This window comes from Occallatibacter savannae (genome assembly GCF_003131205.1).
GTDB classification, from domain to species: Bacteria; Acidobacteriota; Terriglobia; order Terriglobales; family Acidobacteriaceae; genus Telmatobacter; species Telmatobacter savannae.
The window spans coordinates 1,667,321-1,724,991 of sequence record NZ_QFFY01000001.1; the positions used below are offsets into that span (position 1 = coordinate 1,667,321).

At 59.6% G+C, this 57,671-nt stretch carries 41 protein-coding genes and 1 tRNA gene (2 of these 42 running past the window's edge); 20 read left to right on the top strand and 22 right to left on the bottom strand.

Annotation, left to right across the window (positions count from 1 at the left end; all coding sequences use genetic code 11):
- The 5 genes from DHV10_RS07345 to DHV10_RS07365 all read right to left on the bottom strand — a co-directional run.
- A protein-coding gene (locus DHV10_RS07345; protein ID WP_109485584.1) for a glycosyltransferase family 2 protein crosses the window boundary here: on the bottom strand, positions 1–124 show its 5' portion. Its footprint begins 902 nt before the window's first position; the window shows 124 of its 1,026 coding nt (coding positions 1–124); its start codon is at positions 122–124; its stop codon lies off the left edge, out of view.
- Between the two features lie 108 nt (positions 125–232).
- Positions 233–733 (bottom strand): hypothetical protein, encoded by a 501-nt coding sequence (locus DHV10_RS07350; protein WP_239461320.1) that lies wholly within the window; start codon positions 731–733, stop codon positions 233–235.
- Positions 730–1,596: a hypothetical protein gene (locus DHV10_RS07355; protein ID WP_239461321.1), complete on the bottom strand. Its 867-nt coding sequence runs from the start codon at positions 1,594–1,596 to the stop codon at positions 730–732. Before DHV10_RS07355 ends, DHV10_RS07350 begins: the two co-directional genes overlap by 4 nt.
- The gene (locus DHV10_RS07360; RefSeq protein ID WP_239461322.1) at positions 1,593–2,723 is read right to left on the bottom strand and encodes a hypothetical protein; all 1,131 of its coding nucleotides are present in this window, start codon (positions 2,721–2,723) and stop codon (positions 1,593–1,595) included. Before DHV10_RS07360 ends, DHV10_RS07355 begins: the two co-directional genes overlap by 4 nt.
- Entirely contained in the window at positions 2,720–4,456 is a 1,737-nt protein-coding gene (locus DHV10_RS07365) for a hypothetical protein (protein ID WP_239461323.1), read from the bottom strand. The genes DHV10_RS07360 and DHV10_RS07365 overlap by 4 nt, the downstream gene beginning before the upstream one ends.
- A 317-nt stretch (positions 4,457–4,773) precedes the next feature.
- Here DHV10_RS07365 and DHV10_RS07370 point away from each other — a divergent pair, with 317 nt between their 5' ends.
- The 3 genes from DHV10_RS07370 to DHV10_RS07380 all read left to right on the top strand — a co-directional run bounded on the left by DHV10_RS07370 (position 4,774) and on the right by DHV10_RS07380 (position 12,810).
- On the top strand, positions 4,774–9,006 hold the full coding sequence (locus DHV10_RS07370) for a tetratricopeptide repeat protein (protein WP_239461324.1): 4,233 nt from the start codon (positions 4,774–4,776) through the stop codon (positions 9,004–9,006).
- A gap of 14 nt (positions 9,007–9,020) precedes the next feature.
- On the top strand, positions 9,021–10,442 hold the full coding sequence (locus tag DHV10_RS07375; protein ID WP_109485585.1) for a glycosyltransferase: 1,422 nt from the start codon (positions 9,021–9,023) through the stop codon (positions 10,440–10,442).
- Between the two features lie 193 nt (positions 10,443–10,635).
- On the top strand, positions 10,636–12,810 hold the full coding sequence (locus DHV10_RS07380) for an alkaline phosphatase family protein (protein WP_204101362.1): 2,175 nt from the start codon (positions 10,636–10,638) through the stop codon (positions 12,808–12,810).
- Between the two features lie 106 nt (positions 12,811–12,916).
- Here DHV10_RS07380 and DHV10_RS07385 read toward each other — a convergent pair whose 3' ends face one another.
- Positions 12,917–13,786: a hypothetical protein gene (locus tag DHV10_RS07385; RefSeq protein ID WP_109485587.1), complete on the bottom strand. Its 870-nt coding sequence runs from the start codon at positions 13,784–13,786 to the stop codon at positions 12,917–12,919.
- A gap of 193 nt (positions 13,787–13,979) precedes the next feature.
- Between DHV10_RS07385 and DHV10_RS07390 the strand changes: the two genes are divergently transcribed.
- The 3 genes from DHV10_RS07390 to DHV10_RS07400 all read left to right on the top strand — a co-directional run bounded on the left by DHV10_RS07390 (position 13,980) and on the right by DHV10_RS07400 (position 17,392).
- Positions 13,980–15,140 carry a tetratricopeptide repeat protein gene (locus tag DHV10_RS07390; protein ID WP_162601288.1) on the top strand — a complete coding sequence of 387 codons (1,161 nt, stop codon included), beginning with the start codon at positions 13,980–13,982 and terminating at the stop codon, positions 15,138–15,140.
- 26 nt (positions 15,141–15,166) lie between these two features.
- Positions 15,167–16,267: a hypothetical protein gene (locus tag DHV10_RS07395; RefSeq protein WP_109485589.1), complete on the top strand. Its 1,101-nt coding sequence runs from the start codon at positions 15,167–15,169 to the stop codon at positions 16,265–16,267.
- 111 nt (positions 16,268–16,378) lie between these two features.
- Positions 16,379–17,392, top strand: coding sequence for an energy transducer TonB (locus tag DHV10_RS07400; protein ID WP_109485590.1), 1,014 nt, complete (start codon positions 16,379–16,381; stop codon positions 17,390–17,392).
- 77 nt (positions 17,393–17,469) lie between these two features.
- Here the strand turns inward: DHV10_RS07400 and DHV10_RS07405 are convergent, their stop codons facing one another.
- The 4 genes from DHV10_RS07405 to DHV10_RS07420 all read right to left on the bottom strand — a co-directional run bounded on the left by DHV10_RS07405 (position 17,470) and on the right by DHV10_RS07420 (position 24,234).
- Positions 17,470–20,817, bottom strand: a complete 3,348-nt coding sequence (locus DHV10_RS07405) for an ATP-binding protein (RefSeq protein WP_109485591.1) — start codon at positions 20,815–20,817, stop codon at positions 17,470–17,472.
- Between the two features lie 191 nt (positions 20,818–21,008).
- On the bottom strand, positions 21,009–22,205 hold the full coding sequence (locus DHV10_RS07410) for a VWA domain-containing protein (RefSeq protein WP_109485592.1): 1,197 nt from the start codon (positions 22,203–22,205) through the stop codon (positions 21,009–21,011).
- A 131-nt stretch (positions 22,206–22,336) separates the two neighbouring features.
- Positions 22,337–22,810 (bottom strand): low affinity iron permease family protein, encoded by a 474-nt coding sequence (locus DHV10_RS07415; protein WP_109485593.1) that lies wholly within the window; start codon positions 22,808–22,810, stop codon positions 22,337–22,339.
- A gap of 152 nt (positions 22,811–22,962) precedes the next feature.
- Entirely contained in the window at positions 22,963–24,234 is a 1,272-nt protein-coding gene (locus DHV10_RS07420) for an energy transducer TonB (protein WP_109485594.1), read from the bottom strand.
- A 127-nt stretch (positions 24,235–24,361) separates the two neighbouring features.
- Here DHV10_RS07420 and kduI point away from each other — a divergent pair, with 127 nt between their 5' ends.
- Positions 24,362–25,192, top strand: coding sequence for a 5-dehydro-4-deoxy-D-glucuronate isomerase (kduI, locus tag DHV10_RS07425; protein WP_109485760.1), 831 nt, complete (start codon positions 24,362–24,364; stop codon positions 25,190–25,192).
- A gap of 44 nt (positions 25,193–25,236) precedes the next feature.
- The gene (locus tag DHV10_RS07430; RefSeq protein WP_109485595.1) at positions 25,237–27,747 is read left to right on the top strand and encodes a zinc-dependent metalloprotease; all 2,511 of its coding nucleotides are present in this window, start codon (positions 25,237–25,239) and stop codon (positions 27,745–27,747) included.
- 31 nt (positions 27,748–27,778) lie between these two features.
- Here the strand turns inward: DHV10_RS07430 and DHV10_RS07435 are convergent, their stop codons facing one another.
- The 4 genes from DHV10_RS07435 to DHV10_RS07450 form a co-directional block, all read right to left on the bottom strand.
- Entirely contained in the window at positions 27,779–29,398 is a 1,620-nt protein-coding gene (locus DHV10_RS07435; RefSeq protein ID WP_109485596.1) for a DUF5597 domain-containing protein, read from the bottom strand.
- Between the two features lie 100 nt (positions 29,399–29,498).
- Entirely contained in the window at positions 29,499–29,972 is a 474-nt protein-coding gene (locus tag DHV10_RS07440) for a hypothetical protein (RefSeq protein ID WP_109485597.1), read from the bottom strand.
- Positions 29,947–31,404, bottom strand: a complete 1,458-nt coding sequence (locus DHV10_RS07445; RefSeq protein ID WP_109485598.1) for a sensor histidine kinase — start codon at positions 31,402–31,404, stop codon at positions 29,947–29,949. Before DHV10_RS07445 ends, DHV10_RS07440 begins: the two co-directional genes overlap by 26 nt.
- Positions 31,385–32,062, bottom strand: a complete 678-nt coding sequence (locus DHV10_RS07450) for a response regulator transcription factor (RefSeq protein ID WP_109485599.1) — start codon at positions 32,060–32,062, stop codon at positions 31,385–31,387. Before DHV10_RS07450 ends, DHV10_RS07445 begins: the two co-directional genes overlap by 20 nt.
- A 252-nt stretch (positions 32,063–32,314) precedes the next feature.
- Here DHV10_RS07450 and DHV10_RS07455 point away from each other — a divergent pair, with 252 nt between their 5' ends.
- The 7 genes from DHV10_RS07455 to DHV10_RS07485 are packed head-to-tail and all read left to right on the top strand — an operon-like array spanning position 32,315 to position 39,276.
- Positions 32,315–33,310, top strand: a complete 996-nt coding sequence (locus DHV10_RS07455) for a polyprenyl synthetase family protein (protein WP_109485600.1) — start codon at positions 32,315–32,317, stop codon at positions 33,308–33,310.
- The gene (locus DHV10_RS07460; protein WP_109485601.1) at positions 33,307–34,416 is read left to right on the top strand and encodes an ABC transporter permease; all 1,110 of its coding nucleotides are present in this window, start codon (positions 33,307–33,309) and stop codon (positions 34,414–34,416) included. Before DHV10_RS07455 ends, DHV10_RS07460 begins: the two co-directional genes overlap by 4 nt.
- Entirely contained in the window at positions 34,413–35,108 is a 696-nt protein-coding gene (locus tag DHV10_RS07465; protein ID WP_109485602.1) for an ABC transporter ATP-binding protein, read from the top strand. The genes DHV10_RS07460 and DHV10_RS07465 overlap by 4 nt, the downstream gene beginning before the upstream one ends.
- Entirely contained in the window at positions 35,083–36,414 is a 1,332-nt protein-coding gene (locus DHV10_RS07470; protein ID WP_109485603.1) for a heme-copper oxidase family protein, read from the top strand. The genes DHV10_RS07465 and DHV10_RS07470 overlap by 26 nt, the downstream gene beginning before the upstream one ends.
- Positions 36,411–36,818: a hypothetical protein gene (locus DHV10_RS07475; protein WP_109485604.1), complete on the top strand. Its 408-nt coding sequence runs from the start codon at positions 36,411–36,413 to the stop codon at positions 36,816–36,818. The genes DHV10_RS07470 and DHV10_RS07475 overlap by 4 nt, the downstream gene beginning before the upstream one ends.
- A complete protein-coding gene (locus DHV10_RS07480) occupies positions 36,808–38,685 on the top strand; it encodes a cbb3-type cytochrome c oxidase subunit II (protein WP_109485605.1) in 1,878 nt (625 codons plus the stop codon). The genes DHV10_RS07475 and DHV10_RS07480 overlap by 11 nt, the downstream gene beginning before the upstream one ends.
- A 12-nt stretch (positions 38,686–38,697) precedes the next feature.
- Complete coding sequence (locus tag DHV10_RS07485; RefSeq protein WP_239461325.1) at positions 38,698–39,276, top strand: YceI family protein; 579 nt, start codon at positions 38,698–38,700, stop codon at positions 39,274–39,276.
- Positions 39,277–39,358: 82 nt separating this feature from the next.
- On the opposite strand, the gene DHV10_RS07490 is transcribed toward DHV10_RS07485, so the two are convergent.
- The 3 genes from DHV10_RS07490 to DHV10_RS07500 all read right to left on the bottom strand — a co-directional run bounded on the left by DHV10_RS07490 (position 39,359) and on the right by DHV10_RS07500 (position 45,938).
- Positions 39,359–41,056: a carboxylesterase/lipase family protein gene (locus DHV10_RS07490; protein WP_109485606.1), complete on the bottom strand. Its 1,698-nt coding sequence runs from the start codon at positions 41,054–41,056 to the stop codon at positions 39,359–39,361.
- 84 nt (positions 41,057–41,140) lie between these two features.
- Complete coding sequence (locus DHV10_RS07495) at positions 41,141–43,834, bottom strand: glycoside hydrolase family 3 C-terminal domain-containing protein (RefSeq protein ID WP_239461326.1); 2,694 nt, start codon at positions 43,832–43,834, stop codon at positions 41,141–41,143.
- A gap of 55 nt (positions 43,835–43,889) precedes the next feature.
- On the bottom strand, positions 43,890–45,938 hold the full coding sequence (locus tag DHV10_RS07500; protein WP_109485607.1) for a sialate O-acetylesterase: 2,049 nt from the start codon (positions 45,936–45,938) through the stop codon (positions 43,890–43,892).
- A gap of 215 nt (positions 45,939–46,153) precedes the next feature.
- Between DHV10_RS07500 and DHV10_RS07505 the strand changes: the two genes are divergently transcribed.
- The gene (locus DHV10_RS07505) at positions 46,154–47,962 is read left to right on the top strand and encodes an alpha-L-fucosidase (protein ID WP_109485608.1); all 1,809 of its coding nucleotides are present in this window, start codon (positions 46,154–46,156) and stop codon (positions 47,960–47,962) included.
- Positions 47,963–47,974: 12 nt separating this feature from the next.
- Here the strand turns inward: DHV10_RS07505 and DHV10_RS07510 are convergent, their stop codons facing one another.
- Complete coding sequence (locus DHV10_RS07510; protein WP_109485609.1) at positions 47,975–48,721, bottom strand: TlpA disulfide reductase family protein; 747 nt, start codon at positions 48,719–48,721, stop codon at positions 47,975–47,977.
- A 443-nt stretch (positions 48,722–49,164) separates the two neighbouring features.
- Between DHV10_RS07510 and DHV10_RS07515 the strand changes: the two genes are divergently transcribed.
- Both DHV10_RS07515 and DHV10_RS07520 read left to right on the top strand, forming a co-directional pair.
- Positions 49,165–49,941, top strand: a complete 777-nt coding sequence (locus tag DHV10_RS07515; RefSeq protein ID WP_109485610.1) for a hypothetical protein — start codon at positions 49,165–49,167, stop codon at positions 49,939–49,941.
- Between the two features lie 194 nt (positions 49,942–50,135).
- Positions 50,136–50,210, top strand: a tRNA-Phe gene (locus DHV10_RS07520).
- On the opposite strand, the gene DHV10_RS07525 is transcribed toward DHV10_RS07520, so the two are convergent.
- Positions 50,189–50,449 (bottom strand): hypothetical protein, encoded by a 261-nt coding sequence (locus DHV10_RS07525; protein WP_162601290.1) that lies wholly within the window; start codon positions 50,447–50,449, stop codon positions 50,189–50,191. The two genes, DHV10_RS07520 and DHV10_RS07525, sit on opposite strands and share 22 nt — an antisense overlap.
- A gap of 141 nt (positions 50,450–50,590) precedes the next feature.
- Here DHV10_RS07525 and DHV10_RS26980 point away from each other — a divergent pair, with 141 nt between their 5' ends.
- Positions 50,591–50,764, top strand: coding sequence for a hypothetical protein (locus tag DHV10_RS26980; RefSeq protein WP_162601291.1), 174 nt, complete (start codon positions 50,591–50,593; stop codon positions 50,762–50,764).
- A 100-nt stretch (positions 50,765–50,864) separates the two neighbouring features.
- On the opposite strand, the gene DHV10_RS07530 is transcribed toward DHV10_RS26980, so the two are convergent.
- Positions 50,865–52,202, bottom strand: coding sequence for a Gfo/Idh/MocA family protein (locus tag DHV10_RS07530; protein WP_109485612.1), 1,338 nt, complete (start codon positions 52,200–52,202; stop codon positions 50,865–50,867).
- Between the two features lie 341 nt (positions 52,203–52,543).
- Between DHV10_RS07530 and DHV10_RS07535 the strand changes: the two genes are divergently transcribed.
- A complete protein-coding gene (locus DHV10_RS07535; protein WP_109485613.1) occupies positions 52,544–55,363 on the top strand; it encodes a M16 family metallopeptidase in 2,820 nt (939 codons plus the stop codon).
- A gap of 13 nt (positions 55,364–55,376) precedes the next feature.
- Here the strand turns inward: DHV10_RS07535 and DHV10_RS07540 are convergent, their stop codons facing one another.
- Together DHV10_RS07540 and DHV10_RS07545 are read right to left on the bottom strand one after the other, a co-directional pair.
- Positions 55,377–57,236 carry a VWA domain-containing protein gene (locus DHV10_RS07540; protein WP_109485614.1) on the bottom strand — a complete coding sequence of 620 codons (1,860 nt, stop codon included), beginning with the start codon at positions 57,234–57,236 and terminating at the stop codon, positions 55,377–55,379.
- 69 nt (positions 57,237–57,305) lie between these two features.
- Positions 57,306–57,671, bottom strand: partial view of a hypothetical protein gene (locus DHV10_RS07545; protein WP_109485615.1) — the 3' end only. Its footprint extends 873 nt past the window's final position; only the last 366 of its 1,239 coding nucleotides appear in the window; its start codon lies off the right edge, out of view; it ends in the stop codon at positions 57,306–57,308.

Here is a 57,671-nt window from a genome sequence, read left to right on the forward strand (position 1 = left end):
AACCATCGTTGACGTATACGATTTCGTAGTCGTCAACGGCCCCCTTTAAAGCAGATGCCAGGGCCTCGTTCAACTGCTCGATCAGCTCTTCCTCGTTATAAATCGGTATGACTATTGAGATCATCTTCAGCTCCTGTCAGATCGCATTGGGTGGTCTCCTTTCACTTGCAATGACACTAAAAGGGATTTCTTTACACCCGGCCCAATTGTTTAGATGCAGTTAATTCAGAATTCATTGCGCTTCAGACTGGAAAATGCGCACCCGCCAACGAACTTCAGAGGGCGTGAGGACGACGATGTACCTGGTCGTTACCTGCTGCGTTCCCAGTGACTTGCCATCCTTGGTCAGCTGAACGTCATACTGAACGTTGTCGGCCAGCTGAATCGAGAGTCCCTCCGGCGAATAGAACAGAATCTGCACGTCGTGAGAGCGGTCGTGATATGTGGAATGCACTCCAGCGGCGTTCTGTTGCTTGATGGTGGCCGTGAGCTTGTCTTTAGCAGCGCCGACGAAATCGCGGTCGAGGAGATCGGGGCGGTTCTGATCAAGGGCCTTGCTCATGCTCTTCCAGGAGTCGAGATAATCCTGGACGACAGCTTTCGCGGTCTGGTCCTGCAATTCGCGGGGACCCTGGAGGTGAGGCTGCTGTACGTGCACGGTGGGCTCGTCAGCCGCAAAGGCTGAACATGCGGCAGCGAACGCACTTGCGAGGATGAGGCGCCGCATCATCATTGTGCCCACCTTATCTGGTTGCCGAGAACAACGCCGCTGGCCACGGAGATGGTGGCGCCGCGATGTGCCGGTATTTCTACAGATGCGATTCCTTTTTTGAGTGGAACGTCGACCGTAGTTTTCTCAGCACCATAGGTTGCAGTGAAGGTCACGATCGTACCGTCGGAAATAGCGTTACCGCTGCAATCCTTCACGGGCTCGGTGACGAGCTGAATCTTGTTGCCGGCGGGCCTGGCGCTCATCTTGATGTTGCAGGGATCGCCGGGGACCTCACCCACGATGCGGATGCTTGAAACATCGCCAACGCGAGCGACGAACTGCGCTTTGCCTTCGCGAGCGGCGGAGTCCATCTGGGTCCAGGCTGCGCCATTGCGGGTTTCCACGTTGCGCGTCTCAGGCGCGCTGCCCTGGTTGGTGAGCTGAAAGGAGACCTGCATTGGCTTAGTGATCAGGTTTCCGTAGCTGTCGAAAACGTAGGCTGAGCCAGTGATGGCATTATGCAGCGCGACGGGAAGGCGAGATGGCTTGGCGATGAAGGTCAGATCCGAAGGCTTCTGGACAGGCGTGACATCGATGGAGCCACTCTGCGTGGACGAGTCTGAGGTGACCCAGACGGAGTAGTGTCCCGCATTGTAAAGCGCCCCGGCAGCGACTTCGATGGCGCCCCCGAGCTGCACGTCCTGCTTGATGAACTGGGCGGGACCCACGATGTAGAGCGTGCCCTTGCCGCTGCCACCCGCCTGAACGGAGAAGGCAGCCCCGGCCTGAATGCTCCTGGGAAGATTCAGATCGCCGGATTGAGCGGATGCTGAAGTGATTCCCAGAGCGAGGCCAAAAACGAGTGCTGGTATTCCTACCCTCACTGCGCCCCTCCAAAGCTGTAGGTAGCAACCACCGTTCTTTGACTGCTGACCTTGCGCGCGAGGTCTTCGGGGATATGAATGTTGAAGGCGACGGGAACGCCGGGAAGCAAGGCGTGATCGACGTACTGATCGCCGACCCAGACGACCTGGCCCTGCTGGTCGTAGAAGGTGCCGAGGACATGCGCAACGTTGGCAATCTGGCCGCTCTGATTGGTGAGCTGTCCGGTCACCGATGCGTCAGGCGCGGGGTTGAGCTTCTCGTTCTGAATCTCGATGACTGGATCGGCTGAGGCCGAAATCAGCTGAGAGAACGGCTGCATGCGAACGCTGCCAACCTGCGAGAGTGTGACGTTGGGGAAGCGAATGAGGAAGGGCGTAACCTGCTTGGGCAAAAGCTGGTGGGAGATGTTGTCGAAGCTGCCTTCTGTGTCGATCGGTTTCTGATCTTTAGATAAAAGCGTAGCTGTTACCGACACGTAAGCGGGAATGACGTCTTCGTTCAGCAACTCTCCAAGAAGCACAAGCCCTTCCGCGCGCTGGACCGGGTGCATGTCGACGATGCGCACATGAGGGCCTTCAACGTCCTGCGCGCCCCAATCGTCTGCGGAGCTGCGGTTAATCACGTCCCAGCGGAGATAGTTGACTGGAATGACCTGCGGAGGAACCACCGGCTCCTTGGTGATGGGCCACTGCACCTGCCATCTGCCGCCGTTGTTGACGAGATGGAGATCGCGGGAGCTTGGCGAGGGCCCGACGACGGTGGACCACTGCATCTTGAGGCGTACGTCAGCCTCGCTGTCGGATGCGTGAAGCGGCTGGACCTGGAAGTCACTGAGTGTTGCGTAGGTGCGAAGGTCAGGCCAGCCGCTGGTGAGGTCGCGGTGGAACTGCTGCTCGCTGAACTCGCCTTTGTTGGCGAGGCTATCGTAGGCGCGCTGATAGGCGTTGGCGCGAATCTGCTCACCCAGCGAGCGAACCGCTGCTTCGGGAGTACCTGCCGAGGTGGAGAACTGCTCTCCGCTGGAAAAAGCGGCAGCAGCTTTGTTCGGCCAGAGGGTTCCAATTACGACTAGAGCTACAGTTGCGCCGGCGAGTGCAATTGCCAGCAGTCTTCCTCCGTTGCTCACGATGCCAACCTCCCTGGTACGTATTCCTCCTCGGCTGGAGAAGGGAAAGCGATGCGGCTCTCCAAAGGACGGCGCTCCGGAATGAGCAGCACCAGGATTGCCAGAATGCTGCAGCCGAAGGGGAGAAGCCCCCACAGCAGTCCCTGCCAATGGGGCGGAATTTGCGGAGCGTTGAGCGGCGTAGCCGGCGGCACCCCATCCTTGCTCCAGACGATGATGGTGTGGTCGTTGAGATTGTCGACGGGCCGCCAGCCGGCGAAGGCCAGGAGCGGATCGTAGTAGTGATCGCGAACGAAGACCCACTTCAAACCGTAGTGGTCAGCGTGCTCGAGCATGGCGCGCAACGCATCGATGCCGTTTTTGCCGAAGAACTTGGAACTGGTGAGCGTGCCGGCACCGTGGGCGGTGAGCTCGGGAAGCTGACGGGCGGAGTTCCACTCGCCGTCGACGCTGCCTGCATCGGTTTGCATGGCGAGACGCGCGATCTTGTTACCGAAGCCCAGCGTTATGTAGCGATAGTGATCGTGGCCATCGCGGTCGAGCCAGTCTGCGACGGGCTTGGTGTCAAACTCCTGCGCATCGGGCGGATGAATTGTGGACCATGCGACGGCGAGGCCGCAGGTGAGCGCCGCGAGGGTGCAGATGGTGGCGATGGCGGGCGTCTTGAAGCGATCAATCAGCTCGGTGACGAGGACGCCGATGAAGGGCAGCGCAAGAAGCGTAGCCCAGTAGCTGAAGCGCTCCATGGTGATGACTTCGCCAGCGCGACGAAGAACCAGCTGGCTGACGGGCGTGGTTCCGCCGAGACCGACGAGAAACGCAAGCCAGAAGCCTACCAGCAGCGGACGCAGCCTGTGGACTGCGGCTCCGCGCCAGAAGATAAACGGGAAGGCGAGGATGACTGCGCCGTAGGGAACGATGAAGTAGTTGAGTCCCCAGAACGGGCTGAGGATGTAGTTGGCACGGCTGGCGTGGGGGATGGGCTCCTGCGTGACAGGGTAGTGAATCAGCGCGATCCAGAAGGGCAGAAGGACGACGACGATGGCCGCAGTGACGACAACGACGATTGCCACGGTGCGGGCAATGAGAGCCGCCGTCGAGGACCGCTCGGACTCGTCGCCTTCTTCGCGCTCCATGATGGCAAGGGCCACGACGGGAAGGGCGAAGAAGAAGGATCCGAAGATCAGGGTTGCGTGGTGCGCGGCTGCGGCAGCGGCGAAGAGGACCGAAGCCTTGATGAATGCGCGCCACCTTCCGAAGCGAATCCACTCGAAGAGGAACGGCAAGGCGTTGAGGTAGATGGGCGCCGCCGATGTGGTGCCAAGCTGTCCGGCCGAGTAGACGAGGAAGCTCTCAGAACCGAGAAAGACGCTGGCGAGCGCCGCGAAGGATGCCGCACGCGGCGATACCCAGAGGAGCGAAAAACGGTAGACGCCGACGGCGAGCAGAAGGATTGCGACCAGCTGTACCGCCATGTAGCCATACTCGAGTCCCGTAATGTGCGACAGGACTGCGATCCATTGCTGGGGCAGAGGCGGGTAGGTGGTCTGCGAGAATCCTGCATACCACTTCGTGTTCCACGGGTCGAACCAGTGCTGGAGATAGTGGGACGCGAAGAAGATGTGCTGATTGGTGTCGTACGACTTCAACGGCAGCTTCATCACCAAGAGCGGCAGGTGGACCAGCAAAACCGCCATCAGGATGAAAGAAAGTGGAATTGGACGTCTGGACAAGTGCGCTTCAGACTTCTGCACAGGTTCCTCTCATGGAAATCTTTCGGGTGAAAATCTAGCTCGGTGCCATGAAGTAAAAACCGCGCTGCAGCCCCCCGGTAGGTTTGAGCCTTTCTCCTTCGATTCACATTGAGGTGAGTTCGGTTGTATGGGAGGGCCAAAACTGCGGAAACGCTTGAGTTTGCTTCATGACCCAAACGGGTCAAGAGAGAACAATCCAGCCAACGCTTCCGGCCTGTTCTGGAATCTAACGAAGTAACCGTGAGTTCGCGGCTGTGTGAACTCCTGCAGTGAAAGAGCGGACTGGGTGAACTTAATTGAAAGCTAGATTCCTGAATTCTGCCTATTTGGCGGTGTTGCTCGCCGTAGTCTGCAGTTCTTACGCGCAGACGTACCAGATCGGACCTGAAACTCAAAACCAAAATTCAAAGCCGGGACAGAAGCAATCGCAGAAGCAGACACCTGCGCAGGAGCCAAATCTTGGATTCGGCTCGAACATTGAGAACGCGCGGCTGGGGCGCGCGGCGGAACAGGCGTTGCAGCGCGGCGACAAGGTTCGCGCGTTGGAGTTTGCTCAAAGAGCGGCACAGGCGGCGCCGAATGATGCGCAGCTGTGGTTCCTGGTGGGATATGCGGCGCGCCTGAATGCGCGGTATCAGCAGTCGGCAGATGCGTATGCGCATGGGCTGCGGATCAATCCTTCTTCGCTGGAGGGGCTGTCGGGCCTTGCGCAGACCTACGCGGCGATGGGGAAAAACGACCAGGCGGAAAAGCTGCTGAAGCAGGTGCTGGCGGCAAGTCCGAAGCGGGCGAATGATGCGCTGGTGCTGGGCGATATCTACATGCGGTCGGGGGATTACAACTCCGCGCTCGATGCGCTGAACCAGGCGGAGCGGGCACATCCCGATGCGCGGTCAGAATTGCTGATGGCCATCAGCTACGAGCACCTGAACAAGCCGGACATGGCGAACAGGTATCTGGAGGCGGCGAGGAAAAAGGCGCCGGACAATCCAGAGGTGCAGCGGGCGATGGCGGGGTACTACCGCGAAGAGGGCAAGTACGACCAAGCGGTTGCAGCGCTGAAGTCGATCAAGCATCCGCGGCCGGACGTGGTGGCGGAGTTGGCGTACACGTATCAGCTTGATGGGAAGCTCGATGAGTCGGCGCGCACGTATGCGCAGGCGGCGAACGCGGTGCCGAAAGATCTGAATCTGCAGTTGTCGGCGGCACAGGCTGCGGTGGCGGCGGGTACGACAGGGCAGGCTGACGCGTTTCTGCAGCGGGCAGCGACCATTGACGCGAATAACTACAGGCTCCACGCGATCAAGGGAGAGATTGCGCGTATTCACGATCAGGCCCCGGAAGCAATCAACGAGTACAAGACGGCGATTGCGCATCTTCCCGCAGAGCCGGTCGAGGGGCCGCTGTATGGAATTCAACTCCACATGAACCTCTCGGATCTGTACAAGTCGCAGCGTGACGATCAGGATTCGCAGCGCGAGGTGGCGACGGCGAAGGAGCAGATCGACAAGCTGAACGAGCAGGGTGCGAACAGAGCGCCATTCCTTCGGCTTCGGGCACAGGTGAAGCTTGCTTCGGGAGATCCGAATGGAGCGCTGGCCGATGTGAGAGATGCGCTGGCAATCGACAGCCGCAATCCGAGCGGGCTGCAGCTCAACGGCGACGTGCTGATGAAGCTGGGACGCACGGAAGAGGCGATTGCGACGTACAAGAAGATTCTGGCGATCGATGCGAAGAATCGTTTTGCGCTGACGTCTCTCGGCTATGCTTCGCGGGCGGCAGGACGCGACGAGGATGCGGAGAAGTATTTCCAGCGACTGACGCAGGTGGATCCCAACCTTTATGTCGGGTATGCGGCGCTTGGCGATCTGTACACCGCGCGCAAGAAATACAAACAGGCGGAGAGCGCGTATGCAAAGGCGTACGACCTGTCGCCGAAGAACGCGATGGTCGTTGCGGGTGCGATGAACGCGGCGATCGAGGCGCACGATCTGGGACTTGCCGGGAAGTGGATGGCGCGTTCCACGCCGGAGATGGCGAGCGAACCGCAGTTCCTGCGTGAAGAGGAGCGGTACTTGAGCTTCCGCGGGGATTATGAGCAGTCGGCTAAGGTCGCTCAACAGGCGATCAAGGTTCTGCCGCACGATCGCGACGTTGTCGTCTACCTGGGGTACGACCTTCTGCACATGGAGAAGTGGGACGAGTTGCTGGCTCTGACGAAGCAGTACATGACCGTGCTGCCGAAGGAACCGGATATTCCGCTGCTCGAGGGATACGTCTACAAGCACCTGGGCAAGTCGGAAGAAGCGGAGCAGGATTTCACCGAGACGCTAAAGCGGGATCCGGAAGTTGTAACAGCTTATGTGAACCGCGGTTATATGCGGAACGACATGCATAAGGCAGATGCCGCGTCAGAGGACTTTGAAGCTGCGCTGAAGCGGGATCCGAAGAACGGCGAAGCCAATCTTGGACTTGCGTATGCCGATCTGAATCTGCACAAGTCGCAGGCCGCAATCCGCCACGCAAATCTCGCGGAGCAGATCATGGGCGACTCGAAGAACGTGCACGTAATTCGAGCCACTGCGTACGGACGCGAGGGCATGCTGACCAAGGCGGCAGTCGAGTACAAGGCCGCGCTGAAGTTTACGCCTGACGATCCGGCGCTTCATCTTGGGCTGGCGGGAACGCTGTTCGGTGCGCGCCGATACCACGACGCGATTGATGAGCTGAAGGTGGCCGAGAAGTACGGCCCGGAGAATCCGGCGATTCCCGCGATGCTGGCACGTTCTTATGCGTTCCTGGGCCAGCGGGATCAGACCTTCCAGTATGTGCAAGTGGCGGAGAAACTCGCTGCTGCCGCACCGCCGCCGGATAATCCGTACGCGGAGTCGGTGCAGAGCGAGACGTTCATCTCCACCGGGCAGGCGCTGGCGGAACTCGGCGACCAGAAGGCCGCAATGGGACGGTATCGAAAGGCGTTGGAGCTGCCGCAGGCGAACCGCGTCAGTGTGAGACTTGCGATTGCACAGACGATGGCGCAGCAGGACCGGAACGATGACGCGCAGCGCGAAATTGCGCTGGCCATGATGGAAGCCGCATCGGGCGATTCCCTGCCCCCAACCGGCAGCCAGTACATCCAGGCTGCGGATATCTTCCGCTCTCTGCACGATTACGAGCTGTCGGAATCGTACATCGAGCATGCCAAGGCCGCGGGAGCTCCCGACTCGTCTGTGCGTATCGGGCTTGCGAATACGTACCTGGCGCTGGGAGAGACCACGAAGGCGAATGCCGAGCTTTCGGCGATCAAGCGAGATGCGGAGAGCGCTCCGGACTATCAATACCTGCTGGCACAGGCGAATCTTTACCGGCAGCAGCATCGCAACGTGCAGGCGCTCACCTCGTTCGCACAGGCTTCGAATGCTGAAGGCGAAGACGAGTCTGCAACAACGAGCCTGCTGCAGGCAGGAGCGAACGAGGGGTTGCGGATCACCCCGCAGGTCAGCGTTTTGTCGGACTTTCTGATGGAGCCGATCTTCGAAGACTCGTCGGTCTACGTTCTGGATTCGAAGCTGGATGCGACGTTCGCGGTTCCGAGCACGACGCCTTCCCTGCTGCCTCCGCCGCGCTCGCAGCTGCAGACGCAGTCGACGAATGCGTTCCATTTGCACTTGGGCAAGCTTCCGGAGCCGGGAGGATTCTTCCAGATCCGGAACAGTCGCGGTCAGATCTCAGTGCCTGCGACTAACTCGATTGCAAATCGTGACACGACGGATTGGACGCTGAATTTCGCGCTGAATCCGAGCGTGAACCTGGGCCGCAATGTGATGACCTTCAGCGGCGGCGTGCAAACGACGATCCGTCGTGATTCGCGTTCGCCGCACGAACTGAACCAGAATCTGCTGCGCACGTTCCTCTACATGGATACGAGCTCGTTCTTCAATGCGATTTCGGTGAACGGGTATCTGATCCGCGAGAGCGGTCCATTCACGGAGATCAACGAACACTCGCGCGCTCTGGCGGGAGCATTGAACTTCCGGGTGGGCACACCGTGGGGCAAGAACACGCTTGTGACGGGCTGGGGAGCGAACGATCAGGTGTTTCACCCGAACGAGATCGAGGATTACCTTACGTCTTCGTACGTGGGGTGGGAGCATCGCTTCAATGAGCGGCTGATGGTGCGCGGGATGCTTGAAGATCTGCGGGCGTGGCGCGTGGTTCAGGGACGCTCCGCGATCGCACAGGATGTGCGTCCGGCGGCGTCGGTCGACTTCAGGCCGCGGAAGAACTGGGAAGTTCAGGCGAGCACCGCATTCTCGAGCCCGCGCAGTTTCCACGTTTACGACGCAACACAAAACGGATTTTTGGTTTCATACGCAAGACCGTTCAAGCGGAAGTTCCGCGACGACTCGGGCGAGCTGATGCTTCAATACCCCATCCGGTTCTCAGGCGGGGTGCAAACAGAGACTTTCTTCAATTTCCCGGGCGGACACAGCCAGATACGGCCGTTCATCCAGGTAAGTATCTTCTAGGGGTTATAGCTAAGATGAAAATTTGTCTAGTAGGAACGTTTCCCCCGAGCGGTCGACAACTCAACGAGTACTCATTTCACATCGCGCGCGAACTGAAGAATCGTCCGGATGTGGAACTCACGATTCTGGCCGATGAACTCACGCAGTATGACTTCGCAACCGATGAGAATGGCAAACCCATTGAAGTGGGAGCGCAACCGGAACTGCCGGGGTTCAATGTCGTGCGGTGCTGGAAGTTCGCATCGATGTCGAATCCGGTTCGCCTCTTGAATACGATTCGCGCGCTGAAGCCGGATATCGTCTGGTTCAATCTCGTTTTTTCATCGTTTGCGACGCCGGAGAATCCGGTTGCCGCTTTTGCAGGGTTGTCGATCCCGGCGATGGTGCGCGCTGCCGGTTTCTATACGCACATTACGCTGCACCACATCATCGAGCATGTTGATTTTGCGGCGGCGGGAGTGAAGCGAGAGCGGCTGTATCAGCTCGGTTCGGATTTCGCAACACGCGCGCTGCTGCGCGCCAACTCGGTGACGGTGCTGCTGCCCGGGTACCGGCGCACACTGGTGAACAAGTACAACGCGCAGAATGTGCTGCTGGGAACGCATGGGACCTTCTCGTCGGAGCCTGAGCCGCCCGACTTCAGCAAGCGCGGGAATCCGCACCAGCGCATATTGGCGATCGGGCACTGGGGAACTTACAAGCGGCTGGAGACGCTGATGGCGGCGTTCCAAATCGTGGTGAAGGAGGTGCCGGAGGCGAAGCTGGTGGTCGCGGGCGCTAACCACCACACGCGCGCCGGCTACTGGGAGTCGATTCGCGATGCGCAGCCACCGGAGCTTCCGATTGAGTTCAAGGGATACGTTGCGGAAGAGGCGATTCCGGATTTGTTCCAATCAACCTCGATCCTCGTACTGCCGTATGACTCGGCAACCGGATCGAGCGGCCCCGCGCACCAGGCGTGCGAGTTTGGAGTGCCGATTGTTTGCGCGGACATTCCCGACTTCCGCGGGATGGTGACTGATGAAGACATGGCGGTGCGCTTCTACGAGGTCGGCAACCACGAAGACCTTGCGCAGCAGCTCATCAAGATATTGAAGTCGCAGGAACTGCAGCACAGCATGGCGGAACAGAACTTCGCGGCCGGCGTTCAGATGACGATGAAGAACGTGATCGCGAATTATTTGCGGTGGTTCAAGCTGCAGAAGGCGAAGAAGAAGATTCTGAACGGCATTTCTCCAGTTGGTTCGCACATTCCGTGGACACAGGCAATGCGCTCGAATGAACGTTCGCCGCACTGGGGACTGGAAGAGACTTTCCCCGATGAGAACGCTCATGCATCGCCTGTCCTGGTTGACGAGAACGCGAAGGCAGCGCCCCAGAAGGAGGGGGTGGAGGAGTACCAGGCTGCCAAGGCGGGAGCCTCAAAGCGCGCATAACGCAGGCATTTTGTATTTGCCGCGGTCGGTTTTACGACGCCTCTACAGCAGAGCTGAGTTGACGTTCATGAGATGTATGAGCCTGATTGCCTCTGGCCCGCGCACGGGTCGCCAGAGCTTGAAGGCTGAAGGAGAAAGCACATTGGCAATCGCGCGTTTGCACAGCAGATCGTTATCTCGAGCGCTGTTCAGCATGGTTTCTCTCGCCTGCATTGGGGTGCTGTCTGGATGCGCCTTGTTTTCGGGGAGCGGCACCCTGCGAGTGCCGACCGTGACGATTACGGCAAACCCGGGAACGGTTGCGGCCAATCAAACCGCTCTTCTGACCATCGCGGCGAATGACGCGGTGACCCTCACGATTACGGGGAGCGATGGGACGACTTACAGTCTGGGCACGACGGGGGGCGTGGAGGCGGTAAAGCCGGCCGCGACGACGACTTATACCGCAACAGCGACGAACGCCAAAGGATCGACGACGGCGACCGCCACGGTGACAGTATCTGCAACGCAGCCGACAGTGACGATTACGGCGAATCCGGCATCGATCACGAGCGGCGCGTCATCGACTTTGACGGTGACGGCGACAGCTGCCACGCAGGTCACCGTGTCGGGGACAGACGGCAGCAACTACTCGCTTCAGCCGGCAGGCGGAACACAGACGGTGAACCCAACTGCGACCACCACGTACACGGCAACCGCGACTGGAGCCGGCGGGAACGTGACCGCTACTGCGGAGGTGACCGTTCAGCCGGCAGCGACGCTGCAATCGATCAAGCACGTGATCTTCATGCTGCAGGAGAATCACACGTTCGACAACTACTTCGGCATGCTGAATGTGTACCGGCAGAAGAACTCGTACAACAAGGGCGACGACGGCGTTGACTACGAGGTGGACGGAATTGACGACAAGCTCGGCGGCATTGTGAACAAAAACGACGAGGGCACGCCCTTTCAGCTATTCAAGTTCACCAGCACGTGCATTGACGACGAGAGTTCCGACTGGCTGGCAAGCTACGGCGACGTGAATCCGTTTGATTTCTCTGCAGGCCGCAAGATCGCGATGAGCGGATTTGTGCATGACGCGGAGGGATACGCGAAGAGCTGCGCGGCGAATGGAGCGATCTGCTCTGGCACATTTACGGACACCGCCGGCCAGAGGGCGATGGGGTATTACGACGACACCTTCCTGAACTACTACTACTACATGGCTTCGCAGTTCGCGTTGTCGGATCGTTGGTTCTCGCCGATAGCGAGCAAGAGTGTCGATAATCGCATTGCGACATTCAGCGGCGGAACGACTCAGGGTCTGGTGAAGGATCCGGGCGAGGATCATCTTCCCCAGCTTGCCCTGCCGAATATCTTTCAGGAACTGGACGGTGCGAATGTGCCGTGGAAGATCTACTACACCTCGACGCAGGGACTTTGCCTGGTGGGTCAGGATGGGTGCACGGCGGGCGGATCGCAGTATCCTGCAACCGACTTCTCGAATTTCGCCTACTCGGCCAAGTATCTTTACGCGAACAAGGATGGAGCGGCATGCACCGCGCCAACACAGGCGTCGAGTGTAGTGGGCGACTCGTCGAATTCGTTCTGCATCGACCCGACACACATTGCGCCGCTGTCGGCGTACTTTACGGATCTGACAAACAACACGCTGCCCAGCTTCGCGTTTATTGAAGCGGGATACGGCAATAACGACGAGCATCCGGGATCAGGGCAGTCGATCCTGACGGGCCAGGCGCAGGTTGCGAATGTGATCAATTCGCTGATGACCAGTCCTTCGTGGAGCAGCTCAGTGTTCTTCTTCAGCTACGACGAAGGCGGCGGCCCGTACGACCACGTGCCTCCGGTGCCGGGGCACTCTAACGACTTTACCGATACGACGCTGGGTTCGATTGCGGATATCTCTCAGATTGCGGTGAACCCGGATGCGTACAATCCGTGCGTGGCGCCGGGAGGAACTCCGACGACGCACTGCGATCTTGGAGCTTCCGATCCGGGAGCGAATCCTGGGGATGCGGCCGCTGCCCAGGGATTTGCGGCGCAGCTGGGATTCAGACTGCCGAACTTCATCGTGTCGCCTTTCACGCGAAAACACTACGTTTCGCATACGCCGATGGATCACACGGCTGTGATCAAGTTCGTGGAGGACCGGTTCATCGGGAATGGAACGCACTTGACGGCGCGCGATGCAGCACAGCCGAATCTGCTGGAGTTTTTCGACTTCAGCAAGTCGCCGTGGTTGACGCCGCCGAGTCCGCCGAAGCCTGTGACGGCGAGCTCGTTCTCGAGCGATCCGTGCACTCCGGCGAGTTTCGCACCGCCGGCGACGACTACCACACAGCCTGCGATCAGCCCCGCGAATTAAGCGCGCGGGGGGTGGATTGCCTGGCAGCGGTTCGTGTAAACCGCTGCTTTGGCTTTTGAATGGGAGTGCTTGAGGGTTGTCGAGCTAGGAGAGGCGGACGTTCGAGTTACTCGGCGGTAACGGTTTCGGCGAGGTAGCGCTTGCCATCGTATGCGGCGGTGATTCGTACGTGCTGGCCGGGGCGGATGGCCTGGATCGATGCTATGGATCCGGGGTTGAAGCCGATCTGGTAGGTCTGATTGTCTCTGGGGTCGAGGACCATCATGGTTCCGGCGCGCGAGTCGAGCGAGACGAGATTACCGGAGAAGACGAAGGTGGATCCGGGAGTGGCGAGGACGCTGATGTGCGTGGCGATGGCGCGTCCCTTGCCGTCAGGGTCGAATTGCAGAGAGATGAGCGAGCCTGGCTGGAGGTCGCCCGGGCCGGCGGGCGTAGGTGTTGAACTGCCCTGCCCCGTTCTCTCGAACGTCGTGCTGCTGGAGACTTTGAGACGAAGGGGATCGCCACCGCGTTCGCCAACGATTTCGAGGTTGCCGCTGGTCGGGTCGTAGCTCTGAACCTGACCGCTGTAGTCGCCCTTTTGCAGCTGGGAGAGGATGTGCACGCTGATGGCGAAGACTTTTGTGCCGTCGAGGGCGGTTTGCACGGAGGCGTGCTCGGCGGGATGGAGTTGGTTGAGCGAGATGCGCTTGCCGTCGACGAAGAGCTGGGTGCGCTGGTCGTAGAGGATGCGCATTGGCTTTTCGCCGACGATGTTCAGCGTGAAGCGGTCGAGGACTGGATCGATGTCGCGGATGGAGCCACCCAGGATCGTGCTCTTCCCTTTGGGGAGCGGCGGGATGGTCGCGACGGACTTCAGGTGGGTTGTTGGAGTGACTTCTGGTTCAGCTGAGGAGGCCTGCGATTGGGCGTCGGCCCGGCCGCCGAGAGAAAGTACTACCGCTCCCAGCAGCGCAAATTGAGGGATTCGATTCATTCGGTCTTGCACCTATCAAAAAAAAGGAGAGTCAGACGATTGGTTAGATGGCGTTTGGGTGGCAGCCGTTGGTCACGGGCTCACATTCCACTTTAGTGGCAGAGCAACACAGATCAGAAATGGGCATCTAACTAGTTGTGCAGGTTTATCTGTTTTCCCCTCAATTCTGAGCCGCTTCGATAGGAGATAGCCGGTGGGACTAAGAAATCCAGTGCGATTTGCGGGACTTACGCTTCTGGCGAGTTCGATGCTCGCTGTGGGCTGGGCTGCGGATACGCACGTCATCAAGATCCCGCGGCGCAGCGAACTGACTCCGGTACAGCGGCTTAACCGCCGCGGGGTTGAGGCGATCAGAAAGCGCGACTATAAGGGCGCTGAAGGGCTGTTCTACAAGGCTTACCTCTACGATCCGGCAGATCCGTTTACATTGAACAACCTTGGGTACGTATCGGAGCTCGAGGGAGATCTGGATAAGGCGCAGAAGTTCTATGGACTGGCAGCGGAGCAAGGCTCGAATGCCACGATCGACTTCAGCAGCGCCAAGAATCTGCAGGGCAAGCCGATGCGCGATGCCGTGGTGAATCTGCAGGACACCACGATGCGGGTGAATCGGCAGAACATCAATGCGATGCGGCTGCTGTCGCAGAATCGCGGTTTTGAGGCGCTCGATCTTTTGAAGAAGACGCTGGCGCTGGAGCCGAACAACACGTTCACGCTGAACAATCTTGGCGTGGCGAGCGAGTCTGTGGGCGACTTCAACAGCGCGCTGCGCTATTACCTGACTGCAGCGTCGTCTCACTCGACGGAGCCGACCATTGTGGCGGCGGATCGCGCGTGGCGCGGCAAGTCGGTGAGCGACATGGCGGCCGCGAGTGCGAAGCGGCTTGAGAAGCGCATCCAGAATACGGGTTCAGCTGCTTCGCAGGCGATCATGCTTTCGATTCGCGGGGTGTTCGAAGCGAACCACAACGACTGGGATTCAGCGCGGCAGGACTTCATGAAGGCGTACTCGCTCGATCCGAATAGCGCTTTCACGCTCAACAACCGTGGATTCGTTGCGGAGCAGGAAGGCGACCTGGAGACGGCGCAGTACTTCTACAGCAAGGCGCAACGGGCTGAGAATGCCGCGGCGAGCATCGGGCTGGCAACGCAACTGGCCGCGCAGGGACAGAGTCTCGATGCGGTGGCCGGTGCGAGCAACAGCAAGGTGGATGACGCGCTAGAAGTCTACAGCCAGAAGCGCCGGCAGGAACAGGCACCCGTTGAGTTAACGCCTCGTGGCGCGGCCCTGGAGCCGAGCGCTCCGGCTGCAAAGCCGGCAGAGCCACAGCTCGAAACGCGTCCGCAACTTTAATCCTAATTCTGAGAGAAGAGAGAAGAATGCAATCTCTGTTGAGTAACAAGTCTCTGGACCTCCTATCCCGGCTGCTGATCATGCCGGGCGACAATCTTGCTGCGGGCACGATCACTGCTGAACTTGAGCAGAGCGTACTGCAGATTTCGAAGTCCGATTTCGATGCCCTGGTAGCTCTCGCCGATACGAATCACGTTATCGTTCGCGCACTCGACGTTTTCCGGAAGATTACTGCGAAGGCAGGCGACGCTGAACGTACGGCGTGGGCGGATGACGCGCTCACGGCGGAACGTGCGCGTATCGACAATGCGGTTGCGCATCTGTTTCAGATTACGAATGCGTTTACGAACCGCCAGTACTCCGTTGCGGTGATCAAATCTCTCGATCACATGCCGGACCTGGGGAGCGATCTCGACCTTTTCACGAATGCATCGCCGGGCGAAGTGATTCAGCTGATGCGCGAAGAGTTTCACGCCATTCCGGACGACCGGAGCTGGGGCGACCGGCTTGCCGGCAAGTGGAACTTCATTGTTCCGGGTCTGCCGGAGCTGGTGGAGATTCACGTTCAGCGGCTGGGCCAGACGGGAGAGCAGTTCGCGATCGCATCTTCGCTGATCGATCGTACACGCTGCATCACGGTGGGAGAGCTGATCTTCCGCGTGCCTGCGGTATCGGATCGGCTGATGATTTCGACGCTGCAGCGCATGTACCGCCACTTCTACTTCAGGCTGTGTGACGTGATTGACAGTGCGCAGCTGGTGGAAGCCGGGATGGTGGACTACGACGACCTGTACGTCGCCGCAAAGACGGCGGGCATCTGGGAAGGGATGGCTACCTACCTGGCCATCGTCTCCGATTATGTGAAGCGCTTCCGCGGGACCGGGCTCAACATTCCGCAGTGGGTTTTGAAGGCCGCGCGATTCGACGGACGCGAGATCTTTTTTGCGAAGGACTTCCTTCGCGTACCGATTCTTCCCCAGTCCGCAATGCTCTACGGAAAACAGCTTGCCGGCACGTTCCGGCGGCGACAGATTTACAGCGGCGCTCGACTGAGCCTGCTGCCATGGCTTGCCACCGCAGCACTGGTGGGGCAGAAGATCACCGGGAGCGACAAGGGGATCTGGTGATTCAACTTGAAGCCAGAGACGGCAACGTCTCGGGCGAGAACAGAAACGCTTTTTCGGTCGCAAATATTCATCATGGGGGAGGCCGGAAGCAGTACAGAGCCGGGATAATTTATGGGTGAATTCGGGTCCAAATCGCGTAAAGCCAATTCGAAGATAAGACCGTTTTCGAATGCTTTTTATAACACCTCATCGCTTGCAGTAGATCTGCGCGAGGATGAGGCTGAGAAACCACGCACTCTTTATCTTGTTCCCAGCACGCCCGTCGCAGAGCGGGTGAAGCCGACGTCGATACCGACATTCGGCGGGCTCGATTCCGCACTGAAGGAGCGCGATCCGAAGTCGCGCATCATTTCGGCGATTGTGCACGTGGTGGTGATCGGCGGCATTCTGTATCTGGGAATGCGGATGACCCCGGTAATCAAGCCGGCGATGAACATGAGCCACGTGGATTTTAAGCTGTTCGCACCTGCACCTCCGCCGGCGAAGATCCTGCCGGTTCCGAAGGTGGCGCACGGCGGCGGCGGCGGCGGTATCCCTCAGCCCAAGCCGATCGAAGTGCAAAGGGGTACTCCGCCGGTTGTGGTGTCCAAGGTGCAGCTGAATGCTCCGCAGTTGAAGATCGACAACCCGAAGATGGCGATTCAGCCGACTGTGAACGTTACGCTTCCGGATCAGCCGAAGATGGCGAACCTGGGCGAGAGCGACTCGCCGCAGATCAAGCTGGCTTCGCAGGGTAGCGGTCAGGGCGGGTCGTTCGGACACGGGCTGGGCGGCGGCTTCGGCGCGGGCAAAGGCAACGGCGTGGGCGCTGGTCAGGGCGGCGGATACGGCGGCGGCCTGATGAGCGTTGGCGGCGGCGTGAGCGCGCCTTCGGTGCTTCATTCGGTTCAGCCGGAGTTCACGGAAGAGGCTCGGCAGGCGCAGTTCCAGGGCACCTGCTCGATTCAGCTGATCGTGGACGCGCAGGGCAATCCGCAGAACGTGCACGTGACGAAGCACCTCGGCATGGGCCTGGACGAGAAGGCGATCGAGGCTGTTCGTCAGTACAAGTTCAAGCCGGCGATGTACGATGGGCATCCGGTGGCGGTGCAGATCGTGGTCGAGGTGGAGTTCCACTTGCACTGAGGTCACCAGCGAGTCGAGCAAGAGACGAAGGGCGTGAGATTTGATTCTCACGCCCTTTCACTTTCCGTCGGCTTTGGCTAGATTGGCTCGATCGGCAAGAGAACAGAAAAGACCGTTCCGTGGCGGACCGGGTGGGTGGAAGAGCGCACCACAATGCGCCCGGAATGCTTGTCGATGATCTCTTTGCTTACCCACAGGCCGAGACCGGTGCCGGTTGCTGGCTTGGTACTGAAGAAGGGTTCGAACAGATGCTTTTGAACGTCCGGCGTCATGCCGTGTCCGGAATCGGCAACCGTAATGCGCAGGAATCTTCTCCCGCTTTCCGGGTCGGTGCAGATTCTTTCCCGGATTGAAATTCGTCCGTTGCTGCCGATCGCCTCCAGCGCATTACGGAGTAGATTGGAAAACACCTGCCTCAGATCTCCCGGGTATCCCATGATCTTCGATTCGGGCTGAAGATCGCGCTCGAGAACAACGCCCGGTTCAGCGAACCTAGTGCGGTAGAGCGCGATGACTGAATCGAGCAGATCGGCAGTGATCACCTCTACGCGTCCTTTGCTCTGTCTTTGGAAGTGAAGGGTCTGAGTGGCGATGTGGGATACGCGCGAGAGCTCTGCCTGGGCCGATCTCAGAAACTCCCGGCTCCGCGGCTGCATCAACTCGTCCATCTCCATGAGATAGAGGAGGTTCGTGATCGCCTCAAGCGGATTGTTGATTTCGTGCGCGATGGAAGAGGCGAGACGACCCACAGCGGCAAGCTTCTCATTCTGGCGGAGTGCTGCGTCAGATTTCAGCTTCAGAGTGATGTCACGGAAGAAAGCCGCCAAACCCTCTTCTGTTGGGTAGGCGTGAACTTCGAACCACTTGTCCAGAGGAGCTGGGTAATACTCATTGAACTGGACACTCACGCCCTCATCCATCACGCGGTGGTATTGTTTCCAGAACGCTCTGCCTACAGCGTCGGGGAATTCCTCCCACACGTTCTTCCCGATCAGATTGCGCCCGCCTGAAATCATCCGCAGTGCATTCGGGTTCAGATAGGTGAAACACCAATCTCGATCCAGCACGAAGACGGCATCGGTCGTTCGTTCAAGAACTTGTCGCGACCGGTTTTCGCTCGCACGGATCGCAGCTTCACTCGCGGCGCGAATCTCAGCGACTTTCAGGACCGCGCGAACCCGGGTCACCAGTTCGCGGCTTGAGAAAGGCTTGCTCACATAGTCGTCCGCTCCTGCTTCGCGGCCCTGAATCTCCATCTCAGTCCCCGCGCGCGCGGAAACCATGATCACCGGCAAGCTCGCGAGTTCAGGATTCTCCCGGATTTGCTTGAGCAGCTCATAACCATCCATGACGGGCATCATGGCGTCAACCATCACCAGGTCGGGACGGCTGCTTGCGATCCGCTGCAGCGCCTTGCTTCCATCCCGGGCGATTTCGATCTCGAAGAAGGGCTCAAGGAGACGCGCCATATACTCGCGCATGTCTGCGTTATCATCCACCAGCAACACGCGTCTGCGTCGGTCTGCCTTAACCGCAGATTCGTTTGCAAACGCTTCAGGCAAGGAGGAGATCTGAGATATCAGATCGCCGGCGGGCGGGTCATCAATCCACCGGAGTGCTTCCGCAACAAACCCGTCAACTCTTAACGAAGCTGATGATGAAACATTGCTGTGGCTCACCTGCTCGGGATCGAGGTGCGCCGTTCCCTTAGGGAGGCGAATCTCGAACCGCGTTCCCACGCCGGGCTCGCTCGTGACCTGAATTGACCCGCCATGGATCTTGACGAGTTCGTTCACCAGCGCGAGCCCTATTCCTGTACCTTCGTAGCTCCGCCCTCTCGTGCCCTCGATGCGGTGGAAGCGTTCGAATATCCTTGGGATCTCCTCGGACGGGATCCCTACTCCGGTGTCCGCTACATTGACGCAGACGCTGTCTGCGCTCTCATCAATCGAAACCGTCACGCCCCCGCTGAAGGTAAATTTGAAGGCGTTGGAGAGCAGATTCAGCAAGATCTTCTCCCACATCTCCCGGTCTATATAGATCTTTTCAGAGAGCGGTTCCGCATCTGTTGAAAGTGACAGACCCGCTTTCTCGAAAGTGGATCGGAACCCGCTCGCAATTTCCGCTGTCATCGAGACCAGGTCAACTGCCTCAAAGTTTGCATTCGCGCGGCCAGCTTCAATCCGGGAAAAATCGAGCAAGTTGTTCACCAGCCGTTGGAGCCGGATGACATTGCGCTTGGCCAACTGGATGGTTTCGCGATCTGCCCTGCTGAGGGATTCGGAGTTTGCAAGATCATCGAGCGGACTTGCGATCAAAGTGAGGGGCGTCCTGAACTCGTGGCTGATGTTGCTGAAGAAGACGGTCTTGGCACGATCCAACTCGGCAAGCGACTCGAGACGGCGACGCGCGTCCTCATAGGCGCGAACACTGGCGATGCGGCCACCAATGGTCTGGGCGCACCGCACCAGGAACTGCTCCATCGCGGTGTCAAACTGCTTGCGAGGGTTGACGCCCATCACAATGAAGCCGACGGGCTGCAATGATGTTCGAGTGAAGGGAATGAGGACGGCCTCTGCAGGTGGATCCGGCCATCCACCGGTCGGGATCTGAGCGAATCGCTGGGCCAGATCGGGCACATGCTGGAGCGGCGAGCTCTCAAGGGCGCTTGAAACCGGCCACGCACCTTCATCCGAGATGGGGAGAGTGACTGGGCAGATTGGGTCGCCGGCCTCTACTCCGGTGGCCGCAGCCAGCCTGGCAGTCGCCCCAGACTCATCGACAAGATAGAGAGCTGCGAACGGAATGTCGAGATTGTTCCTGCCCAGGACCTCAGCTGCTTCTATGCAGACTTCTTCCGCCGTGTGAACATTCGGATCGCTGGACCCAAGATCGCGGACTGTCTTCAGCCGCCGCTGTTCGAGAACCGAACCGGTTATCTCCGTACACGTGACAAAAACGCCGCCAACCTTGCCCGGATCGTCATCAGGGATAGGGCTGTAGGAGAAGTCATAGTAGCACTCCTCCAGATATCCGTTCCGGTTGAGATACAAAGCCTGACCGAGGAGCGTCGTCTCTTGTCCGTGCTCCAGAACGCGGAGAAACATTGGGCCGATGAACTCCCAGAGTTCGGGGAATGTTTGGGGTGTTCCGTTGCCCAGGGCGGCTGGGTGCTTGAGCTTGCCCAGGATAGGTCGGTAAGCGTGGTTGTAGATCTGAATGAACTGGGGTCCCCATGCGATGTACATGGGGTATCCGCTCCCGAGCAACATTCGGGCAGCGACTCGGAGAGAGCGGGGCCAGCCGTCGGGACTGCCGAGTGGAGTACTCTCCCAGTCCAACTCGCGCATGAGGCAGGCCATCTCTCCGGAACCGGAGAACAGACTGAGGTCAGGTTGTTGGGCGGTACCGAGAACCTCTTCCATGCTTCACGTACATCCCGACAGCTGTCGACGAGTTGACAGGTTCAATCCGAGACGAAGATCCGGTCACGGGACATCGTGTACGGCGAAGCGACTGGACCTAATTCCTAAACCGGGTTAACGGCAATGATGCGACTACCGGATCGTAAGTTGCCCGACCAGAAGCCGAATCTCTCACGATCGAAAATTGCCAGCTAGGGCTTCGGTGCGGTTTGTGCGGTCTGGCCGGCTGGGGCGCCGCCCGGCTTGGCGTAGTAGCCGCGGCGGGTTCTGACGCTTAGCTTCATTCCCTTTTTGCCGATTGCCTCTACGTGAACGACGCGGAAGCCGCTTTTGCCGCTCAGGTTCGTCGAGTGATAGCCGATGGTGTACTGGTTGCGGATATCGCGGGCGACGTCAGAGGCGATGGAGTTGACCTCTTCAAGGGAGCGAGGGAAGTATGCGACGCCGCCAGTGTCGTCGGACATGGTCTGCAAAGCTTCGTGCGCGCGCTGGTATTCGCGCTGGTCGGCATCGTAGAGCAGGCCGATGGAGTAAACGACGGGTCCGCCGAGATCCTGCACGCGCTGAATAGTTTTCTGCTCCGTGAGGTGCGAGGCGTTGTCGGCGCCGTCGGAGACGACGAGGAGAACCTGCTTGGAGTAGGTTGCGTGCTTGGAGAGCTCGTCGGCCGATGCGGCTATGGCATCGTAAAGCGCCGTGGTGCCCCTGGAATCGAAGTGCGAGAGGCCGCGATCGAGGGAGACGAGATCCTTTGTGAAGCCCTGGTCCAGATAGGCGTGGTCGTTGAAGTTGACGACAAAGGCTGTGTCCTGACGATTGGACTCCCGCATGAGTTCGAGCGCTGCGTGGTTGATGGCGGTGCGCTTGTCGTGCATGGATCCTGAGTTGTCGATGAGCAGGCCGATGGAAACGGGCTGGTCCTGATGACGGAAGGAGCTGACTCGCTGAGGAGCGCTGTCTTCCCATACGCGGAAGTCGGCCTGCGTGAGGCCCTCGACTGGATGGCCCTTCTCGTCGATCACCGTGCAGTTGAGGAGGACTTCGTCGACGTTTTCATGCAGCGTGTAGACGCCGTTCTGACCCTTTTGAATTTCGCCGGCCTTGGCGGGAGTATTCGACGTGTTGGAACCGGCCGTCTCGGCGACGGGAATGGGGTCGGGCGAAGGAACAGGGTCGCGATCGGAGGCGAGGTCGGGCTGTATTTCGGGACGGCGCGGGTCGCTCTGGCCGGGGGCGGCTTGGCCGGCAACGGGGCCGGACCTTGGTGCAGCGGGCGCGGTGGCCTGCGCAGTGGCAAGAATTGAAGCACCGCAGAGCAGAACCGCTACCGCAACGAGATTTTTGGCGGAAAAGGACACAAGGCGACCGTACGAAACGCAATAGCGCATCAGTGAGTAAGATGCGGCGAACGCGCCTGCCGTCACTTGCGGGGTAAGTAGATTCAAGGAAAAGTGAAGATGAGGCGAAGATGCGCCCGGGGCGGAGTGGAGCTGCGGCGGCGAAGCGGACTCTGTCGCGACTACTGCTTCTGGCGATCGTCTTTGCCGCGCTTCACGCATTCGGCGCGGATCTTTTCGTAACGGTCGTGGAGGACGCTGAGCTCTTCGTCGCTGAGGGATTCGATGGCCATCATGCGATTGCTGGCTGCGCCGATGGAGAGGATCAGCTCGTTGAGCTTGAGGTTCATCGCCTGAGCATCGCGGTTTTGCGTGTTCTGAATGAGGAAGACCATCAAAAAGGTCACGATGGTGGTGCCTGTGTTGATGACGAGCTGCCACGTGTCGGAGTAGTGGAAGATGGGCCCTGTAGCGCCCCAGACCAACACGACGGCAATGGCTCCGATAAAGGCCCACTTGGAGCCTAGCAAGATGGAAGCGCGATTTGAGAAGCGCGCGAAGGTGCTGTGCGAGGTTTGCTCGGCTGCGGCTTCGGCGATGATGCTGCGGGCCCGGCTGCGACGATGAGCGCGAGCAGGCTGAAGCGTCGAACTCATGCTGCCGCTCCTTTCACCTGGGGTCTGCACGCATTGTCACTCGAGATGCGTGAGTGACACGTACAGGTATGTCACTGATTTGATGGAACGCCGCGAGTGCACGGTTGTACGGAGAAGGGAGTGATGCGGCTTACCCTGTGCCAGAGTCAACATCACTTCAAGGCCCAGATGCTGAGCCGGAATCGGCATGCGACAGGATTGCCGTCGTGGAATGCCGGAATGAAGTGCCAACCAAAAGCGGCCTGAACCAGTTGAGGATCATCTGCCTTGATGACTTTTGCGGAGCGCACCTTGCCGGCAGCATCAACGACGAGTTCGACGGTCTCGTTTTGCGAAGGCAGGCTACCGTCCGGGGACGTGGGACGGCGGAGAAGAATCGACTTCGGCTGTACGACGGGCGGCTCGCTTTGAGAAGAGTCGGGCGCTCCACCGTAGGGGTTGACTGTCGACACGACCGGTGAGGTCGCCACGGCATCGTAGATCTTTGCGCGGCCTCGATGATAGGGCTGACTTCGAGAGTGTTCGATATTGCGGAGTATGCCGCGACTATGGAGATCGGTAATGGCGTCGCGCATGCGTGGAAGGTCCTGTAGAGGCCAGTAATCAGACAAGGCGTTCCACGCTTGACTCTCTCGTCCGCTGTAGAGGTACGCGCAGACGAGCTCGAGTACGCTGATCTTTGTCCGGAAGAGGCGGTGCAGCTCGGCGTCTTTTCCGAGTGACTTGAGGGATAGCTTTCCATCGCTCTGTTTGAAGCCGGTGAGATCGGCCTGACTCATCTGAGAGCGAAGCCTGGCGATCAGTTCGTCGTAGTAGGGCAAGAACTCAGAGCCAACATCAACTGGATGTCCTTTTGCGAAACGAATGACGACCGGAGGGGCAAAATCGAAGTCGACGGCGGGAATTCGTTCGAAGCCGTCGATGGCTTTTGCGTCATCGGTCCAGATTTCTATTCGGCCATCGAGGTCCGTATCCGCGGCGGTGTAGGAGTCGCCGCCGGAGAGCGTCTGGAGAAGGCGGAGCGGCTTAGCGAGAGAGTAGATGCGGTATTCGACGTTCGAGCCGCGTCCCGTTTGATCGACCTGAAAGGCAACGACAGGCTTGCCGAAGCCGAGGTCTGCTCCGAGAACGTCGATCCCGATCTGGCCTGCATCGTCGGCGACGGAGAGTTCCTGACCTTTGCGTGCCAGCCTGGCACTGCAGGCGCGCTCGGCAAAGGAGCCCTTTCGCATGGGGCCAACTTCAACCGTCGTGCCGGAAAATTCGGTTTTGTACTCGCCGCTGCCGGTGTCGCAGGTGATGTCGTGAGCGCTCGCTTGCACCTGGGAATAAGCGGTGCAGAAAGCAAGGCTAAAGAGACAAAGAAGTTCGCCAGCAGACCGGACCGGAGCTTTGTTCAGGTACAGTTGCCGTACCTTTCTCATGTTTCACCAGAGAACGAGCCATTCTACAGCAGAGGGACTGAACGGCTCCGGAAGCAGGATCACGCAGCGCTGCAGATTTATGCTGTAAAGGAAGTTGCGGCGCTCGCGAAGTGCGAGAGGGATGGCGATGAAGACGATTGTGGTTTCAGATCAGGTCCGGTATCCACGGATGACGACGGAGGAATTGCGGGAGTGCTTTTTGGCGGATGGACTCTGCCGGCCGGGAGAGATTCGGTTGAGCTATGTGGATCTGGATCGGGCGGTGGTGGGCTTCGCGGCCCCGGTGAGCGCGCCGCTGAACTTGACGAGCAGCCCGGAGTTGCGAGCGGAGTATTTCACCGAGCGGCGGGAGCTCGGCGTGTTAAATATCGGCGGAGCGGGAACGGTTCGCGTGGGCGATGAGAGCTACGATCTCGAGAACCTCGATCTGGTCTATATCGGGCGCGGGAATCCTGAGATTCAATTCGAGACGAAGGACAGCGGGAATCCGGCGGTGTTCTACATGCTGAGCTATCCGGCGCACGCGGCGTACCCGGTGAGCGTGGTGCGGAGGGCAGAGGCGCAGCCGACGGAGATCGGCGCGGCGGCAACGAGTAACCGCAGGACGATCTATAAGTACATTCACATGGGCGGCGTGAAGAGCTGCCAGCTGGTGATGGGCGTGACTCATCTGCATGAGGGGAGCACGTGGAACACGATGCCGGCGCATACCCATATGCGGCGATCGGAGCTCTACCTGTACTTCGATGTGGCGGAGAATGCGCGCGTGTTTCATCTGATGGGGCCTCCTGAGGAGACGCGGCACATCGTGGTGGCGGATCGAGAGGTGGTCATCTCGCCGGGATGGTCGATCCACGCAGGTGTCGGGACGCAGGCGTACAAGTTCTGCTGGGGCATGGGTGGTGAGAATCAGGACTATGCCGATATGGATCCGGTGGACTTGAAGACCATGCGGTGAGCCGGAATTGCGGTGAAGCGCAAGCTGACGTGATAGAAGGAGGAATGCGCAAGCTTCCTCTTTTTTCTTTGTGCTTTTGTTCCCTTCTGACAGCTGCGGCAATCGCACAGAACGTTTCTGGCAAGGAATCGGCGGCGATTCCGACGATCCGCGAGAAGACGGCGGGGATGAAGCATCTGGACGGGCTGGTTCCGCTCGACTGGGATGCGAAGGCCGGAAAGCTGTACCTCGAAGTGCCGCGGTTCGATGAGAGCGGCAAGAGCGTCGATTTGATCTACGCTACTTCCCTGCCCTTCGGCACGGGGTCGAACGACCTGGGCCTCGATCGCGGGCAAGTCTCGGAGGGGCGGATCGTTCACTTTGAGCGCAGCGGGCCGAAGGTGCTGCTGGTGCAGCCGAACATGGCGTTTCGCACGTCGAGCAACGACAGAGATGAGCAGCTTGCGGTGAAGCAGTCGTTCGCGGAATCGGTTCTGTGGGGCTTTACAGTGGCTGCGGAGTCGGCCGAGGGAGCGGTGCTTATCGATGCGACGGATTTCTTTCTTCACGATGTGCACGGTGTAGCGGACGCACTGGCCCAGGCCAAGCAGGGCTCGTATCGTGTGGATGCGAGTCGCTCGGCGATCGAGATGGAAGATACGAAGGCGTTTCCGAAGAACACGGAGGTTGAAGCGGAACTCACGTTCGTGACGGATGGTACGGAGAAAGCGATTTTTGTGCGGGATGTTACGCCGGATCCTCACGCTATGACGATTCGCGAGCGGACATCGTTTATCGAATTGCCGGGACCGGGATTCACGCCGCGCAGGTTTGTGTCACGGGCGGGCTTCTTCGAGAATCGCTACCGAGACTACACGGCACCGCTGGGCGAGCCCCTGGACCAGCTGTTTCTGGTGCGACACAGACTGACCAAGCAGGATCCGAAGTGCACGGCGGATTGCAAGGCGGTTGCTCCGATTCAGTACTACGTGGACCGCGGCGCTCCTGAACCGGTGCGGACCGCGCTGGTGGAGGGAGCGCGATGGTGGGATGAGGCGTTTCAGGCGGCTGGGTGGGCGAAGGGTACGTTCCGCGTTGATGTGTTGCCGGAGGGCGCGGACGCGATGGACGTCCGGTACAACATCATCCAGTGGGTGCATCGCTACACGCGGGGCTGGAGCTATGGATCGGCGATTGCCGATCCGCGAACGGGCGAGATCATCAAAGGAAATGTGACGCTGGGTTCGCTGCGCGCACGACAGGATTATCTGATTGCTGAAGCGCTGCTCGCGCCCTATGCAGATGGGAAGGCGCCGGCCGACGATCCGATGCTGAAGATGGTGCTGGCCCGGATCCGGCAGCTTTCCGCTCACGAGACGGGGCACACGCTTGGGCTGTCTCATAACTTTGCCGCGTCAACGGTGAAGCAGGGTGACAGCGTAATGGATTATCCGCACCCGCTGATGACGCTGGATAGCAGCGGGCACATCGATGCATCGCATGCATATGCAGCTGGAATCGGCGACTGGGACAAGGTGGCGATCGATTATGGATACCGCGAGTTTGCAAAGGGAACGAGCGCCGATGAGCAGAACGCTGCGCTCGCCAAGATTCTGACGGACGCGGATCGCGCAGGACAGGTGTTCATCACGGATGAGGATGCACGGCCGTTCGGTTCGGCGCACCCGCGCGCGCACTTGTGGGATAACGGGAGCGATCCGGCGGCGGAGCTGGATCGGGTGCTGGAGGTGCGAGCGGCCGCGCTGAAGAACTTCGGCGAGAATGCGGTCAGGCGCGGGACGCCGATGGCAGAGCTGGAGAAGACGCTGGTTCCGCTTTATCTGTTTCACCGGTATCAGACAGAGGCGGCTATCAAAGAGATCGGGGGACTGGATTATCGCTACAACCAGCGCGGCGATGGGTTGCCGGATCCGACGATCGTGGATGCGAAGGTGCAGAAGCAGGCGCTGCAGGCAGTGCTGAAGACGCTCGCGCCGGAAACGCTGACGCTACCTGAGTCGATCTTGAAGTTGCTGCCTCCGGTACCGCCGGGATACCCGCGAACGCGAGAGTCGTTTCCGTCGCACACGGGTTTGACGTTCGATCCAGTGGCAGCGGCGGAGTCGGCAGCCGATCTGACGCTGAAAGTGCTGTTGGATGCCGAGCGGGCGAGCAGGATGATCGAGTACCACATGCGCGCGCCTGGCTCCACTTCGCTGCGCGAGATGATGGAAGCGATTTCGGCGAAGGTGGCGGAGCGGCCCGAAGGCGGGCACACGATGTCGTCTGAGGTGGAGCGAGCCGTGGAGTTTCGCGCGCTCGAAGCGCAGATGGAGTTAGCCGTGGATCCTGGTGCTTCAAGCCAGGCGCGGGCGATTGCACTGTGGCATCTTCGCGACGTGCTGAACCAATGGAAATCGACCCCGATGCCCAAGGATACGGCGGAAGCGATTCATCGTGCGGCGATGGTGGACCGGCTGGAACGATTTGAGCAGGATCCGGCGAAATTTGTTCCTTCGAAAACTGTCGAGGCTCCTCCGGGGATGCCGATCGGGGACGACGAAGACTGGAATTAGATTGTGCGATCGCCGTGCAGCACGATGGCGATCAGAAGCGTTGCATCTTGACGCGCACTACCGTTGGTTTGCCGTAGAACGAGAGGCCGCGATCGGTTTCGTCGCCGTTCCAAAGACGCACTGGTTTCCAGACGCCGTTCTCATAGCTTCCCTGCTCAGCGGTCAGGATCTGGCTGTGGATCCACGCAGGCTTGTTGGGCAGGTGGAACACGACGCTTGCATCGACGCCGGTGACCAGGAATTCATCGGGCCCGAGCTGCGCGACAAGAGCGGCTCCGTGAGCGTCTTTGGTGCCCGGCGCGCGGCGTCCATCGTTCTGCGGGAAGCCGAAGGCCACAGTCGCCTGCCAGGGGCCGAAATCGATCTCCTGCGTTGCGCGACCGGGCTCTTCGACGGCAGTTTTGACCTTGCCTTCGGATTCAAGCTGGGCGATCTCGCGATCCATGGGAGCGATGAGAGCGTAGTTGCGTGCGTGGGCAGTCCACGACTCGTCGCCGAGGATGTTCCAGCCGCTCTGATCTACTCCGAAGGGCGAGAATCCGATTGCGCCATCGCCGAGGGCGTAGAAGAAGAATTTTGCGAAGCTATCGCTGCGGCCGGTTTCGGGAATCCAGAGCGGGTTGTCGGGGCGGTGATATGCGGCCATAGTCTCGCGATAGAACTGGGAGTCATCCGCATAAATGTCGGGGCCGATCATGTCGATGGAAGGGGCGAGTTTGCGCCAGAGACCGACGAGCTTCTGCACAGCTCCGCCGCTGGGGTAGCCGATGCCGGGCTGAGCGAGCTGACGCTGGGGCAACTGCGCTGCAGGATAGTCGATCCAGACGTTGATGTAATACGGGATGTTGAATTCGCGCTTGCCCGCCGCGACGATTTCGTCGATATATTTGGCTTGGTGGTAGGCCTGAAAGATCTCGTCGGCTTCGCTGCCGAAGACCTGGCCCCAAGTGCCACGCGACTTTCCAGCTGCGGCAAGAAGGTCTGCGGGTACTTCGCCCGCAATCTCTTTGTTGGCCTGAGCGGAGTTATCGCGTACGCTGCCGACGTTGCCGGATTCATTTTCGACCTGAATCAGAATGACGGTGTGCTGATCACCATCGATCTGGTTGAGGTGGCGAGTCAGAGCGGTGAATGCGGCTTTGTCGGCTTCGAGGGTGTTGCGGGAGAGCGGCGAGAGGACATCGATGGGTTCCCCGTCGCGGCGAATGACGTGCGGGAATCGCGTGGTGTCTTCTTTGACCCAGGTCGGGACGTAGTGCATGTTGCCGTTTTTCCAAGTGCCGAACCAGAGGATGACGGCGTGCAGATGGTGCTCGCGAGCACCCTGGACGATGGCATCGACGTTGGCGAAGTCGAACTTGCCGGGCTGCGGCTCGAGCTGTTCCCAGTAGACGGGAGCCTCGACTGTGTTTGCATGGAGAGCCTCCATGGATTGCCAGACCTGGGGCAACTCGCTGGGCCAGCCGCTTGAGTTGTGAATCTGGCCGCCCAGGATTAGATAGGGATGTCCATCAACGAGAAACGTGTAGCGGCCGTCCTTCTGGACCAGTTTGGGCGCCTCCGCGGCGAATGCGGTAATGCCCGCGACAAGAAGAGAGAGAGCTGCCATTGTGCGCAGGAACGCTGTACGAGTCAGAGGACGAACGGTCATATGCGGATCACCTGAGGGGAATGTAAGCGTATACATGAAACATTGGCAAGCAGTTTTACAGGGGAGCGAAGGCCGCCAGAGGCGCGGAAGGATAGATGGCTTATGCGAAGCGATAGAGGGCCACAAGCAGCGCAACGGTGATGATGCCTGCGATTTCGGCGACGAGGTTCATGTCGATCTGCCGTTCTCGTCCAGCAAATTCAAAGCGGACTGGCGGGATTCCGCCGGGATCGGACAGAGTGCCGCCGTAGATGCGCCGGGAGGCGAGCGCACCGAAGAAGCCGGCCATGGGCGCAGAGGCCAGGATAGCGACAAGGTAAAAGCGCTCTGAGAGTAACGGTCCCGCGGACCAGAGCAACGAGACCTCGATGATAGCCAGAACTGCGGCGGTCAGAGTTTGCCATACGACATGAAAGCGCGCGTGCCCGAGCCATTGCGGGTGTGCCGCATGCGTGCGGTTGAGGTCGAGGATGATGGTGGCGAGCCCCTGGACGGCGCAAAAAGCTGCGAGGAGAATGCGCGCTGTGAGCTGCAGATTCATGCCGGGGTCAGCCTGCGTGAACAGCGTGGACACGGTCGGCTTGGTTTGCAGCCGACGGCAGCGAGACCAGGATGCGCGCGCCGCCGGAAGCGAGATTGTCTGCGGCGACTGTGCCTGCATGAGCTCGCACCACAGCGTCGACGAAGGCGAGGCCCAGCCCGTGACCGCTGGATTTTCTGCCTTTGACCGCTTTGGTGAAGAGGTGCTCGCGCACTTCCGGGTCGAAGCCGGGGCCGTTGTCACGCACGATGAGCCGCGCCTCGCCTTCCTGCTCCTGCAGGTAGATGTCGACGCTGCACCCTGAGGGGACGTGCTTGAGCTCGTTGTCGAAAAGGTTGGCAACCATGCGGTGGATCAGGCCTTCATCCGCGACGATGTGGACGGGATTCGCGCTGTGCAAGCGAAGGCGGATGCCACGGTCGTTCATGGATGGCTCATAGAGGTCGATGGTGGAGCGCAGGAGTTCATCGAGGTCGATGTCGGTTGGGTGGAGCCGTAGGGCGTCTGCCTTGGCCTCGGCTACGTCGAGAGACTTATTGAGGAAGTCTGTGAGGCGATCGAGTTCTTCGATGGCGGAGACGATGGGCTCGGCATGATCGGCGTCGTGCGATGCGAGCGAGGTTTCGAGTTTGCCCCGGATTGCGGTGAGCGGGCTGCGAAGGTCGTGCGCAAGAGAATCTGTGATGGTGTGAAGCTGATTGACGCCGTTCTCAATGCGATCGAGCATGCGGTTGAGAGTGTAGCCGAGCTGCGAGATCTCATCGTTGCGCGAACTGGTGGGGACGCGAAGTTTGAGATCGGATTCGCCGATGTGCGACGCGGCTTCAGTGATGTTTCTGACATGGCTGAGGGTGCGGCGCGAAGTGAAGAATACGATGGCGAAGCCCAGAAGGACAATGGAGAGCCAGAGGACAAAGAAGCGGATGCGCAGGTTCAGGAGGACACGGCGTTGATCTCTCTCAGAGAGGCCTAGGTAGACGCGGCCACCGTCGCCCATGCTGTCTGACGCGACGCGGAAGGGCACGCTGTATCCGCGAACATGAATGCTGACAGGACGGCTGGCAGCGAGCTGAGATGCGCGGATGGCCTGAAGATGGGATTCGCCGTCACCCGCACCGACCCACAGTTTGAGGGCTCCATCGCGAGCAGTCTGGATGAAGAATACCGAATCGTTTTCAGGCTGTTGCGAAGCAGCTTTTTCGGGAACTTCGCGGGACGCGAGTTCGGCAACTTCGCCGACGACTCGGTTATAGAGTGCATCGTTAGGCGTTCGCTCGGCGACGTCGCCCAGCACCTCAACCTCTCCGCTTAGCCAGGCGTCGCTACGGCGCTGGATGTCGTTGGCAACGAAGCGATCGAGGAAGATGAAGACGATGAGGGTGCCGAAGGTGAATGCGAGCGTGGCCCACATGGAGATGCGCCACGCAGCGCTGCGAACTGGCGGTTTACCGGTCCTGGAGGACATAACCCACCCCGCGGAGGGTTCGGATGAGAGGCGACTGGCCGTTGGTGTCGACTTTGCCGCGAAGGCGGTAGATGTGCACGTCGACCACGTTGGTGTCTGGCTGGATGCGCATGCCCCATACCTTATCAAGAATCATGGAGCGCGTGACAACTCTGCCGGCATTGCGGCAGAGGTATTCGAGAAGGACAAATTCTTGGGGCGTGAGCTGAAGCACCTGACCGGAGCGGCTGGCTTCGCGACGCAACAGATCGAGTTCGAGATCCTGCACGCGGAGCTTTGTGAGTTCGCTGCCCTGGGGTGCGTTACGCTTCAACAGATTGCGGAGACGAGCAAGCAGTTCGGCGAGTGCAAAGGGCTTGGTGAGGTAGTCGTCGCCGCCCTGCTCGAGACCACGAACGCGATCGTCGACGGATCGGCGGGCGGAGAGGATAAGAACTGGAGCGAGCACGCCAAGCTGACGGAGACGTGTGATCAAGGTGATGCCATCCTGATCGGGGAGGCCGAGGTCGACGATCAGGATGTCGTAATTGTTGGTTTTTGCGAAGTTCTCCGCAGCCCTGCCATCGGGGGCTACATCGACTGTGTATCCGGCCTCTGAGAGTGCCTGCTGCAGGAAGGACTGGATATCGTGCTCGTCCTCAACCATCAAGAGCCGCATACACAAAATGTTAGTCGACGAGACGCAGCCCTGGTGCATCTTCCTGAGCCTGTTCGGGCTAGATGAACGAAACTTCATGGTGTCGTGTTCCCGGGAAGATGAAGGGCGTAACGTTTGCTGACCAGAGTGAATCAAACTGAGCGATATGGCTTGGAATGAACAAATTGTCATGCCTGAATGCGTGCGGCATCGCTTCCAATCTAAGAAGAGGAGCGTCTCAGAATCACATTCGCGCAGGATTCGGAGAAGAGCATGGCACCGGGCAGCATCGCCGAAATCAAACAGTGGAGGAATGCGATTCGTCAGGATCTGATCCCGGCCGGCAGGCGAGATGCCACGATGAGGCGATTGCTTGCCGCATTCAAAGAGGGGCTGCCCGTGTCGACGCGGGTGGAGCCTACGCTGGCTGGCGCGATCGAATACCTGCTGAGCCACCCCGGAAGCATGGTACGGCCCCGCATCGTGCACCGGCTGGCAACCGCCTATGGCGTGGAAGAACAGGCGGCGACGAACCTTGCCATTGCGCTCGAATACTTTCATACGGCATCGCTTGTGTTCGATGACCTGCCCTGCATGGATAACGCGACGATGAGGCGCGGCGCATCCTGCGTTCACGTGGAGTATGGGGAAGCGAGTGCGATTCTGAGCGCACTGGCGTTGATCAACCGGGCGTATGCGCTTGCGTGGAGGGCGATCGCGGCGTGCCCGCCGGCACATCAGCAGGAGGCGCAGGCTTATCTCGAGCAGCACCTTGGCACCGAAGGGCTGCTGAACGGACAGAGCCTGGACCTGAATTACTTCAAGCTGCCGCACACGGTGGACAGCACGGAACGCGTAGCGCAAGGAAAAACCGTCTCGCTGATTTCGCTGACGCTTGTGCTGCCGGCCATGGCGGGAGGCGCAAGCCAGCGGGAACTGCAGCTGCTGCACCGGATCAGCACCTGCTGGGGTCTGAGCTATCAGATTGTGGATGACCTGAAGGATGTGCTGGAGAGTTCGGCCTCGTCGGGGAAGACGGCGGCGCGCGATGAGTTCCTGGGCCGGCCAAATATGGTTCTCGCCATCGGGGTCGGGGGAGCGATGAACCGGCTCCTTCGTCTTTTGCATATCGGCGACTGGAACTTGAGAATGCTGATGAAGATTCGCCCGTCGCTGAGCTTTCTCGGGGAGTTTCGCGCGACACTGAAGGATGAACTGGACCGCGTCATCGAAGGTGCAGGAGCCATTCCGATCGACAAGAAACGATGATCTTTCTCCGACTGATCCTGGTCAATCTTTTGCGGCACAAGATCCGCACCCTCATCAGCATCGCCGGCATTGCCTTCAGCGTTGCAGCGATGCTGACGGTGGTGACCGTGCTGGAAGGAGCCGTAGGGATGTTTTCGAACATCCTGTCGAGCGGGTCGGAGCTGATTGTGTTCGAGCGGAATGTTTCAGATCTGTTTTTCAGCGACGTTTCGCCGGCGGCCAGGGACCAGATCGCCGCGTGGCCCATGGTGAGTCATGCGGATCCGGTGTTGTTCGGCGTTGTCTCGAGCGCGGATCATCCGATCATTACATGCTTTGGCGTAACTGCAGAGGATGCGCGCATCCGCAATGCCAGCTGGGTTTCAGGCGATGCAGGGCAGTTTGGAAAGGGCGGCAACTCCGTTGTACTTGGAGAGCGCGCGGCGGAGTTTCTCGAGACGTCGACCGGAAAGGACGTGCCGATCGGGCATGGGACGTTTCACGTGATGGGGGTGATCCGCACACGCAACGGTTTTGAGGATGGGGGAGTTTTCATGCCTCTCGAAGCCGCGCAGAAGTTCTTTCATAAAGAGGGTTCTTCGGTTATCACCATCAAGCTGCGCAACAAGGAAGATGCGGCGGCGTTCAAGGCGGAGGTCCACGCGCGATTTCCGAACCTGATTGCGCTGGAGGATGCGGAGTTCTCGCGGTCGTATTCGCAGTTCAAGATATTGAAAGCGACGGCATGGGCAGTAGGAGGCGCCGGACTTGCGCTGGGCGGGCTCGGGGTTGCGAACACCATGATCATGTCGGTCTTCACCAGGATTCGCGAGATCGCAATCCTGCGCGTGAACGGTTTTGCAAAGGGGCAGATTGCCGCGACCATTTTCGGGGAGTCGGCGATTGTGGCGGTAACAGGAGCCTTGTGCGGGCTGGCGCTTGGCGGGGCGGCGTTGTACGCGCTGAAGGAGGTGCCCGCGCTGCACGGGTACGTGGATGTAACGATTCATCCGGCGCTGATGCTTGTTGTGGTGCTGCTGGCGCTACTGACAGGGCTGGCGGGGGCTCTTTATCCCGCCGCTTACGCGATGCGCATCAAGCCGGTGGAGGCGCTGCGCTTCGAATGACAGTCGAGAGCAAAGCCAGCGATTCTTCCGTCGTGATAAGAGCTTCACAGGTGTGGAAGAGCTACGACGAGGGCACGATTTCTGTGCTGAATGGTGTCGATCTTGAAGCGTATAAGGGGGAGGCGATTGCCTTGTGCGGCCCCTCGGGCTGCGGGAAGAGCACCCTGCTGCACCTGATCGGCGGACTGGATGAGCCTACGCGGGGAACGATCACGGTCAACGGTAAGACGCTGGGACGCAATCGCGATATGGTGCAGTTTATGAGGCATGAGGTTGGCTTCGTGTTTCAGCTTCACAATCTGGTGCCGGATCTGACGATGGAGGAGAACTGCCTGCTGCCGGCTGTGGCGGCGGGCACACCACGCGGCGCCGCATTGGATCGGCTGAAGGAGTTGGCGGTGAGGACGGGCCTCGGGCATCGTTTGAAGCATCGAATTCAGAAGCTGTCTGGCGGGGAGCGCCAGCGCACTGCGATTTGCAGAGCGCTGATGAACAGGCCGGGGATTTTGCTGGCAGATGAGCCGACGGGATCTCTCGATGAGAAGACCAGCGGCGCGGTTTTTGATCTGCTGCTCGATCTGGCGCACACGGAGCACGTGACGCTGCTGATGGCGACGCACGATCGCGCACTGGCAGCCGCATGCGATCGGGTGCTGGAGATGCACGATGGACGAATCCGTACGGACCGCTGAAGCGGGTCGGTCTGCCGGCGTGACCGCGGCCGTGCAGCATGCGCTGGGCTGGCTTGTGTTCGGCAATGCTCTGGGCGTGATGATCGCCATTCCTCTGCTGCTGCCGCGGCTGAACCCGTGGTTAGGCGAATGGACGTACGGCCGGTGGATGATGGTGCACATGAACACGGCATTGTTTGGCTGGTGCAGCCTGCCGATGCTGGCGCTCTTGTTCAAAGCGTACGGTGCGGATCGAGGGAGCCTGGCCCCGTGGTGCCGGCCGGTTGTGTGGTTGTGGTCCGCTGCGCTGGTGGTGGGCTCGTACAGCTGGCTGCAAGGGCACTCGAGCGGCAAGCTGTTTCTGGACTGGTCGGGCTACGCGCGCTTCTTCTTTCCGCTCGCGCTGCTGGCGCTGTGGATTCTGCTGGCGATCGCGTTTGTGAGAAATCGGAAGCGCGGGGCCGGCGAGCGCATCAAGTTTCTCGCAAGACTCACGGGGTTGCTGAGCCTGCTGCCCGTGCCAATTGCGATTTTCGCGGCATCAAGCCCGAACAGCTATCCGGCGATCGATCCTGCAACGGGCGGTCCGACAGGCGCGAGTCAGCTTGAATCGACGCTCGGGGTTGTTCTGATCCTGCTCGCGGTTCCGTTTGGCGTGGCGAGGCCGCTGAAGGGAGTACGCCGGACGGCGAGCATCTGCTGCGCGGTGTTCTTTGCGGAGTGCGCGCTGACAGCGCTGCTGGGCTCGGGAGATGTGAGCCATCGAATTCCGGCTCAGTATCTGAGCCTGGCCAGCGTGCTGGTGTGGGTACCGCTGGTGCGCGCCTACTACGCGCGATTTGAGTGGACGCCGGCAACACGGCGCTGGAGAACGGCCTTCCTCGCGTGGTGGGCGGGACTGGTCATTACCGGGTGGATCATGTTCCTGCCGGGAGTGCTCGATCGGGTGAAGTTCACCGACGCGCTGGTGGGCCACTCACTGCTTGCTGTGGCGGGGTTTCTGAGTGCCTACGTGATTTTCATCCTGGTGCAGGTGCTGGGGGAAGAGGACGCGTGGATTCTGAATCGAACGTGGTCTTTCTATGCGTGGAATCTCGGGGTGCTAGCGTACGTGGTTGTGATCATGGTTGCGGGATGGGTGGAAGGTGCCGACCCTGCGTTCACGATTGTGCCCGGCACGGCGCGTAATGTGCTTTACGTGATCCGCCTGCTCACGGGAATCTCCATGCTTGCCGGTTCGGTTGAGTGGCTGCTTGCATCGTTGGCACTGAAGACGAAACGCTCCGTGTCGCGAGAACTTGAATTGCCCGGGGTGAAGGTGGCATGAGGCGCCCTGTACTGTTTGCCTATCAACTGGTGACGGGGCTGTCAGACACGCTCACGGGTATTGCGCTGTGCGCCGCTCCGGCGTTTACGCTGCGCATGATGGGCGTGCGTGCTCCGGCGGATGCATTGCCCTACATCAGCTACATTGGAGCCTTTGTTTTGTCAGTCGGGCTGGCCTGTCTGTATGGCGCACGCATTCTGCAATTGCCCTCTTCGCTGGAACGCATCGAGACTGTGTGGTTCCTTACCGCATTGACGCGCGCGGCGGTTGCTCTTTACCTGCTTCCGGAAATCTCGATCGGAAATCTGCAGCCGGCGTGGTTGAGCGTTGTTGTCTTCGATGGAACGTGTGCGGTGATTCAGGCGGTTGGACTGCGCAGAGGATGGCTGCGCGATGCGCGATAGGGCCTCAGCATCGGGCTGGCGCGGCGTAGCGCTTATCGCCGTGGTTTATGTCTACTTCCTGATCTTCGCGCAGTTCGCATTCCTGACGCGACTGGCGGAACTCGGCGTGGACGGGAACGCGCTGAAGATGGTGATGGCAGCCATGGCTGCGGGCGGCATTCTCTTCAGCCTTCTGACTCCCCGCTTGCGCGTGGTGCCGGAGCCCGCAAGGCGTTTGCGCGTGGGACTTGCAATCTGCGCGGTGGCGGCACTGCTGACATTGTTGCCGCTGGGAATTGCTGCCGGCGCCTGCGTCGCGTTTCTGATTGGAGCCGGGTTGGGCATCACCACCGTAACGCTGGTCACGCATCTGCGCCAATGGACTGGAGATCGGCGAGGGATTGTTTATGTGGGGCTGGGTACGGGAATTGCGTACTTGATCTGCAACGTGCCGCCCGTGTTTACCGCGGCTCCCGAGGAACAGGCCATCCTCGCGGCGACGCTGTGTCTGATTGCGATGCTTTTGCCGCTCGGGTCTGAGCCGCACGCACCAGAAGAGTACACCGCCGGAACGCGCATGTCGTTCCCGATTGCACTGGTTTCGTTCGCCGCACTGATCTGGCTGGATTCTGCGGCCTTTTTCATCATTCAGCACACTCCGGCTCTGAAGTCCGGAACGTGGCTGGGGAGTGTGCACCTGTGGACGAACGGCGCGCTTCACTTTCTGGCAGCCCTGGCCTCGGCGGCACTTGTGCAGAGCGGCCGCGCACGGGTGGCGCTTGCCCTCGCTTTTGCAGCGCTCGGCTTTGCGTGCGTGCTGCTTCAGCATCCTGCGCTCATTCTGAGTGCTTCGTTGTTCTATCCGGTGGGAGTTTCTTTTTATTCGGTGGCTCTGGTGGCCTATCCATCGTTTCTGACGCGTGCTGACTCGCCAGAGGACCGCGGCAGACAGGCGGGGTGGATCTACGCGATCGCAGGGTGGATGGGATCGGCACTGGGAATAGGGATGGGACAGAACCTGGGGCACGTGCCTCTCGGGTTTGTTGTAGTAGCAGGATGCGTCGTTCTTGCGCCGGTGATCGTGACGATCGTCAGAGGCAGCGCGCGTGAAACCGCGGTGATTGCCGGCGCTGGTGCAGTGGCATTTGTGCTCTATGCGCTGATGCCGCAGCAGGCATCGGAGACTCTGAGTCCGGTTGAACGCGGACGCCAGATCTATATCTCGGAAGGGTGCATCAGTTGCCACTCTCAATATGTGCGGCCCAACAGCCCTGATGTTGCGATGTGGGGACCGACCGAGTCGATGGAGGAACTTCATGCGCAGAAGCCGCCGCTGATCGGCAATCGGCGACAGGGGCCGGACCTGTCGCAGGTGGGGCTGCGCCGATCTGCGCTGTGGCTGAAGGCGCACCTGATGAATCCGGCCGAGGTCAGCTATGGCTCGCCGATGCCGTCGTATGCATTTCTGTTCGCCGATGGGAGAGGCAATGATCTGGTTGCATATTTGTCGAGTCTGCACGGACCCGGCGAGCAGCTACAGCGGGAGCGAGAAGAGGCTTGGTCGCCGACTTCGGCGGCGCTGGCGAGCGCGAATGCAGATGAAGGGCGGCGACTGTATCAGCGGCATTGCGCTACGTGTCACGATGCGCAGGGCGCCACGCGGCTGCGCTGGCTGGGGTACTGGCGCATCGTACCTCAGACATTGCCGGAGCTTCGCGGCTACGCAGCGCAACAGACTTTAGGCAGGATCGCGGTGATATCGAGATTTGGAGTGTTCGGCACGGACATGCCGGGACATGAGTATCTGAACGACCAGCAAATTGCATCCGTTGCTCTTTTTTTGAAGCTTGCGCCGATGCAGGATGTTTCGCAAACCTCAACACACTGACAGGAGACCCGTATGAAGAACATTGCAAGAACACTCATCATGGCCTTCCCTTTTCTTTTTGGCGCAGGCGCATTTGCGCAACAGCAGACGTTCACGGTAAGTCCAGCGAACAGCAGCGTCGGCTTTGCTCTTACCGGTACGGGGCATGAGGTGCACGGAACATTTCACGTAACGAGCGGGACGATTCAGTTCGATCGAAGCGCGCCGAAGATGTCGGGCAACGTTGTTGTGTCCGCGATGAGCGGCGAGAGCGGTGATAATGGGCGCGACAAGACCATGCACCAGAAGGTTCTGGAGGCCGAGCGCTTCGCCGATGTCACGTTCCAACCGCAGAACTATACGGGTTCCATTGCTGCGACGGGCGACTCGACGATTCAGGTTTCGGGGACTTTCACGCTGCACGGAACGCCGCACGATCTCACGGTTCCGATGCAGATTCACATCGACGGACAGAATCTGACTGCCAAGGGCAGCTTCGTCGTACCGTACGTGAAGTGGGGACTCAAGGATCCGAGCGTGTTTATCCTCAAAGTGGCAAAAGAGGTTCACATCGATCTGAACCTTGTGGGCACGGTCTCGCCCGCGTCTTAGGGGCGTGAGGAAAGCCGAGCTGCAAATCGATGGGAACCTCTCTCGTCAGATGACTACATGGTCGTTCTGAAGATGAGGCGCATCAGGTCAGGATGATCTTGCGGGCTTCTCCCTCCGGGTCGTCGACCATCCTGCATTCGTTATCGAAGATCATGGTGCCGTTCTTCTCGGGATCGGTGGGCGCCCACTTCAGGCCCGGGATGCCGGGAGTGCCGGTGGCCGCAAACGCTGCCCAGGACGATGCCATTTTCTTCGCGAGTGCCTGTGCCTCTGGAGTGTTTCCGGTTCCCTGCTCGCAGCGCTTTGTGTTGTCGAAGCAGAACTGCAATTCGGCTGTGTGCCACGCGCCGGCGACGCCATCGAGCATGGGCGATTGCCAGGTGAAGTACCACGCGTACACCGGCGCACCCTTCTGTTCGTACTTCAAGCGCGCCATTTTGGCCACGTTGTTCCTCATGCCGAGCCCGTTCAAGCCCGGCTTGCCGCTGCACATGTACGACAGGGTCTGAATCTTCTTCTGGGGATAGGCCTTCTTTAACGCCGCGACAATTGCGGTCGCTTTCTGCTCGCCGTATGTCTTGGTGAGGTCGGCATGCCACTCTTCTTCCGTGGGGCGCGAAGACATCTGGTTGCCTTCTTCGCTGACGGAGCCCACGAGCATCGGCACGTTTTTGGAGACCTCTGGCGCCGCATCAAAGAACGAGCGCATGGTGATGAGCTTTCCATCTACGGAGGGCGACCAGCCTACGCGCGGAGTGCCGGGCGCGCCGGGGCCCATCATCGGCGGTCCCGCGGGATTGATTTTGGCCGCCGCGGCGTTACCGGCTGCGAAGAGCTTTGCCCATTCCATTTTCTGCAGGGCGCCGATGTCGTTGGGAGCAAGCCCGAGCTCCTTCATGGTCTGCCGCGCGAGTTCTTTCTGCTGATCGCGGCTGGGGATGTTGCCGCCTCCGCCCGACTGCGCAGACGCGCGATGGAAGAGGCTAACTGCGGACGGCATTCCCATGAGTGTGGTCACCTTGGAGCCGCCGCCGGATTGGCCGTAGATCATCACGCGATCCGGGTCGCCGCCGAAGTTCTCGATGTTGTCGTGAACCCACTTCAGCGCGGCGACGAGGTCGGTCATCCCGACGTTGGCCGAGTCTTCGTATGCGGAGCCGCCGATCTCCGAGGCATCGAGGAACCCAAGGATGTTGAGGCGGTGATTGACGGAGACCTGCACGACATCGTGGTGGCGTGCCATCTGCGCGCCTTCGTGCGAAGGGAGCTCGTACGATGAGCCGAAGCTGAAGCCGCCACCGTGCATGTAGAACATCACGGGGCGTTTTCCTGTCAGGCTGGGAGTCCAGATGTTCAGCTTGAGCATGTCTTCGCTCTGCCATCCGTCATCCCAGTCGAAGAGAAACGTCTGTTCGGTGCTGGTCCAGGGATGCAGAGTCTGCGGGCAGTTTCCGCCATAGGTCAATGCCGGGAATTCATCCGTCCATGGGGCCGGGGGCTTCGCAGGAAGCCAGCGATTCTCGCCGGCGGTGGTTGCGCCGTAGGGCACGCCCTTAAACGTAAGCACGCCGCCATCTACAAAGCCGCGCACCTTGCCGTATTGCGTCCTGGCGACGGCTGTGCGCGGGGTCGAGACATTGCCGGGCTCCTGATGAACGCCAGTTTTCACGCTGTCAGAAGCGAATGCCGGCTTGCTGAGCGCCGCACCCAGCCCTGCGGTGGTGGACAGCAGCAGCGCCTCGCGCCGCGTGAGAACAACTGAATCTTTCGATTTCGCCATTGACAGCATCTCCTCTCGTGTTTGTGCGTGGATCGGCTGAGAAACCGCGCCGGCAGGCCAAAGAACTGACCGGCGCTAGTGTTCTTATTCAGGCAATGCGTACTGTCCATCGATGTGGAATTTGCCGGTAGCAACCGGCGCTGCTGTATCGGGCTGGCCGCCGCCGATGCTGATGGTGTACTCACCCTGCGCAATGATGGGACTTCCATCTTCCGTCACCATCCCGAGGTCGCGCGGCTTGAGCTCGAAGTGAACCTTCTGGCTTGCGCCGGCGTCGAGGTGGATTCGCTCGAAGCCGCGCAGGGCGAGGTTCGGAGCGCCTTTCATCTGCGGGAACTTGAGGTAGACCTGCACTACTTCGTCGCCCGCGAGCTTGCCCGTGTTCATGACCGTAACGTCTGCAGTGACCGGCTGCCCGGCAGCAACTGGTTGTGCCGGAACGCTCAGATCGCTGTAGCTGAACTTGGTGTAGCTCAGTCCATAGCCGAAGGGATAGAGTGGCTTGCCGCTGAAGTAGCGATAGGTGCGGTTCGCCATGCCGTAGTCTTCGAAGTTGGGCAGCTGATCGACGCCTTTGTAGAACGTGACGGGCAAGCGGCCTGCGGGATTGTTTTTCCCGCTAAGCGTTTGAGCAACGGCCGCGCCGCCCTCTTCGCCCGGATACCACGCCTCAACGACGGCGTTTGCGTGTTCGTTGATCCAGTTCACTGCCAGGGCGCTGCCGTTCATGAGCACGACCGCGAGCGGTTTGCCGGTTGAAGCTACGGCCTCGACGAGGTCTTCTTCGGGCTGGGGCAGGTCGATGCTGGTGCGGTCTCCGCCGAGGAAGCCGGGCTCGCTGACGGGCATTTCTTCGCCTTCAAGCTGGCTGGTGATTCCCACGACTGCGATGACCGCGTCGGCGTTCTTCGCCGCAGCGATGGCCTCTTGTGACGGGGCGTTGTTCACCTTTGCCCAGATCAGCTCCGCATGCGGGTTGCTGCTATTTCGCGTTCCATAGGAGACTTCGATGGCGACCTTGCGTCCCTTCTCGAGATGAACGCGACCAACGGCGGACGAAAGGCCGCGTGTACCGCCGCCGAAGGCCATGGCCACCTGCTTCTCGTCTACCGCTACACGGCCAAATCCCTCGCAGCGAACGCCGATGAGGAAATCGCCCGATTCGTTCGGCGTAAGGAAGCCGGACCACTGGACGCCGAAAGTCTTCTTGCCAGCGACTTCCTTGGGCAGGTTTTCCTCTGTGAGTTTGATATTGGGTTCCGTGCGGCTCGCCAGCGAAGGCGTGTTTTGTGCCTGACCCGGTCCGCGCCGCATGCCTTCGTTGTAGTCGGCTTTGAGGCCGGGCTTGCCGTCGGGTGTTGTCAATACTGCGTCCGGTACAGGTGTTCCATCGGTGCGGAGGAATTGCGTTCCCGGTACAAACGTGAAGGCGACACCGGGGAACTCCGCCTTGAGCCCGTCGAGGATGGAGACGATTTTGGTGGGCTGTCCCGCGTAGTTTCCGATCAATGGGCGAGTCTGATCGGCAAGAGGCCCGACGACGGCAATCTTCTTGATCGAGGGCTTCAGGGGCAGCGTTCCATCGTTCTTGAGCAGCACCATCGATTCGTTAGCCAGCTTGAGAGCGTGGGCGCGGTGCTCAGCGCTGTCCAGTTCCTTCTCGTCGATCTTCGCGTACGGAACCATGTCCGGCGGATCGAACATGCCCAGCTTCATGCGCGCGGTGAAGAGCCGCACCAGAGCATTGTCGAGCACGCTCTCAGGAAGATAGCCCTGCTGCACGGCGTCGACATACGCCTTCTCGACCGGTTCGCCGAAGCGCTGCGTGAAGGTGACGCACTCGTTGTCCATGCCGCGGATCACCGAGATCGCTGCGCCTTGAGCCTGAGTCGCACGATAGCGATGGTTTGCCGCAACGTCACGGACCGCGTCGCAGTCTGAAACTACGTAGCCCTGGAATCCCCATTTGCCACGGAGCTGATCCTGCAAGAGGTACTGATTCGCGCAGGCCGGCTCGCCGTTGATGGCGTTGTACGCGCACATCACCGAGCCAGCTTTACCTTCAACGACGGCTGCGCGGAAGGCCGGTTCGTAGGTATCCACCTGGTCGTGCTTGCTCACGTCGACATCGGCGAAGTGGCGCGTCGGCTCGGGTCCGCTGTGCACGGCGTAGTGCTTGGGCGTGGCAATACCAAGGTAGTACTTGGGATCGGTGCCCTGAAGTCCGGTGACGTAGGCGACGCCCATACGCCCGGTAAGGAATGGATCTTCACCGTAGGTCTCCTGCCCGCGGCCCCAGCGCGGATCGCGGAAGATGTTCAGATTGGGCGACCAGAAATCGAGCCCACCCATGATGCCGGTGTGGCCCTCGCGGTCGTTCTGGACGTGCTTGATGCGTCCCTCGATGCCGATCTGGCCGGCCATGGTGTGAATGCCGGGCGCGTCAAATGTTGCAGCAAGGCCCACCGGCTCCGGATACTCCGTGACACCTTCGTTGATGACGCCGTGGAGAGCTTCGCTCCACCACTGGTATTTCGGAATCTTAAGCCTCGGCACAGCGGCCGAGTTGTTCTGCATCTGGGTCGCCTTCTCTTCGAGCGTCATGCGGTGGACGAGGTCGATGGCACGCTGCTCCGGGGACAGCTGCGGATTCATAAACGGCATCTTCGCCGTATCCTCAGAGCTCTTCCCCTCTGCTGCGTTCTGCGCCACCGCACCCGCGCTCAGCGCTCCAGCAGCAACCATGCAAATCACAATTCGCGTCAATCCGCTTTTCATTGGTCTTCTCCGGTACCTCGTTAAAGAAATGCTGTTGTGAGTTCCGCTGATAAGTTCAATACGGTCTCACGCCCTCTGTCTTGCCAGGCCAGTTATCTGTACGGAACGGTGCCGCGGGCAATCCCGCACCGTTGAAAAGTGTTGCCACAGGGTTTGATTGCCATGCGTAGCGCACCTCGGTCGGGTGCGGCACTGCAGGCGAGGACACCACCACGGTGTCTCCCTCGATGTGCGCATCGGCCCAAACCCAGTTGCGGTCGTCCCCTGCGATGGAAAATTCGCCCAGCTTATCGCCCTTCGTCACAAGCCCGCCGTCAGTGTGCGCGAAATGCAGACGAATTGCTCCGGGGGCGCGCTCCACGGACTCGAGCGTGGGTCCGGAGTAGACAATCTTTTCGCCGTATTGCTTCGCCAGTGCGCAGCGCGCCAATCGATCACCTACGGGCTCTTTGTCTTTGGAGTGAATGTTGTCGGCCTCGCCGGTATCGATGGTCACCGCGAGGCATGCGTTGGGGACAGCCGCAGCCGCGACCGCCTGCGACTCGCGCAGCTCCGTCCAGTCGTCTCCGTTCACGGGAGTATCGCTGTGTTTGGTGAACGCCGGCAGGCTGACGATGTAGAACGGGAAGTCTCCTTGCGCGAAGAGAGCGCGCCAGTCCGCAATCATGGCGGGAAGGATTTTGCGGTACTGGTAGCCGCGCGGGGAGTTCTGCTCGCCCTGGTACCAGATCGCTCCAGTAATTGAGATTGGCGCAATGGGCGAGAGCATGCCCTCGTACAGGACTGCGGGCATGATGGGCCAGTTCTCGTACGCGATCGGCAGCTCCTGCGGGGGCTTTGCATCGACGCTGAGCTTCGCCTTCCACTCACCGGCAAGCGGAATCTTCGTACCATCCGCAAGGGTCAGGTTGAGTTCTTCGGGCTTGGAGAGAAAGCCGCCGACCGGCTTCGATTTCAGTACGCGGATTGCGATGATATTTCGGCCCGGCTTCAGAATGCCGTCGCGGATGAAATATCTGCGCGGGTTTTCGACCCACGAACTTCCGCCGACTTCAATGCCATTCACATAGGCAGTGTCCATGCGCTCGATCTCACCGAGCGAAAGCATGTTGCCGCTGCGCGGGAACGGTCCGGGAGCAGGCGTTGGCTGAGGAGTGGCCTTCGGCAAGGGATCGGGCAGCACGATCTCTTTGCGGAACCATGCGACAGCAGGGGTATCGGGCACGCCCAGTTCAGCAAAGCCGCCCGGGACGGGCACGGACTTCCAGGCGGAATCATCCAGTTCCGGCGCGGCCCAGTGATTCTTCTGCCCGGTGTCGTAGCGGTCGTACCAGTGCATCACGTAGTTGCCGTACTCGGGAGCATTCTCGCTCTTGAGACGGTCGAGTTCGGCCAGCGGGATGTCGAAGTCGTGCAGCGGCCTGAGGGACGCCTCGCTCGTCCAGGACTCTGCCGGGGTTCCGCCGACTGCGTCGACCACCAGGCCGATTGGAATGTGAACGTCTTTCTGCACGCGGCGGGCGAAGTAGTAGCCGACCGCAGAGATCCAGCTTGCAGTCTCTGGGGAAACGGCCTGCCACTTGCCATCAATCACATCCACGTGGTGGTAAGCCGGATGCCCTGCGACGGTGAAGAAGCGGATCTCCGGATAGTTCGCAGCCTTGATCTCTTCGTCCGCATTCTTTGTGAACCGCAGCGGCAAGCCCATGTTGGACTGGCCGCCGCACAGCCACACATCGCCTACGAGTACGTTGTGCAACTCGAAGGTTTGATGTCCGGAGATCTTCAGGGTGTACGGGCCGCCGGCTGCGGGCGGGTCGATCTTCAGCTGCCAGCGACGGTCGGGGCCGGCAACAGCGGTCGCGGTCTTTTCGCCCATCTCAACGCGAATCGTGTCGCCCGGATCTGACCATCCCCAGATTGCATCGGGCTTACCGCGCTGTAGCACCATGTTGTCGCCGAAGATGGTGCTCACAAACGGCAGCGCCTTGGCATTCGGCGTCTGCGCTGTCTGGCCCGGAGTCGGCTGCGAGACAGCGCGGAACCCCGCGATCGACAACGTGATCACGAGAATGCAAATTGAACGGCCGTATCGTTGACCCATGAAGGCAAGCCTCAGGCGCTCGTTTGTCTTCGTGCTCTCTGTCGGGCGCTTTCAAGAACGCATCGACTATACGGGAAAAGCGAAACCTCGAACAAGGGCAATAAATCGCTTTATACGGGCACGATCATTCAGTTACCATGCCGGAGATTGTTTGCCGCAGAAGAAACAGTTTTGAGAAACTTGTTTCCCGATCCGGCCGTCAAACGGGAGCGCATATGCAGCGAAGAGATTTCTGCAAACTACTCGCAGCCACCGCAGCATCCACAGGCGTTTCCTCTGCCGCGCGTGCCTCCGCTGACACACCGGCCGGAGTTCCCGCGGGGTTCAACCGGTTGACGCGAGACTACGCCGAGTTCTGCGCGCTTCCGCCGGAGAAACGCGTTTTCTACAAAGTGAGCAACGGCGCGATCGTCGAGACGAAGCTCGATGAGGCCGACTGGCAGCAGCCCGCGTGGAACTATAACCCCACGCCTGTTCACTCCCCGGTCGAGATGTGGAATGACGTTCCCATGCAGTCGCCGATACCCGACCTCGCGGGAGAGGGGCCGTTCAAGCCGACATGGGATTCGCTTCTGGACTACGAGGCTCCCGAGTGGTATCGCGACGCGAAGTTTGGAATCTGGGCGCACTGGACGCCGCAGTGCGTGCCGGAAGCAGGCGACTGGTATGCGCGCAACATGTATGTCGAGGGGCAGCGCCAGTACAAATATCATCTCGATCATTACGGGCCGCCGTCGCGGTTCGGCTATAAAGACCTCTGCGCACAATGGACGCTGCTCAACTGGGATCCTGACGAGCTGATCACGCGCTACAAGAAAGCAGGGGCGCGGATCTTTGTCGCACTAGCCAATCACCATGACAACTTCGACGCATGGAATTCAAAGCACCATCCGTGGAACGCGGCATCGTACGGGCCGCACCGTGATGTGGTGGGCGGCTGGGCCGCAGCCGCGCGGAAGCAGGGACTACGCTTCGGCGTAACCGTGCACCAGGCGCGCAACTGGTGGTGGTTCCAGCCGTCGCATGGCGCGGATAAGGCTGGCCCTCTTGCGGGCGTTCCCTACGATGGGCGTCTGACCGAAGCGGACGGCAAGGAACAGTGGTGGCAGGGGCTTAATCCGCAGCGCCTGTACGGAGTGAAGCATCCGGGAAGTGCACTGCCCGACGTTTCCTATGTCAAGAATTTCTACGACCGCACGCGGGATCTGATCGATCAGCACAATCCGGATCTGCTGTACTTCGATGACTCGCTGCTGCCGCTGGGCTGGGCGGGTATGAACATCGGGGCGTATCTCTACAACAACAGCCTGGCGAAAAACGGCGGCAAGCTCGAAGCCGTACTCAACGTGAAGGACGTGCCCGATCGCCTTGCGAAAGCTGTCGTGGCGGATTACGAGCGCGGGCTTACTGCCGAAATCATGAAGTATGCGTGGCAGTCTGAAACTTGCATCGGCGGTTGGCACTACTTGCGCTATCTCTACGAGAAGCCGGGGGAGTTCGGCGGATATCTCAACCCGCGTGATGCCATCCACTGGCTGATCGACACTGTGAGCAAGAACGGCACGTTTATTCTCAACGTCCCGGGCAGGCCGGACGGCACTATCGACAGCAAGGAGGCCTTGATCCTCGATCGCATCACGTCGTGGATGGAGGTGAACGGCGAGGCTATCTACGAGACGCGCCCGTGGAAGATCTCGGGAGAAGGTCCGAACTCGATCAAAGCGGGATCGTTTCAGGGCGAGAGCGTGAACAAGCTCGGGGAGAAAGACATCCGCTTTACGCGGAATAAGGCGAACACGGTTATCTACGCCATCGCGCTGGGGTGGCCGTCGGAGGCAATCCAAGTGCAGTCGCTTGGATCATCTGCGGCCACGAAGCCCGGCAAGGTGGAGCGCGTCCAACTGCTCGGCACGGATGCCAAAGTCGACTGGACGCAAGGGGCCGAGTCACTTCGCGTTTCTTTGCCGAAGAGCTACAAGCCGGAAGTGGACTATGCGGCGGCGCTGAAGATCAATCTGTCGTAGAGCGCGATGTTGTCAGTGGACACCCGAGGCCAGGAGCAGATCCACTGCGTTTCTAATTCCCGTAGACGAGGTGTCTGCAATCGGATGGAGCATGCCGTTTCGATCGATCAAGAAGCTCGCCTTGAACCTGGCGACATCTCGATAGAAGCCGGGTACTCCATCGCTCATCGTCAGCATGGGATAGGTGACAGAGGTCTTCTGCAGGAACTTCTTTTGAATCCCAATCTCCTGATCCGATAAACCGAACACGACAAGTCCCTGATCTTTTCGGTCTCGATAGAGCCCGTCGAGTTCCGGCATCTCCACGAGACACGGGCCGCACCATGTTGCCCAGCGATTCACGAGAACGACCTTGCCCTTCTGCTCGCTGAGACGGAAGAGGTGTCCGTCCACGTCTGCAGTTTCAAATAGAGGAGCGGCCACGTCGTGCATCGCCATGTTGCGCTCCTGCTTTGAGCGCAGGACACCGTCCGTGACAGGCCGAGCCGCGAGACCCAAGGTCAATAGCGCTATGGCGATTCCGAGCTTGGAGAGTGCGGTGAGGGGCGCTCTGCGACGCTGCCTCGCCGCAAGCACAAAGACGAAGACGCTTGGCAACAGCATCGCAACCGTGGCAGCCGAGAGGCGAAACAGCCAATCGCCGTTCAGGTTGTGGCTGGCCGTTGTGAGCACCTGGTACACGATGATGTACGAGACCACCGCAGCCACGGGCGCAAGCAGACCCGCCACAAACATGCGATTGAACCTGATCCTGGCCATGCAGACTTATTTCTCCACCTGAATTTTGCACAAATGACTGGAAAAGCAGAGAAGCTATCGAAGAGGAATTCACTGCGACCTGGCAAGGAAAGCCGCGGAATCCCTCCACTATACGCAAGGGCGTGCAAAGCCTCAATGCGGCCGAGATGGCTTTTCCGCGACTTGCGAAGCTCGTTCTGACTGAAAATCTAAATAGCCCGAACTCCTTGCTCTTTCAACTCTGATTCTGCTTGACACCCGGCTTGCAAAGGAGAGAATCTTCAATCTCTCTTTTCCGGTCACCGATCAACGCTGCGGACTCGATGCTGCCCGGCATATTGGCTCGATCTCAGATGGCTTCCGCTCAGGCCTGGCATTCGTTTCCTCCGTTCGCAGCCGCGACGCGCTTCGGTCTGCGCCGGAACATGCCGGGTTTCTACAGAAACTTAAGGAGGCTATGAATCATGCTCAAACGACTGCTCGTGATGACCTTCGCGCTCTTTGTTGCAGGGCACATGTGGGCCGCGGAGGATCCGTTTGTCGGCAAGTGGAAACTGAATGCTTCGAAGAGTTCGTTCACGGGCATGCAGATGAAGATCGAAGACCTGGGCGGAAATAAATACAGGATCACCTCGGGCGGGACATCCGACACCATTACTGCGGACGGGACCGATCAAGCGGCCAGTGATGGCAGCACCGGATCTATCGCTCCCGATGGCCCGAATGCGTGGAAGATGGTGATCAAGAGAAATGGCAAGGTCGTCAGTTCCATGACGCATACTCTCTCGGCCGATGGCTCTACGCAGACGATCAAAGGGACAGGGTACAAGCCAGACGGCTCAGGTTCGGATTTCACTGTCATCTTGAAACGCGTGGGCGGTGGTTCGGGATGGGCGGGGACCTGGGAAGACGTCAAGATCGAAGACAACTCTTCGCACGAGCTTCATATAGAGCAGTACCAGGAGAGCGGCCTCACCTTCAAGTCGCCTGACTACGCGGCAACGGTCAGCATGAACTTCGACGGTAAAGATTATGGAGAGAGCGGGCCGGACGCGTCGCAGGACGACGCCTTCTCAGGCAAACGAGTGGGAGCGGGGCCTTTTGAACTCACGTTCAAGATAAAAGGGAAGGTCATCGAGAACCGCAAATATAGCGTCTCACCGGATGGCAAAACATTGACCATTACCACGCAGGAGGTTGACCAGCCCCGCGAGCGAGTCGCGGTTTACGACAAGCTGTGATCGAGGAATCGGGCGGGACATTCTGGCGACGCTGGTGCGGTCGGCTGGCCAAGGTGTGTTCCGTCCGCGACTTGGCGCGATGAATGCCGAATTGCTATACTAGGCCAGTCGTTGCAGGACACTGTTCGGGTACCCCTCCTACTTCCGGCGCCGCCGGACTCCGCGCAGGATTCGCAACTGAAAGTCTTCACTGAGGCCAGGTAGCTCAGTGGTAGAGCGCGGCCCTGAAAAGGCCGGCGTCGGCGGTTCAATCCCGTCCCTGGCCACCATCTAAACTTTGCATTCCGTTCCCCGCCGCAGCCTGGCGGGTGTACTCGACCTGCCCTATGCGGTCGACAGGGGGACCATACTCATGACACCAGCGAAGGACAGATTCGCTCCGCTGTAGCGCCTCCCTGGATTCATTTACCACCTTTTGCGTCTTCTGCAGATAGTGCTGCGCCATCCGCCAGCCCGCCGATGCTGACAGCTCCCGCTGCCTCAAGTCGAACTTCATCGCTGGTTTCATCTCCACCGAGGCCTCCGAGCTACTTAGTTGCCGCTTCCCGGTTTACCGGCTGCTTCGACCTGCTGTGACGGCGGTCACCAACCATTCCGGCACAGCGCTTTCGTCGGTGTAACACTACGTCTAAAGCATATCGGTTTCCCCATGAGCAGTCCTAAATCCAGCCATCTTCTCCAAGTACTAAGAGCCACCCTCCTGCACGTAGAAACCAGCCAAGAATGGAGCCAGGAAGACCCTGCTGTAGTTGAACTAAAAGCCATCCTGGAGCGCCGCATTCATCAAGAACTTGCTGAACTTCCCGACGACACGATGAACTGAGCGCAAACGCTCGCGGAGGCCGTCGAGAATGTCAGAGCTTTTCGCAGACGCGGAGTCAGCGCTTCGCGGCGGCCGTTAGCGAATCGTCAGCAATTCTGTTCTAAGCTTCAGGGTGCGTGTAAGGCGCTCGATACTCCTGACGCAAAAGTGCGTTTGCCTCGGGATCTCCGATCACGAGCTGCTTCTGAGGATCCCACGACAGGCTCCGGCCGAGTTTCATCGAGTTGTTTGCCAAAATGCACGATGCGGTGGAGATGTATCCCTGCTCGATGTCGGAGACGGGACGGCTTCGCGCGTCGATGGAGGCGAGGAAGTTCTGCATGTGATGGCGGATGGCGGGGGCGACGTGTTTCTCGAGGTCTTTTTCAGTCTTATCCTCGGGGTATTGTTCCAACTCGTAGGTGACGTCTCGATGCACCGGCTGACCGCTGCCGAGAGGCGTAAAGTCATAGCTCATCACGCTGACCTTTAGCGTTCCTTTGTCGCCGTAAAATGTAGCGCCCCAAGGGTAGTTTGGATCCGGGGGGTCGCCCCAACTGCGGTGCTGCCAGACGACTCGAAGATCCTGGAATTCAAAGGTGGCTGTCTGAGTGTCGGTGATGTTCGCCTTGCTCTTCGTATCGACAAGGATTCCACCGGTGGAATGAATCCTGGTGGGCCAGCCCAAGCCGAGCATCCATCGCGTGGTGTCGAGCATGTGAACGCACATGTCGCCCACAATGCCATTGCCGTACTCCATGAACGCGCGCCAGCCGCGGGGATGAACCAGGCTGTTATAAGGCCGCATTGGAGCAGGACCTGTCCAGGCGTCGTAATCCAGATTTGCCGGCGGCGCGGTGTCCGGAGGATTCTCCGTGGCGCGCATGTGGTAGTAGCAGTAGATCTCAACAAGCGCAATCTTCCCGAGCTTGCCCTCGTCGATGAAGCGCTGCTTCGCCTCGACCAAGTGAGGAGTGCTGCGACGCTGCAGGCCGACCTGGACGACGCGCTTGTGCTGGCGGGCAGCGGCCAGCATAGCTTTGCCTTCCAGTACGTCGCGGCTGATCGGTTTCTGAACATAGATGTCCACGCCGGACTTTGCGGCTTCAATCATGTTCAGGGCATGCCAGTGGTCGGGCGTCGCAATCAACACCAGGTCCAGATCTTTTTCGGCAAGCATCTTTCGATAATCGGAGTAGGTGCGAGGCCTCTTTCTGGAGCGCTGCCGGGCGGCGGACATGTCGGCAGCTTCCGAGAGCATCTGCGAATCGACGTCGCACAAAGAGACGACCTCGACTGGCGATATCTGCATGAGCCGAAACAGGTCGCATTTCCCATACCACCCGCAACCGATCAGACCGACTCGACGACGTTTTTCGCGATCGTACTGTTGCGCGGGGGAGAGGGCGGCCGCAGCCAACCCGAAGGCAGTGGTGTGGAGAAATTCACGTCTGTTCATAGGGGCACCGGGGAAGCTGGATCAGTATATGGCTTCGCAGCAAGCAAGATGGGCAAAAGTGTTTGGCCAAATGGGCTGAGGGCTACGATGCCGACCGAGTCCTGCAGCGGCCCAGTGGTCGATTTCGCTTGAAAAAGTGAGAGGCGCGATCCATGATGTGGTGCCAGCAATCTGCTCTCAGCCTTGAACTCTCCCGCGGGTTTCGGGGCTTTCCGTCCTCATGCATTCTGTGGTTGTTCTGTGTCTAACCTTACGATCTCGTCGAATCGTATCTCTGACTGAGACGGAATCGACGGATCGAAACCCCTGAGTGGTTCGCGTAACTGGAGGAACTTCGACACATGACACGCGCGCTTTTATTTGCCTCTTTTTCGATTGCAACCTTACTCATTGCCGGCGCACAGAATGGGCCGGAGAACAAGAATTCGGCTCAGATCACATATCAGCAGTTCACGCTCGACAACGGGCTTCAGGTGCTACTGCATGAGGACCATAAGCTGCCCCTCGTCGCGGTGGACCTGTGGTATCACGTCGGTCCGCTGGAGGAACGCGCCAGGCGCACCGGGTTTGCGCATTTGTTTGAACACATGATGTTTGAGGGCTCCAAGCACGTTGGCGAGAAGGCGCATTTCAAATACGTAGAAGGAGCCGGCGGCACGGACATCAATGGCACCACTGCGTGGGATCGCACTGACTACTTTGAAACGATGCCTTCGAACCAGCTCGAGCTCGCACTTTGGCTGGAGAGCGACCGCATGGGCTTCCTGCTGGACACACTCGATCGAGCGAAGCTCACCAACCAGCGTGACGTGGTGCGGAATGAGCGCCGCCAGGGACTGGAAGGACAGCCATACGGCCTCGTGAATGAGGAGGTGTATCACCAGCTCTTTCCTAAGGGCCATCCCTATTACGCGGCGGTTATTGGGTCTCACGCCGACATCGAGTCGGCGCGCCTGCAGGACGTGCGCGAGTTCTTCAAAGACTTTTACTGCCCGAATAATGCAACGCTGGCCATCGCGGGAGATTACGATCCGGCAACGATCAAGTCCCAGCTCGAAAAGTATTTCGGACCGATTCCGCGCGGTCCCGAGGTCAAACCGGGCGCCGTAGCGACGCCGCCGATTACGCGCGAAAAGCGCGTCACGGTGACCGATGCTGTGCAGCTTCCGAAGGTGATCCTGGCGTGGCTAACACCGCACGCGTTAGCACCGGGCGATGCAGAGATGAATATCGCCTCGAACGTACTTGGCTCCGGTAAGTCGAGCCGCTTGTATCGCGAACTGGTGTATAAGCAGCAGATTGCGCAATCTGCCACCTGCACCGAGGAGGATGCTGCGCTTTCGTCCAACATGCAATGTGAACTGGTGGCGAAGCCGGGCATAACGCCGGAGAAGCTGGAGGCGGAAGCCGAGAAGGTGATTGACGGCTTCGCGGCCAGCGGTCCAACAGCGGAAGAACTGGAGTGGTCGCGCAACAAGATCGAGACACAGATCATTTCAGGGCTGGAGCGGCTCGGCGGATTCGGTGGAGTGGCCGACCAACTCAACTACTACAACCAATACGCCGGAGATCCCGGCTACCTGCCGAAGGACCTGGCCCGCTATGACGCGGTGACTCCAGAGGCTGTGCTGAAGGTGGCGGCGCAAACTCTTGGCAAGGAACAGCGCGTGGTGATCTATGGCGTTCCCGGCAAGAAGATGCTGAATGATGTGCCGCGCAGCCCTCAAGACAGCGATGCAACTGTAAAGATCAAGCCTGAGTACACGGCGGAGTTTGAAGCGGCACAGGCATGGCGAGCCACCGCGCCCAAGCCCGGGCCTCAGCATGCCCTGGCTCTGCCCAAGCCTGAGGTTTTCACACTCGACAATGGCATGACCGTGTTCCTGGTAGAGCGCCACGAACTACCGATCGTGAGCGCGCAGTTTGTCACGATTGCGGGGACGGGGGCCAACCCGCCGGACCATCCCGGCCTTGCAGGCACGACGGCGGCGATGCTTTCCGAAGGCACGACCAGTCGCTCGGCTGAGGAGATTGCAAAGGCAGCCGCCTTATTGGGGACGGACCTGAATGTGAGCAGCGGCCCTGACACTGCGCAGATAGGCATTTCGCTGCTGTCACGCTATGTGGGGCGCGGGGTGGAATTGATGGCCGATGCGGCGCGTCATCCATCGTTTCCAGCCGACGATCTTGAGCGCGTGCGCAAGGAGCGCCTTACTTCGCTGATCCAGAGACAGGATGTGCCCTTCCAACTTGGCATCCGAACGGGAGTGCTGAACTTGTTTGGAAAGACAAATCCATACGGATACGACGAGCTTGGGACGGAGGATTCGCTCAAATCGATCTCACGCGACAACGTGGCGCAGTTTTACGCGGCACACTATGGCCCGAAGAGCAGCCTGCTCGAACTGACCGGGGACCTCACTCCCGAACAGGCGCGGCAGCTGGCTGAAAAGGCGTTCGGAGACTGGAGCTCCGCAGCCGAGTCGCCGAGTCTGCCGCATGCCCCTGAAGCTCCGCAACGCAAGGTGCTCGTGGTCGATAAACCTGGCGCTCCTCAGACCGCGCTGCTCACGTTCGGGGTCGGTGTGGCGCGCAACGCACCCGATTACCCTGCGCTTACAGTGATGAACACGATGCTGGGTGGGCTGTTTTCTTCGCGAATCAATATGAACTTGCGCGAGCAGCATGGATACACTTATGGAGCGTTTTCGTTTTACTGGTATTACCGTGGAACCGGGCCGTTCATCGCCGGGGCCGAGGTTCGTGCCGACGTAACTGCGCCCGCCGCGGAGCAACTGTTCCATGAACTTCAAGCTATCCATACGCAGCCTCTGACTGAAGCGGAGCTTCGCATGTCAAAGGACTCGATCATTCGCTCGCTGCCGGGGAGTTTCGAGAGCGCAGGTGCCGTGAACCAGCAGCTCAACGATCTGTGGCTCTTCCGGCTGCCGCCGGACTACTTTGCTCAGCTACCGGGGCAGATTGAAGCGGTGACCTCGAAGGATGTCCAGCAGGCAGCGGACCGCTATGTGCATCCGGACAATGTGCTGCTCGTTGCCGTAGGCGATCGCGCCAAGATCGAGCCCGGACTCAAAAGCTTGAATCTGGGACCGGTAGAGGCTTGGAAGGGAGATGAAAAGGCGGCGAGCGCACAAAGATGAGGCCGGGGTGGCGCTATCTCGTTGCTAGTTCGTCTCTGACCAGGCGTAGAGGAACTTCCATAGTGCCGACTTTGCGCGTTCTCTCATCGTAGATTCCGGTGCGGAGCCAGTAGTCTCCCTTTGGGACCTTCACGGCTCCGTGCAGTTGGACTCCATTCTTCTGGAACACGGGGTAGACATCGGGCTTCACATTCAGCTGAACCAGATGGTCTTCCCGGCTGACGACCTGACCGTACCGGTCATAAACGATCCAGGAGATGTTGAGAGTGTCATGGCGATTTCCATCCGGCTCCAGCTTCAACCCGACGTCGGCCAGGTCCACTGCGAAATCAATCGCGTAGCGGCGGTTGTTCTGATCGTGATCTGAATCATCGCCGGGCTTTGCATCGGCATGGTGGACGTGCGCTTTGTAGAGGATCTGCTCGGTTTGCGGCATGCCGAATTCCATGAAGGGCGCGAGCGGATCGCGCTTGGTGGGATCCTCTGAGGCTTCGACAGCTGCTTCATGCTGGATGGCGCCGGCGGCGCCGGGCAGATTCTCTTCGCGTGCGAAATACCCACGGCGATAGGAGAGTTTGTATTTGCCATCGCCAGCTTTGATGGCGATGTTGCGGAAAGCGCCATTCATGTTGGCGTTGGTCGGCGCATAGGAGAGCGTATAGAAGTCAGCGCTCGAACCGACTACTTTGGCTATGACCGAAGTGAGGTCGTTCTGGTTGTAGAAGGCCTTGCCGCCGGTCTGCTCGGCGAGCATGTCCATGGTCGAGTTGCTGTTGCCGCGCTTCTCGCTTTCATTCAGCAAGCTGCCGGCAAAGCCGCCCTGGCTCTGCCCGGCGTTGGGCGGGTTTGCGGAAGCTCCTGGTGGTGCCCCGAGGAGTTGAGATCCGTTGGTAATCGTCGGATCGAGAATATTCTCTGCCGTGTAGAACTGCTGGACGGTGGCGCCGCGCGCGTCCACCGGATAGATTGCAACCCGCGCCGCCGAGAGCAGGTTGATGGTCGTCTTAATCGAATCGTCGAAGCGCATGTCGGTTTTGCCGAACAACTCGAGCGGAAAAGCGCCCGACATCCAGATGACGTTTTTTCTACCCGGGAAACCTCCGAGGAAGGTTGCGAGCTGGTTCAGATCGGCAAGAGTTTTGTACTCGCGATCACTGTCCTGACCGTAACGAGTTTCTTGCAAGAAATTCTGAAACGCAGCGACCGATTCCGGTGAGACTGCGGGAACAGGGCTGTCGGGCCCCTGATTCTCCTGGGCAACCATGAGCGCGATGACGGAGTTGAGGGCATTGAGCTCTCCCATCGATTGCAGCATCACCGCCGCTTCAGCCTTGTCGAACTTGCGGTAGCCGAGCGCCATGGCAAGGAGAGCCGGGTCGTCAGAGAATCCTTCGACGAAACTGAGCCGCATGCCCATGGTGAAGATTGCAAGCCGGGTGCCGGGCTTCAAGGTTTTGAGATATTTCTGTGCGGAACGGCGCAGCCACATCTGATCATCTGCGGGCGTGTTGAGGGCGTCGAGGAGAAGGACGTTTACTGCGGGTGGGGTGGGCAAGGGGGAGTAGTTGCTGAAGACGTTTGGCGGAAGCGAAGGAAACTCAAGCTTCGAGGAACGCGCTGCGAGATCTTCGGCCGTGTGCTCTTCGAAGAAGGACGGCGACTGCGGCGTGCCGTCTTCCAGAATCGTGAAGTCGCTCTGCTTCAGGCCCTTCACCGGATTGCCATTTTTGTCGGTAACAATCACGTCGACCAGCACTGCGCGGCTGTTGACCTTCAGCGTCGGACCAGCGGACTCCTGCTGGTCATTGCTCTGGGCCGATGCACAAGCGAAAGGAAGAAGCAGAACCGCAACAGTCGAGAGCAAACGCTTCATGGCAGGACCCCTTATTACGACCAACAAGACTAGCACTCGATCTGCCAGCAGGCGGAAAGATTGCTTCGATCAGGGCTGTGGACGTTCCGTACTGGTTTTGGTGTTTTCATCGCGGGCCGCTTTCCCATGCGAAGCCACACCGGCCACCGAATCTCCGGTATCTGCGGCGTCGAAGACCATCGTTGAAGCTGACCCGAAGCGGTGGTAGTTGGAGAAGATGGTCTGATTGACCAACGCAATCGGTTTCTGCAGCTTGTGGCTGCCCCGCGAGCAACCGCGCGCCTCCTGCACCATGAACGCAATGCTGCGGAGCGGGCAGATGGATCGCTGACTGCCGATGACAACCGGACCGTATTCGATGACGCTGGCTACATGAGAGACAGGATCGCCCTGATCGGTATCGGCTTCAAGCGTAAGGCGCAGGATGGCTCCGCT

Excerpts from the sequence above, each read along its gene's own strand:
- DHV10_RS07350 (WP_239461320.1), bottom strand. The coding sequence starts at position 733 with ATGATGATGCGGCGCCTCATCCTCGCAAGTGCGTTCGCTGCCGCATGT.
- DHV10_RS07375 (WP_109485585.1), top strand. The coding sequence starts at position 9,021 with ATGAAAATTTGTCTAGTAGGAACGTTTCCCCCGAGCGGTCGACAACTC.
- DHV10_RS07380 (WP_204101362.1), top strand. The coding sequence starts at position 10,636 with ATGGTTTCTCTCGCCTGCATTGGGGTGCTGTCTGGATGCGCCTTGTTT.
- DHV10_RS07385 (WP_109485587.1), bottom strand. The coding sequence starts at position 13,786 with ATGAATCGAATCCCTCAATTTGCGCTGCTGGGAGCGGTAGTACTTTCT.
- DHV10_RS07395 (WP_109485589.1), top strand. The coding sequence starts at position 15,167 with ATGCAATCTCTGTTGAGTAACAAGTCTCTGGACCTCCTATCCCGGCTG.
- DHV10_RS07400 (WP_109485590.1), top strand. The coding sequence starts at position 16,379 with ATGGGTGAATTCGGGTCCAAATCGCGTAAAGCCAATTCGAAGATAAGA.
- DHV10_RS07405 (WP_109485591.1), bottom strand. The coding sequence starts at position 20,817 with ATGGAAGAGGTTCTCGGTACCGCCCAACAACCTGACCTCAGTCTGTTC.
- DHV10_RS07410 (WP_109485592.1), bottom strand. The coding sequence starts at position 22,205 with ATGCGCTATTGCGTTTCGTACGGTCGCCTTGTGTCCTTTTCCGCCAAA.
- DHV10_RS07415 (WP_109485593.1), bottom strand. The coding sequence starts at position 22,810 with ATGAGTTCGACGCTTCAGCCTGCTCGCGCTCATCGTCGCAGCCGGGCC.
- DHV10_RS07420 (WP_109485594.1), bottom strand. The coding sequence starts at position 24,234 with ATGAGAAAGGTACGGCAACTGTACCTGAACAAAGCTCCGGTCCGGTCT.
- kduI (WP_109485760.1), top strand. The coding sequence starts at position 24,362 with ATGAAGACGATTGTGGTTTCAGATCAGGTCCGGTATCCACGGATGACG.
- DHV10_RS07430 (WP_109485595.1), top strand. The coding sequence starts at position 25,237 with ATGCGCAAGCTTCCTCTTTTTTCTTTGTGCTTTTGTTCCCTTCTGACA.
- DHV10_RS07435 (WP_109485596.1), bottom strand. The coding sequence starts at position 29,398 with ATGACCGTTCGTCCTCTGACTCGTACAGCGTTCCTGCGCACAATGGCA.
- DHV10_RS07445 (WP_109485598.1), bottom strand. The coding sequence starts at position 31,404 with ATGTCCTCCAGGACCGGTAAACCGCCAGTTCGCAGCGCTGCGTGGCGC.
- DHV10_RS07450 (WP_109485599.1), bottom strand. The coding sequence starts at position 32,062 with ATGCGGCTCTTGATGGTTGAGGACGAGCACGATATCCAGTCCTTCCTG.
- DHV10_RS07455 (WP_109485600.1), top strand. The coding sequence starts at position 32,315 with ATGGCACCGGGCAGCATCGCCGAAATCAAACAGTGGAGGAATGCGATT.
- DHV10_RS07460 (WP_109485601.1), top strand. The coding sequence starts at position 33,307 with ATGATCTTTCTCCGACTGATCCTGGTCAATCTTTTGCGGCACAAGATC.
- DHV10_RS07465 (WP_109485602.1), top strand. The coding sequence starts at position 34,413 with ATGACAGTCGAGAGCAAAGCCAGCGATTCTTCCGTCGTGATAAGAGCT.
- DHV10_RS07470 (WP_109485603.1), top strand. The coding sequence starts at position 35,083 with ATGGACGAATCCGTACGGACCGCTGAAGCGGGTCGGTCTGCCGGCGTG.
- DHV10_RS07475 (WP_109485604.1), top strand. The coding sequence starts at position 36,411 with ATGAGGCGCCCTGTACTGTTTGCCTATCAACTGGTGACGGGGCTGTCA.
- DHV10_RS07480 (WP_109485605.1), top strand. The coding sequence starts at position 36,808 with ATGCGCGATAGGGCCTCAGCATCGGGCTGGCGCGGCGTAGCGCTTATC.
- DHV10_RS07485 (WP_239461325.1), top strand. The coding sequence starts at position 38,698 with ATGAAGAACATTGCAAGAACACTCATCATGGCCTTCCCTTTTCTTTTT.
- DHV10_RS07490 (WP_109485606.1), bottom strand. The coding sequence starts at position 41,056 with ATGGCGAAATCGAAAGATTCAGTTGTTCTCACGCGGCGCGAGGCGCTG.
- DHV10_RS07495 (WP_239461326.1), bottom strand. The coding sequence starts at position 43,834 with ATGAAAAGCGGATTGACGCGAATTGTGATTTGCATGGTTGCTGCTGGA.
- DHV10_RS07500 (WP_109485607.1), bottom strand. The coding sequence starts at position 45,938 with ATGGGTCAACGATACGGCCGTTCAATTTGCATTCTCGTGATCACGTTG.
- DHV10_RS07505 (WP_109485608.1), top strand. The coding sequence starts at position 46,154 with ATGCAGCGAAGAGATTTCTGCAAACTACTCGCAGCCACCGCAGCATCC.
- DHV10_RS07510 (WP_109485609.1), bottom strand. The coding sequence starts at position 48,721 with ATGGCCAGGATCAGGTTCAATCGCATGTTTGTGGCGGGTCTGCTTGCG.
- DHV10_RS07515 (WP_109485610.1), top strand. The coding sequence starts at position 49,165 with ATGCTCAAACGACTGCTCGTGATGACCTTCGCGCTCTTTGTTGCAGGG.
- DHV10_RS07525 (WP_162601290.1), bottom strand. The coding sequence starts at position 50,449 with ATGAAACCAGCGATGAAGTTCGACTTGAGGCAGCGGGAGCTGTCAGCA.
- DHV10_RS26980 (WP_162601291.1), top strand. The coding sequence starts at position 50,591 with ATGAGCAGTCCTAAATCCAGCCATCTTCTCCAAGTACTAAGAGCCACC.
- DHV10_RS07530 (WP_109485612.1), bottom strand. The coding sequence starts at position 52,202 with ATGAACAGACGTGAATTTCTCCACACCACTGCCTTCGGGTTGGCTGCG.
- DHV10_RS07535 (WP_109485613.1), top strand. The coding sequence starts at position 52,544 with ATGACACGCGCGCTTTTATTTGCCTCTTTTTCGATTGCAACCTTACTC.
- DHV10_RS07540 (WP_109485614.1), bottom strand. The coding sequence starts at position 57,236 with ATGAAGCGTTTGCTCTCGACTGTTGCGGTTCTGCTTCTTCCTTTCGCT.